This is a genomic window from Ralstonia sp. 110700041-2 (assembly GCF_056280165.1).
This window is the reverse complement of the sequence record NZ_JBSFAI010000010.1, coordinates 166,015-214,470: the sequence shown is the minus strand read 5'-3', so window position 1 is coordinate 214,470 and position 48,456 is coordinate 166,015. Positions and strand designations below refer to the sequence as shown.

The following is a 48,456-nucleotide window of genomic DNA, read 5'->3' as shown; positions in this document are numbered from 1 at the left end:
TGGCTATCTGTGAATCTCGACTTCTTCATCTGCAGAACTCCCTCTTAACGAGAAAATTCTACTTCTCCCAGCGGTGGATTTCAGGGGGTATTACCCCTGTATCGGCGAGGACGTTATTCAATTTTGCCGATCGAACCTATTTTCAGCTTGCTTTGAAGCGCCCTGGTTTAGCTGTTGGTGATTATCAGACGGGGCGGCTCACTGGCCTACCTGCCATCTCTGTCGCCACGGCAATGCGCGATGGGGGCGGCAAACCTTTCGCCGTCGTGTTCGCCTCATTAAGGCTGACATCCCTTGAGCGTGAGAGCCCGAACTCGGTCGATAGCGAGGCCCGCATTACGATCCTCGATCGAAACGGAGTGATTCTGCTGGCCTCAGACCCCCTGATCGGGCGGGTTGGACAGTCTCTCCAGCGCTCCGGGTTGCGCGAAGCGTTCATGGCACGGGCCCGCGATGTTCGCATCTCAACAGACGCGACAGAGCCGTTTCGGCTGATTGGGTCCATGTCAGCCGGACCCCGCGACGATCCGTCGGCAATCACGGTGCTCTACACGTCGCGTGGGTCGGCTGTGTTCTCCGGCTTATATCGCGATCTAAGGCTGAGGGCGCTTGCCGCGCTCGCCTTGATAGCGATAGCCGTCAGTGCCGGGTGGACAGGCACAAATGCGCTGATCGGCAAGAACATTCGCCGTATCGCCAACGCCGCAGCGCGCATGCGAGGGCGCGATTTTCACACGCGAGTCGCCCATGAGGTTTCGGGTAGCGAGTTCCAGCTGATAGCCGTGCAACTCGATGAGATGGCGAAGGAGTTGGAGCAGCGGGAGCGCGAGTGGATGTCCTCGATCCAGAGGCAGTCTCATCAAGTGGATCTCTTGCGGCGGATCGCGCAAACCGAACCGCTTGAAGGCATTCTTCGCTCCATATGCGAATTCGCCGAAGAGCAGGTGCCCGGTGCGCAGGCATCGCTGCTGCTCGTCGACGAAGATCGTTGCGTCACAAGCTGCATCGCCCCCAAGCTTCCCAAGTCCTATTGCGACAGCCTCATTGGTATTCGGGCAGTCAGCGGCGCGGGCTCTTGCGGCACGGCCATTGCGGAGCGCAGAGTCATTGTTTCGGAGGACATCGAAAGCGACCCTCTGTGGGTGGATTTTCGGACGCTTGCAACGTCACATGGCCTGCGCGCGTGTTGGTCGTATCCGGTCATTTCTACCGGAGATCGAGTCTTTGGTTCGTTTGCGCTCTATTTCAATGAGCAAAGAGCGCCACGGCCGGACGAACTTCCTGTCAGTCGAATGGCGGCGGAAGTCGCTGCAGTCGCGATCGACCGATACCAGACTGGTGAGGCGCTTGCCCAGTCCGAGGCTGAATACCGCTCACTTTTCGAGACGAATCCGTATCCGATGTGGGTGTCGGAAAGCGCGAGCGGAAAGTTTTTGGCAGTCAACGATAGTGCGATCAAACACTACGGATTCTCCCGTGAGACTTTCCTGGCGATGCGGGTGAACGATCTGGACGCACCAGAGCAGCACTCCCAGAAGAGCGAACCATCGACGGAAAGCGGCGGTGAGCGGCCGACCGTGACGAGCGGCGTCAAGCTGCATCGTGATGCTCGCGGGGATACACTTGAAGTGGAACTTGCATACTTTCCGCTTCGCTTTCAGGGACGGAACGCGACACTTGCGCTCATTTCCGATGTCACCTACCGGAGCGCGCTGACGCACACCATTCGTGAGCAGAAGGAGTTCTTTTCACTGCTCATGGGTTCGACGGTGGAAGCGATCTGCGGATTGGACCAGAACGGGTGTTGTACCTTCGCGAATGCTGCCTGCGAACGGCTGCTTGGCTACTCCGCTCAGGAGCTCGCGGGTAAGCCAATGCACGCGCTGATACACCACACGCACGAAGACGGCTCCCCGTATGAACTGGCCGCATGCCAGATTCAGAACAGCATTGCGTCAGGGGCGCACGTTCATGTGGACAATGAGGTGTTCTGGAGAAGCGACGGCACGTCACTGCCGGTCGAGTATTGGGCCTATCCCATTGTGCGGGACGGTCAGGTGGCCGGCTCGATCGTTACCTTCATCGAGACGAGCGAGCGCCGCAGGCAGCAGGACGAGTTGCGCCGCCGCGCGACGTTCGATGACTTGACCGGGCTTCTGAATCGCCCAAGTTTCGTCACGGCTCTCGAAACCCGACTGCAGCAGGCAGACGCCAGCGAGCGCCATCCCGTCGTCGCCATCCTGGATCTTGATGGATTCAAGGAGATCAACGACTCACTCGGGCATGCCACGGGCGATCAACTTCTTCGGGGCGTGGCTGAACGGCTTACTGATCAGTTGGGTCCCCACGCTGACGTTGGCCGTCTGGGTGGAGACGAGTTCGCTTTCGTCGTGGACGAGAGCTATGGTCCGCCAATCGCTACGCGCATCGAGGCGGTGATGGAGTCGATTCGTCGACCGTTCAGCATCGCTGGGCTCGACCTCGCAATCAACGGAAGCGTAGGGGCCGCGCGATATCCGGGAGCGGGTCTTGACGTGGATACCCTCCTTCGCAGTGCTGATGCCGCAATGTATGTAGCAAAGAGGGAGGGACACGGGTTCACCTTCACCGATAGGGTCGATGCCGGAACTCCACGCCCCTTCCTGCTGAGTGAACTGCGCAGGGCGCTGCAGGAGGACGAGTTCATCTTGCATTTCCAACCCACAATTCCCCTCCAGGGGCTACCTCACTTCGGTTTCGAGGCGCTCATTCGGTGGAACCATCCACGGCTCGGGATCGTGGGTCCGGGCGAGTTCATGCCGATGGTTGAAGTCAGCGATCTGATTCACCCGCTCACAGAGTGGGTCATCGCCTCTGCCGTATCGCGTTTCAAAACCATCATCGAATCATGGCCCAACGCGTTCGTTGCAGTGAACGTCTCGATGCGCAATTTGATCAACCAGAAATTCACTTCGAGCGTTCAGTATCTGGTCGAGCAGAATCGATTTCCGGTGAACTGTCTCAAGATCGAAGTCACGGAAAGTGCAGTCATGGCAGACCCCGACCGTACGCTGAGAGCCCTGAATGAACTTCATGGCCTTGGTGTTCGGATCGCGGTCGACGATTTTGGTACGGGGTATTCCTCTCTCGCCTACCTGCAGAAGCTGCCGGTGGATGACCTGAAGATTGATCGCTCCTTCGTGAGTGGTCTCTCTGGGAGCCAGCCATCAAAGGCGATCGTGCACTCGATCATTTCGCTGGCGCACAGTCTGGGCCTGTCGGTGACGGCGGAAGGTATTGAGTCGGAAGCAGACATGCGGATTCTTCGCGCCGCCGGCTGCGATTTTGGGCAGGGATACTACATCGGCCATCCGATGCCATTCGATGCAGTGCATGACTGGTTGAAGTCGCGCAGCTTTGTATAGCAGTAGCCAGGCAATCACTGGAGCAGGACCATCTCAGTTGCTGGTCGCCCGGCAGCACTGCTCACGCTCACGAAAAAGATTTGGCCCACATACGCGCATGACGGTTATCGTCGGGTGGGTAGATCTTGCTGAGGAATGGCTGTAAATGCATTGGCAAACCCATTTGCTGTTGCTGGTGTCTGAGGAATCGGGTTGCCGACGCTGCCGCGCCGCAGTGGGTTCGAGCGGCAGATCAGCCCGGTCCTACGCTCGCGCGAACCGAGCGTGCGGCAGTCGCTCATTCTGAAGACCCTGCCAGCAATGACAACGCGCAGGTCTTTGCCGCGCGTCGCGAATCGAAAAACAACTTTCAATGATCACGCGCTGTGTCGGTCGGCCTCGGAGCGCGTGACTAAAATATGGCGTTAGACGGTTTGATTGACAGCTGCAGGCGCGCGCTGCGCGTGGCGCATCGGGTCGTTACGCCTATTAGGGTTCTGCCCGCGCCCTTGAGCAGGCGGTTCTGTGGCGATATGACGGTGGCGGGTAACGCGTTCAGCAGTCCGTCTGCGCTGACCACAAGAGCGGAGCATCTCGTCGCTATAGGGGACGCGAGTCACGTTGCGGCGACTGCAGATCGCTTGTCGGTGCGGCGCCAAGCGACTGAAGCTTTCGGTAGATGCGATTGCGCGAAACACCCAGTGCGCGTGCGGCGGCTGACACGTTGCCGCCGTTCGATTTGAGCACCTGCCGGATGAGCGAGGACTCCAGTAGATCCAACGTCGCCTGGTCTGCCGATACCGGCAGCATGTCGTGTGCCGGTGGCTCCTGTGCCGGTTGCTCCCGATGACGTACATCTTCCAGGAAATCGTCTGGCAGATCATCCAACTGGATCTCATCGCCCTCGGCCATGACCATTGCCGAACGCACGAGATTGACCAGTTGGCGTATGTTCCCCGGCCAGTCGTATGTCTTCAACAGGCGCAGGACTTCGGGGGCAACCCGGAAGCGCTGACCACCGTGCTCACCAACCAGGAGGCGATTGAGCACCGCCTCGAAGTCACGCCGCTGCCGCAAGGGCGGGAGCTTGACCAATAGTCCGTTCAATCGGTAGTACAGATCGTCGCGGAACGTACCCCGGGCGATCATGTCGCGCAGATTGCGATGGGTTGCGCAAACCAATGCGACATTGACTGGAATCGCCTTGGCGCTGCCCAGGGGGGTGACGATGCGCTCTTGCAGCACACGCAGCAATCGCGCCTGCAGCGTCAGCGGCATATCGCCGATCTCGTCGAGGAACAGCGTTCCGCCATTTGCCTGCAGGATCTTGCCAAGGCTGCCGCGCCGGCGGGCTCCGGTGAACGCGCCCTCCTCGTACCCGAAGAGCTCTGATTCGATCAAGGTCTCCGGAATCGACGCACAGTTGACGGCAACAAACGGGCCTGCGCAGCGGGGTGAATCCTCGTGGATAGCCTGGGCCAGGAGCTCTTTGCCGGTACCGGTCTCGCCGATGATGAGGGTCGGGATATCGCGGCCGTTGAATTTTTTGAGCTTGCTGATCACTCTTGCGATTTCCGGGTCTCCGGTGTCCAACTGGCCCAGACCTGAGGTGGCCCGAGCCCGGACCGGGCTCGCAGTGCCGGCACGCGACTCGGCCTCCTGTCCCACCTTGTCTGCAGACAGCGGTCGTAGCAGCGATCCGCAATCGGTGCGTTGACGGATCGAGACCTTGGCATACAGGCTGACACCATTGGCAGCATGCACTCGCAGCGGATCTGGCGTTGCCGAACGATAGTGATCAAACAGCGCGGGCACGCTGAGCCCAAGGAGCGATTCCAGCGTGTGCCCGGCCAACGCCGACGGGGTCAGCCCGAGTTGGAACAGGGCGCTTCGATTGACCGCGCGATATCGCCCATCCAGCCCAAAAGACAGCATCCCCTCCATGAGCGTGCCGATCAATTCGGGTCGGCTGTGCAAGTGCAGCGTGATGCAGTCGGGATTGGCCGCAGCGAACAGCTGATTTTCAATTTGTAGCGCTGACATCCGGACCAGCGCCATGGTGTGTGCCGGAAAATTTCCCGGATCTCCGCTGACGTTGAGCACACCCGTGACCTTTCCGGATGCGTCAAAAAGAGGGACCGCAGAGCAGTTGAGGACATGGTTGACGCCAAGATAATGCTCATTGGCGCTGACCTGGACGGGCGCCCCTTCTACAAGTGCCGTACCGATGCCATTGGTACCGCGCAGGCGCTCGGACCACGTCACCCCCAGCGACAAGGCCACGCGGTCGGCCTTCTCCAGGAAGTCCTTGTCGCCCTGCGCGTGGAGGATCACGCCTTGGGCATCAGTGAGCAGCACGATGTTGTGGTGATGACTGATCTGCTCGTAAAGGGTTTCCATGACGGGCAAAGCGTACGCATACAGCGTACGGTTCTGCTCGATTGCGAGCGACAGCGCCGCCTTGCTCAGCGCGCTGAAGTCGGGGTTGTCCGTGACTTGAAGGCCGTAGGTGGTGGAGCGTCGATGAGACTGTTCGATGACGGCGGCATGCTGCCGTTGCCACGATGTACCGCTAAGGGGGGTATCGAGCAGGTTCCAGGCGCTTGAGACCTGGCTCACGCGCGCATCATTGGTCGGAGCAGGGTCGCTGGGGGCGCCAGGCATCTATGTCTCCTATTGTGCGTCTGATCGCGCGCACTGATGATCGGGTTGCTCCCGCTTGGATGGGCGGGTCGCACCCTTCTTGTAGGGCGTTTGCTTCGTATATTACAGGGCGGCAAACGGGCGTGCCAAACCCTGCGCACGAAATCCCGCACCCGTATATCGCTGTTTCGTTGCAGAACAACTGGATCGAAACGAATCAGCCTGTTCCGTTACGGATCAGCGCTGAACATCCCATTGCAGTGGCGCTGCTACGCAGTACGAGATGTCGTTGCTCGCGGCCAACAGGCATCAGCACAGGCGCTGCGGGACGTGAGCGTTCGCGCCATGGACGGTGATGCGGTCGGATCCAGGTGATGGCATGGTGTTTGCGATTAGTGGCGCGGCTGTCGTGAGGCGTCACAAAAGCCGCATGAACGTCACAATTCAAAAATCGAAATAGGAGACAACCATGGCATGGCAAAAACCCGAAGCGACCGATCTGCGTTTTGGCTTTGAAATCACGATGTATATCGCCAACCGCTGATTGCGGGTCGACTACACGAGCGTTGGGCGTCATGTTCGCAACTGCGCGATACGACCTTTGTGTCAGATCGGACGCAGGCTGCGAACGGGCGCCGCTTTTCTTCTAGACCTTCCCAATTACCGCTGAAGTACAAGCGCAGCCGCTCGGCGGACTGTGTGGGGATGTCTTTTTCCAAAAATCCATGAGGAGACAAACATGACAAGCAAGCTTGCAGCCAGACTCGCGTTGCTTTGCGCGGCAGTATCCTGCAGCGTTGCCGCACAGGCCCAGGACAACATGCAGAAACTGGAGGGGTTCAAGAGCACAGGGGCATCGTTGAACATCGAGACGGTGCCGCAGGGCGGGGCACGCGCAGCGGCGCTCAAGGCCAATCTCAAGCAGGTCAAGCTGCCGCCTGGCTTCAAGATCGATCTGTATGCGATCGTGCCGGACGCGCGTCACATGGCAGTTGGCCCCAATACGGGCGTGGTTTTCGTCGGTACGCGCAAGACTCGCGTGTGGGCCGTCTCCGACCGCACCAAGAGCCGTGTCGCCGATGAGGTGAAGGTGTTCGCACCGTCTGTCAGTTTCAAGATTCCGAATGGCTTGTGCTTTTCGCCGGACGGTGTGCTTTATGTCGCCGAACAGAATCGCGTACTGGCATTCCCGGCAGCCGATTTTTTCTATGAGAGTCCTGATGTTGCCACGGCACCTGTCGTGCCCCAGGGGGAACTGATCCCGGTTGAAGAAGAGAGCTTCAACCACACCGCCCGGACCTGTCGGATCGGCCCGGACGACAAGCTCTACATCACACTGGGTAACCCGTTCAATGTGCCCCCCAAGGAAAAGGTTGCCCTGTATGACAAGGTCGGGATGATGGGCATTATCCGGATGGACCGCGACGGCAAGCACCGCGAGGTATTCGCCCGTGGCGTGCGCAATTCGGTGGGGATGGACTTCAACCCCAAGGACAAGACCTTGTGGTTCACCGACAACCAGGTCGACGGAATGGGTGACGATATTCCGCCGGGCGAGCTCAACCGCGCCACGAAGGCTGGTGAGAACTTCGGTTTCCCCTGGTACGGCGGTGGGCATATCCGCACCGTCGAATACAAGAGCGAAACGCCGCCGTCCGGTGTGGTTTTCCCGCAGGTTGAAATGGCGGCACACGCTGCGGACCTGGGCATGACGTTCTATAAGGGCAAGATGTTCCCGGCCAAGTATCAAGGCGGCGTGTTCAGCGCTCAACACGGCTCGTGGAACCGCACAACGCCGGTCGGCGCGCGCATCATGTACACGCCGGTCAAGGCCGACGGAACCGCTGGCAAGACCGAAGTCTTCGCTGAAGGGTGGTTGACGTCGAATAACGAGTACCTTGGGCGACCGGTAGACGTGGCGACGCTGCCCGACGGCTCACTGCTGATCTCCGACGACTACGCCGGTGCAATCTACAGGGTGTCGTATGCGGCGGAGTAAGGGGCTGCTCGGTCTTGGCGCAGCGCTGATGCTGGCAGCAGCCCCGGCGATTGCGGCGGGCAGCGGTGCGCCTGCCAAGGCCACACAATGCTTCGCCTGTCACGGCGCGGATGGTTTGTCGAAGGCACCCGACGCACCTAATCTCGCTGGCCAGAACGAGCAGTATCTTGTCAAGGCACTGCAGGACTTTCGCTCCGGCGCGCGGGCGCACGAAGTGATGTCAATGATGGCCAAGGGATTGTCCGACCAGGACATTCAGGCGGTCTCTGCATACTTCAGTGCAATCGCGATCAGCGTGAAAGCACCGTAGTCTTGCCGGCGGGCGCCAAGCTTCGGCGCGGCGTCCGCTGGCCAGGTTTCTCAATCGGGCATTGCGCGCGGCGCTTTGCCCGGTTTCGTCATGACGCTCATGAGAATCATCGTGCTTGGCGCCTCGGCCGGAGGCGGTTTCCCGCAGTGGAATTGCAACTGCCGCAATTGCGCGGGTTATCGCGCGGGTACGGTCCGTGCGCTGGCGCGCACGCAATCGTCCATTGCCGTCTCGACCAACGGTTTGGACTGGCTTCTGATCAATGCGTCGCCTGACATTCTGACCCAGATTCGTGCCACGCCAGCGCTGCAGCCCGGGCGGGCGACGCGCGACACAGGCATCGCCGCAGTGCTGCTCATGGATGCGCAGGTCGACCATGTCACCGGCCTGATGATGCTGCGAGAAGGCGGGCGGCTGCGTGTGCATTGCACAGCTTCGGTCTGGGAGGACCTGACCGAACGTTTGCCCCTGACGCGGGTGCTGGCGCACTATTGCGGTACGGATTGGCAGCCGATCACGCTCGACACCGAGGCAGGACTGCAACGACCTTTTGAGGTGGCGGGTATCCATCATCTGCGCATCACGCCGTTTCCACTCAGCAGTAAGGCGCCCCCTTACTCGCCGCGCCGGCTCGAGCCCGATCCGGGCGACAACATCGGCATTTTGCTGGAGGACACGCATACCGGGCGCAAGACTTTCTACGCTCCTGGCCTTGGTGTCATCGAGCCGCACATTGCAACTGCCATGGCTGGTGCGGACTGCGTGCTGGTGGACGGAACCTTCTGGACCGAGGATGAAATGGTGCGCTCGGGCTTGTCGAGCAAGCTGGCCCACGAAATGGGCCACCTGCCGCTCTCCGGCGACGCCGGCATGCTTGCATTTCTGAACACGCTGGATGCGCGCCGCAAGATCGTCATCCACATCAATAACAGCAACCCGATTCTCGACGATGATTCCGCCGAACGCGCAGAGCTGACTCGATACGGCGTCGAGGTCGCATACGACGGGATGGAGATCGAACTTTGAGCCGAACCAACGCAAGCCCCGACGCTGCATGGCCGCCTGAGGAGTTCGAGGTGCAGTTGCGCGCAAAGGGCGCTGGCTACCACATCCATCATCCGTTCAACGTGCGCATGAACAATGGTGAACTGACGCCCGACCAGGTTCGGGGCTGGATCGCCAACCGTTTTTATTACCAGATCAACATCCCTCGCAAGGATGGCGCCATCATCGCCAATTGCCCGGATCGCGAAACCCGCCGGCTTTGGGTGCAGAGAATTCTCGATCATGATGGGAATGCTGATAGCCCTGGCGGTATCGAGGCCTGGGTGCGGCTGGGTGAGGCTGCAGGCATACCTGAGCAAGACCTCTGGTCGCTCAAGCATGTAGTGCCGGGTGTACGCTTTGCCGTCGACGCTTACGTGAATTTTGCACGGAGCGTGCCGTGGCAAGAGGCGGTGTGCTCATCGCTGACCGAAATGTTTGCGCCAAAGATTCACCGCGACCGGCTAGCCAACTGGCCGCAACATTATCCGTGGATCGAAGCCGGTGGTCTGCACTACTTCCGCAGCCGGATCACGCTCGCACAGCGCGATGTCGAACATGGCCTGAAGGTGACACTGGCACACTTCACGACACGTGCGCAGCAAGAGCGCGCCCTCGACATCCTGCAATTCAAACTTGATGTCCTCTGGTCGATGCTTGACGCGATTGAGCGCGCGTATCCCACTCGCTGAGCACGCCACAATGACGATCCCCAAGAAACCCCGCGTTGCCAAAATGTTTCGCCTGCAATGGGAGCCAGCCCAGCAAGCCCACGTACTGCTTTATCCGGAAGGCATGGTCAAGCTCAACCAGAGCGCAGCGGAAATCCTCAAACGCTGTGATGGCTCGCGCGACCTGTCCACGCTCGTGAATGAGCTCGAGCAGGCGTTCGGCTCGACGGGACTCCAGCAGGACGTGGAAGATTTCCTGCAAGCAGCCGCAGACCAAGGGTGGATCCAATGACCGACGTGCAAACCTTGCCTGTTGACGGCGCGGCTGTGTCGCCCCCGCTTTGGCTGCTTGCGGAGTTGACGCATCGTTGCCCGCTTCACTGCGTGTTTTGCTACAACCCGGTTGACTTCGCACGCCGGCGCGACGAGCTCAGCACCGCACAATGGATCGACGTACTGCGCCAGGCGCGCCAGTTGGGCGCGGCTCAGTTGGGCTTTTCGGGGGGGGAGCCACTGCTGCGTGACGACCTTGAGGAACTCGTCGCCGAAGGGCGGCAACTGGGCTTCTACACCAACCTGATCACCTCGGGTATCGGATTGACCGAGGCCCGGCTGGCCCGTCTCAAGGCAGCTGGACTCGACCACATTCAGCTTTCTTTCCAGGACTCCACGCGCGAGATGAACGACTTTCTGTCGAACACGCGCACGTTCGATCTGAAATCACGCATTGCTTTGTTGATCAAGCAATACGACTATCCGATGGTGCTGAACGTAGTACTGCACCGCCATAACCTCGATCATGTCGAGCGCATCATCGAGATGGCGGTAGCAATGGGCGTCGAGTATCTCGAACTTGCCAATACTCAGTACTACGGGTGGGGGCTGATCAACCGGGCGCAGCTGATGCCCACGCGGGAGCAATTGCAGCGTGCCGAGGCGGTGGTGAATGCATACCGTGGGAAGCTCGGCAACCGGCTGCGCATCCTGTTCGTGGTGCCGGACTACTTCGAGTCCCGCCCCAAGGCTTGCATGAGCGGCTGGGGGGCGGTGTTCCTGGCTGTTACGCCAGATGGTACCGCCTTGCCATGCCATGCGGCGCAGACCATTCCTGGCTTGCGCTTTCCTAATGTCGCAGATATGCCGCTTGCTGAAATCTGGAATCAAAGCGAGGCGTTCAACCACTTCCGTGGTGATGCCTGGATGCAGGAGCCCTGTCGCTCCTGCCCGGAAAAGCATAAGGATTTCGGTGGCTGTCGCTGCCAGGCACTTGCGCTCACAGGCGATGCGGCACAGGCTGATCCTGTGTGCGATAAGTCGCCCCATCACAGCCGGGTGCAAGAGATCGTGCTGCATGCCCGGCACACGCAGCAAAGCGCCGTGACGGGCGAGCACCCCTTGATATTTCGCAGCGATGCCAACTCGCTGCGCCTGTCGAGTGCTCCCAAGTGATCACCCGGGACCGGGCACATTTAGGCGTTTTTCATCGAGCGCGCTCAACCCCATAGGACGAAGCGGAGTTGTCTTTCCAGCCTTCCCGCTGCAGCATCACGTGCACACGGCGATAGCCGTAATGGACGCGCGTTCCCGCAATCTCTTTGATGCACGCAAGCAGTGCCGACGAGTCGCGAGCAACCGACCGATACGCGTATAGCGAGCATGACATGTGGAACAACGCGCAAGCCTTGGTCAGGCTCACGCAATAGCGGTCAACATCACCCACTGGCGGCACCCGCCAACTGGAAGCAAAACACCGCACCCTTTCCGGGCTGCGGCACCAGCCGGATTTCGCTGCCATGCAGCTGCAGGATTCGCTGCACGATCATCAGCCCGAGCCCACCGCTGCGTGAGCCATCGCTGCGGGCACCGCTCATGAACACTGGACGCACGAAGAGTCCCTTCTGAAGTTCACCTGGGATACCCGGCCCGGTGTCGCTAACCTGGACCGCGACCCCAGTATTCGTTGGACGCAACTGCACCTCGATCGCGCCGCCTACTGGCGTATGGTGGATGGCGTTGTCGAGCAGGTTTGTTAACACGCGCTCGATCATGCCCAAGTCGGCCGACACGATGGGCAGACCGGGCGCAATGTCTGGCTTGAGTTGTTGCTGACGCGCCCCTGCTGCCAACTCGAACTTCTGAAACACGTCTTGTACCAGGTCGGCCAACGCGAAATTTTCCTTTTCTGGCTTAACCACGCCGTACTCAAGCCGTGCTAGCTCAAATAGCTCCTGTGCGAGCCGGCCAACCTTGCGGCTCTGACCGAGCGCAATGTCGAGGTAGCGGCGGCGCTCTTCGTCGTCGAGGATACCGGCCTTCAGTCGGAGCGTTTCCAGGTAGCCGTGTAGTGAAGTCAGGGGCGTGCGCAGGTCATGCGAGATATTGGCGACGAGTTCGCGGCGCTGCTGGTCCTGCAGCGTCAGCTCTCGCCACTGCTCAGCAATGCGCCGCGTCATCTGCACGAAGGCCTGGCTCAGTGTCGCTATTTCTCCGCCACCGCGCGCAATGCGCTCCAGCGTCGCCGTTTGGCTTTCGAGCGATCCGATTCCTTCGGATTCGAAGCGTCGGACTACAGCCGTCAGCTCGCGCAGAGGCCGCGTGATGAGCCAGAACGCCACCGTGCCCGCTACAAGCCCGAGAAGAGCCACCAGCCCCATGGACCACAGCGTTGTCCGCAAAACGTTGTCAGCCGCCACGTGCGCGGCAACGGCGTCGTGGTCCTCGCCCTGCAGCACCACGTAGACGTAACCTGCGTCTCGGCCATCAACGCGCATCGGCGCGGCGCTAAAAACTTTGGGCGTTTGCAAGTTGCGTGGATCGTCACCGAGGACCGGCATCGTCGCACCAGCGAGCAGTCTGCGCACCGGTGCGAGGTCGACGCGGTCGCGCTTGAGGTGGCCGGGGGGCGCCGCTTGCGCCGCAATGTGGCCGTCAGGCGAGAGCAGGTAGACCTCTACGCTAGGATTCACCGCCATCAGTTTGTCGAACAGATCTTTCACCGCGACAGGGTTTAGTCCTTCCGGTCGCATCAGTTCGGCATTCTCCGCGATGTGTGCGGCCAACCCGCTCGACAAGCGTTGGATCACCTCCTGCTCGTGACGTCCGTTCGAGCGCAATTGCAGCCAAGCCGAAGTGCCGCAGCACACCAGCAACAGCACAGCGAATACCAGCGAGAGCCGTCGAGATAGCACTGCCTCCCCTCGTCCACTCATGCTGCGTCCTCCTTGCCGTCTGCCCCGATAGAGAGCTTGTAGCCGCGCCCCCAGACGGTGAGTATGCGCCGCGGCTGCGCCGGGTCGACCTCGACCTTGGCTCGCAGCCGGTTGATGTGAGTGTTAACCGTATGCTCGTAGCCGTCGTGCTGGTAGCCCCAGACTTGATTGAGCAGGTCGAGCCTCGAAAACACTTTGCCCGGATGACGTGCGAAGAAATGAAGTAGGTCGAACTCGCGCGGCGTGAGTTCGATCGGTTTGCCGTCGACGCGCACCTCGCGCGCTAGTGGTTCGATCTCAAGATTGCCTAGTGTGAGGCTACCCGACTCCATGCGCGCGTTACGCGCCAGCGCGTCGGTACGTCGAATCAGTGCCTTCACGCGCGCCACCAGCTCCAACACCGAGAAGGGCTTGGCAAGGTAGTCGTCTGCGCCGAGCTCCAGCCCCAAGATGCGGTGCACCTCGGTCGACCGGGCACTGATGATGATGATTGGCGTGTAGCGGGCCTGGACCCGCGCGCGGCGGCAAATCTCCAGGCCGTCGATGCCAGGCAGCATCAGGTCGAGCACCAGCGCATCCCAGTTGCCCCGTTCCATTTCCCGCTGGCCCGCATGGCCGTCAGCCGCGTGCACCACCGCATAACCCTCGTCCCGGAGGTGCATGCGCAGCAATTCCGCGATGTGTGCGTCATCTTCAACGAGCAGGACGCGTTTGGCAGAGTCCATGGGGCGTGGGGAAAGGGATGTCTAAAGCGTTCTTTAGGACTGATTGTCCCGCGATCTGACCGGCGCAGTTATCACAATTAATTGAACTTTGCGTGATGAATCGGTCAGGGGAAGCGCCCAAGAATACGTTCCATGAAACGCGACGCCCACCTCTCTATGCCCACCAGCATCGACACCAGTCCGGTGCATCCGTTGTGGATGCGCTGTACGCACTGGTTCAATGCCTTGGCAGTGATGGTGTTGGTGCTGAGTGGTTGGCGCATCTACAACGCTGCACCGTTCTTTCCATTCACTATCCCAGCCTCCGCTACTTTGGGCGGATGGCTGGGAGGGGCGCTTCAGTGGCACTTCGCAGCGATGTGGTTGCTGGTGGTCAACGGCTTGGTCTACCTAGTCATGAATGTCGCCAGCGGCCGACTGGCCCGCAAATTTTTCCCAGTCACGCCGGCGGGTGTGCGGTGTGACATGGTCGCAGCGCTCAAGGGAAGGCTCTCGCATGCCGACCCGCGCCACTACAACAACGTGCAGCGGCTCGCCTATCTGTTGGTGATATTGGACATCGTGCTGTTGGTGCTTTCGGGCTTGGTACTGTGGAAGTCGGTGCAGTTCGCGACCCTGCGAGAGCTACTTGGTGGCTACGAGGTAGCTCGCCGCATCCACTTCTGCGCGATGGCCGGCGCTGTGGCGTTCGTGGTGGTGCACCTTGTGATGGTAGCTCTGGTGCCACGCACCCTGCTGACGATGTTAGGCGGCCGCGTGGCTGGCACCCCCTCCCCGATCCAGGACCGGTCGTCGCACGACGCCTGATTCGTCCCATGAAGATATTCAAAGCTCCCAGATTCGACGGCATTGATGGTGACGCTGTGCTCATCGAGGCACGCCGGCAGATTGCCCGTCACGTCAACCTGCCCGCGCGTCGTGCTTTCCTGCAGCGCTCGCTCACGCTGGGCGGCCTGTCGCTGCTGACCGGCTGCAGCATCTCTGACAACGAGCAGGTCGAGGCGGCTCTCTCGCGTATCTCACGCTTCAACGACAAGGTTCAGGGCCTGATCTTTGACCCGAACCAACTGGCCCCCACGTACCCTGACTCGATGATCACGCGCCCCTTTCCGTTCAATGCCTACTACGGCGAGGATGAGGTGCGCCAGGTTGATGAGCAGGCATGGCGGCTTGAGGTTACCGGTCTTGTCTCCGACCGACGTCAATGGAATCTAGCCGACCTGCGTGCGATGCAACAGTACGACCAAGTGACACGCCATATCTGCGTGGAGGGCTGGAGTGCGATCGGTAAGTGGGGAGGCGTGCGCTTTGGTGACTTTCTACGCCGAGTTGGCGCCGACTTGAGCGCCAAATACGTCGGTTTCAAGTGCGCTGACGACTACTACACCAGCATCGACATGGCGACCGCGCTACATCCTCAGACACTCATGGCCATAACCTATGACGGCGCGCCGTTACCTCCGAAGTATGGCTTCCCGATGAAGCTGCGAATGCCCACCAAGCTGGGCTACAAGAATCCGAAGCATATTCGGGCCATTTTTGTGACCAATACCTATCCCGGTGGCTACTGGGAAGACCAGGGCTACAACTGGTTCGGCGGGAGTTGAGCCCCACGTCCGCTCCCCGGACTGTGGCTTGGCTGCCAATGAAAGCGAGAGGCCGTGTTCACAAGGACCGCGCCATACATAGGCAATGCAAGCATCATCACTTACTTAGGAGAATCACATGAACAAGTTCGCTACCACTCTGCTCGCTGTCAGCCTGACCTTCGGCGGTGCCTCGGCCGTTTTCGCTGCGGACGCCATGGGCAAGGATGCGATGTCGAAGGATGCGATGTCGAAGGACGCGATGTCGAAGGACGCGATGTCGAAGGACGCGATGTCGAAGGACGCGATGTCGAAGGATGCGATGTCGAAGGATGCGATGTCGAAGGATGCGATGTCGAGGGATGCGATGTCGAAAGATGCGACGAAGAAAGACTCGATGAAGAAGGACGCGATGAAGAAGGACGCGATGAAGAAGGACGCGATGTCGCAGTAAGCCTCCTTTGACGCCCCTCCAACTCGAGATAAGGAAAGTCGCACCATGACTCTCTTCATCATTTCGTTCCTTGGAGGGGCGCTGACCGTGCTTGCTCCATGCATCCTGCCGGTCATCCCCTTTGTGTTCGCAAGGGTCGACCAGCCATTCGTCAAAAGTGGGCTTCCTATGCTGGTGGGGATGGCCTCCACTTTTGCAGCGGTCGGAACACTTGGCGCTGCGGCAGGCAGTTGGGCAGTAGAAGCCAACGAGTATGGCCGAATCGCTGCAACCGCGTTGCTAGGGCTCATGGGAGCTGCGATGGTCTTTCCTCGCCTAGCTGAACGTCTCACACGCCCCCTGGTCTCTGTTGGCTTGGATCTGTCCAATGCCGCCAATGCACATACTGCAATGGCCGGGAACTGTGTGCTCCCCTCCTTTATTCGGGGGGTCGCGACGGGGCTTCTATGGGCGCCATGTGCCGGTCCGATACTTGGATTAATTCTTACTGGCGCTGTTCTTCAAGGGCCAAACGTCAAAACCTCTCTGTTGCTGTTAGCGTACGGCGCTGGCGCCGTGAGTTCTCTTGCACTGGTTCTCCTGGCCGGCCACAGGATTTTTGCCGCCATGAAACGCTCCCTCGGCATTGGCGAGTGGTTTCGAAAAGGTCTAGGGATAACAGTGCTTTCTGGCGCGGTCGTAGTCATGACCGGCGTAGACACAGGGTGGCTTGCTCAAGTTTCATCGGGCAGCGTCGAAGCGTCGGTTGAAAAAATGCTGCTCCAACATTTCGCTCCAAGGCAGACCGGGAAAATGCCTATCGTTGACGGGCAACAGCAGGCAAAAAGGAATGCACCCGGAGGTCGTCTCATCCTTGTACAGGCGCAGCAGAATCGACAACCCCTGAATTTGCCAGTTGAGGGGCTTTTTCCACCGTTGACTGGCGCCGTTGAATGGTTGAACTCACCTCCGCTCACGGTTGAGGCGTTGCGCGGCAAGGTGGTGCTGGTGAATTTCTGGACCTTCGGTTGTATCAATTGCCGCAACGTCCTGCCCTATGTGCGCGAATGGGACCGGAAATACAAGGACCAGGGACTTGTTGTCGTGAGTGTTCATGCACCCGAGTTTGCGTACGAGAAGAACATCGAGAACGTGAAGCGTGCCGCAAGCGAACTTGGCGCGAGCTTCCCCATAGCGATCGATAACCGATTTGAGATATGGAAAGCCTTCAACAATAACTACTGGCCGGCCAATTATTTTATTGATTCCCAGGGGCGCATTCGCTTCCATCATTTCGGTGAAGGCGAGTACGAAAAGTCAGAGCGTGTGATTCAGCAACTCCTCAAGGAGGCGCGAGTCGGAAATCGGCCGGTACCCATGACCGAGACCACGCTTGAAACGCTGAACGCTGCTTTGGCCCTCCAACGCGCGGGAGATTTCGTTGCGGCTGGGGTTGGCGCTGGATGACGAGCAGTAGTGGACAGTCCGGCTCGGTTTAGCAACATGCCTGTATGTACCTGTGGATACCTTTTGCACGAAGGAGCTAATTCGCCCGCTCTTCTGCACCCCATCTCAAAGGCTGAAAAGATGCACCTAACCCCAACATCAAAAGTGACGGACGAAGGCGCCAGTTCACCGCTGCGCGAGTGGACGTGGACTGGTGCGTACAGACAACGAGATTTGATCACCTTGTGTTTGGCAGAGTCTGCGGAGTTGTTCGTAGTTTGTTATTAAATCAATGGGTTATTGGAGATTCCACAGTGGGTGGTTCCTAACCGTTTTGAATCCGTCTCGCCATATAACAAAAACCCGGCAGTCCGCAAAGGACGCCGGGTTTTTGTTGCCTGCAGCGCGCAGACCTGCTGCCGCTCTAGTCACTCTCGCAAGGTTTCTTGAAGACATGCTTCACCCCGCATTTGGTCGCATGCGCCGCGTTTTTCACGCCATGCCCGACTGCTCGTGCGGCGTTGGCTGTGGCGTGCCCGGCTTCCTTTGCCGCATGGCCGGTCTTACGGGCGGCTTCCTTCGTGTCCTGCTTGATGTTCTCCTTGGTCTCGGACAAGTCGGCATGGGCCAGGGGGCTGAGCAGCGCCACCAGCAACGCGGGGATCAACAGCAGACGACCATTCACGGCGGGAATCCTCACAAAACAGGTTCATGCAACGGACGCGTCGAGCACCACGGCGGCGCGACCGGTCAACAGGATGCGTGCGCCACTGCGCACGGTAAAGCGGTACAGCACGTTGATGCCATCGCCGCCGATGCGTTCGGCTTCGACGTCGAGCGGCGTCTCGATTGTGTCGAGGCGCGGTACGTGGGCCTCAATGCTGCGCACACTGGCGAGAAAGCCGGCGCGCGGGCGTGCTTGCGCAGCATCGCACAGAGCGCCGTGGACGGCCATCGCCTGAGCGGCGTATTCGATGCCGCAGACAGCCGCCAATTGACCGTGGGAGCGCAACGGGTTGGCAGTGTCACGATGACTCGTGGCGTTGCAACGGATGTGCGCGTCGTCCCAGGCGACGACGGTGTCGAGCAGGCACATCGTGCCGCTGTGTGGGATACGCGCTGCGATCCAGTTGCGGTCGAGCGGCGGGGTTGGCTGCGCGTTTGACGTCATGGCGTGCCGAAGGTGATGTCGACCTGTACGCGGGTCTCGTGCAGGTACTCGAGCACCACGCGGCCTGCGCGCCGTGCGGCCAACGCTTCCAGCAGCGGCAGCGCGCGGGCTGCGGCGTTGCCGTGCCACAGCGTTTCGAGCCCGGGTTGTGCCAACGCCGTTAGCGGCGCGTCGGTCAGCGCAACGTCAATGCGCGCGAGCGTGCGCGGGCCGGCTTCGGGCGCGAGCACCAGCGCCACTGCAAACGGATCGGGCACGGGGCGCACCGCGTTCAGCGGTTCCGGGTAGTCGCCGTCATACGCGATCACCAGCGCGGGCGAGGCGTCAATCGCGACCTGGCAGAGGCCGTCCAGCAGGCCGGCGGCAAAGCTGCCGTCGTACGCGCACAGCACGTTGGACGGTGCCATCGCGTGCGTGGCGATGCTCCAGTAGCCGGCTGGCGCGTTGTGCACGGAGTTGTGAAAACGCGTAGGTGAGAGCTTGCGGTCGTCCCCCGCCAGGGTTTCACAGATGGCGTTGCAGTTATGGCCGTCGCCGCCGGACGAACTGAAGACCGTGGCCAGCGTAGCGGCATCGCGTCCGCTGGCTGCGACAGCCTCGTGGCCGACTGCCAGGGCGAGCTTGACCACCGGCCCCGTGCGGCGGCGTTCGACCGACGGCAGGCCGGCTGGCGGCGGCAACTCTGTCGGTGCGTGTGCGTAGCGCGCACGGCCGGCAAGCACGTCGGCCGTATGCGGCCAATCCGGCAGACCGGGCCCGAGGATGCCGGCGCTCTCGATGAAGGCGCTGAGTCGGGTCATGACGACAGGCCCAGGTGATCTGCGCGGCCGAAGACCAGGCTGCAATTCGTGCCGCCAAATCCGAAGGCGTTGCTGAGTGCCGTGCGAACGCGGGCGTGGCCGCTCTCCGTCAGATAGTTGGCGATGAGCGCCGGGTCCGGCTGCGTGGTGTTGATGCCGGCAGGCAGAAATTGATGGCGCAGCGCCAGTGCTGTGATCACGGCTTCCAAAGCTCCGGCCGCGCCCAGCGTGTGGCCGGTCGCGCCCTTGGTCGAACTGCACGCCGTGCCGTGGAACAGCGCCTGGATGGCGCGGGACTCCGCTGCGTCATTGCTGGGTGTGCCGGTGCCGTGCAGGTTGATGTAGTCGATGTCCGCCGTGCTCAGGCCGCTGGTAGCGAGCGCTTGCGCCATGGCAGCGCGTGCCCCCAGCCCTTCGGGGTGCGGCGACGACATGTGATGCGCATCGCTCGATTCGCCAATGCCGAGCAGCAGGATGGCATCGTCGTCCAGCGCGTCGTTTGCCTCGGGGGCACGCTCCAGCAGCGCAAAGCCGGCGGCCTCGCCGATGGAGATGCCGTCACGCGCCACGTCGTACGGCCGGCACGGTTGCCGCGACAGCAGTTCCAGCGAGTTGAACCCGTACAGCGCCGTCAGGCACAGCGAATCGACACCACCAACCACCGCCGCATCGATCAGGCCCGCAGCCAGCATGCGCCGCGCCGAGGCAAACACCTTGGCCCCCGACGAGCACGCCGACGAGATCGCCATGGCCGGCCCGCTCAACCCGAAGTACGCGCGCACAAATGCGGCTGGAGAATAGATATTGTGCGTCTGCGCGTAGTGAAAGCTGGCCGGCAGCGCGCCCGTTTGCGGATCGCGCTGCTGGTAGGCGCGTTCGGTTTCGAGAATGCCCGATGTGCTGGTGCCGATGAATACGCCGACGCGTCCCGCGCCGTGGCGTGCCTTGGCGGCTTCAACGCTTTCGGCAAAACCGTCCTGTGTGAGGCCGATCTGGGCGAGCCTGTTGTTGCGGCAATCGAAATCGGCCAGGTCTGCGCGCACGGGCGCGGCATCGGCGCCAGGCACTTCGCCGATCCACGTGTCGAGATCGGCGCGCGGGAAGGTGCACGGCGCGAGGCCGCCCCGTTGCCCGCGCAACGCGTCGAGCGTGGCGTCAAGGCCACGTCCGAGGCAGCTCGTGGCGGTGAAATGCGTGAGCAGGACGGGCTTCACTGGGGGCGATGTCGTGGCAATTGTGGGGTGGGGTGGATTCGGCAGGCTGCTGCGCCGATCGTCAACAAATTTTATCAAATGGTCATTTGCGAGCGCGTGGCCTGCGCGGGCTCCGGCGCAAGGGCAGCGCGCAACGTCGTGCACTGCAATTGCGCGCGCGCGGCGGTCTCGAGCACCTTCGGCAATACGGTCAGCAGGACGGGGTCGCCGTGTGCATCGCGCGCCGCATGGCCGTCGTGGAGCAGCAGGATGTCTTGCGGCGCCAGACCGTGCAGCAGGCGTTGGGTGACGGCTTCGGGTTTGCGCGAGCGGGTATCGAAGCCGCGGCGCGTCCAGCTCGCCAGTTGCAGGCCAAGCTGGCACAGCACGGGCTCCAGAAACGGGTTGCGCAGTCCGGCCGGCGCGCGGAAGAACAGCGGGCGCGTGCCGGTGATTTGCGTGAGCGTGTCCTGTGCGGCAGCAATCTCGCGCCGCAACGCGCCTGGCCCCTGCAGCGAGAACGTATGCCGGTGGCGCTGACTGTGGTTTTCCACCGCGTGCCCGCGCGCGACGATGGCCTCGACGCAGCGCGGGTGCCGCTGCGCCAATTCGCCGATGCAGAAGAAGGTGGCCTTGGCACCGTACTGGTCCAGTATGTCCAGCACGCGCGGCGTGACATCGGGGTCAGGGCCGTCGTCGATGGTCATTGCGATTCGCTGGCCGGCCGTGGCGGGCAGATGCGTCCAGTTGGGACCGAGCCATGTGCTGCGCGGCCATAGTCCGCCGGCCATGAGCACCAGATGCGAGGCGATGACGCCGCCGCCCGCCCACGGCCATGTCGACGGATCTGCTGCAACGGCAACCGCTGCGCCAGCGTGCAGGGCCAGCGCGCCGCTGATCAGCGGGCTCGGCTTCCAGCGTCGGGCGGTGCCAAGTGGCGGGGTGATCGGTGCGTTCATGCTGTGGCGTGCTGATCGTGATTGGCGCGTGGCGCGAGGATGGCGGCAAACAACAGCGCAAGCATGGCGCCCGGGCCGACGGTCAGCCCGAAGGTTTCGAGCATCGGCACGCGAGAGAGCGCGAGCAGGCCGAAGCCGGCCACCGTCGCCAGGTTGGCCACCAGCAGTGACACCAGAGTCTGCGGCGCAATGGCCTGTGTGCGTTGATTGAAGAACAGCGCGTAGTTCGATCCCACCGCCACGATCAGGAGCATGCCGACGAGATGCAGGATGGTCAGCGGCACGTTTGCCAGCGCAAAGCCGGCCGTTACCACCAGCACCGCCGCCACCAGGGGCGCCAACGCGCGCAGCGTCCGCTGCGGTGAGCGCAGCGCAACGAGCAGCAGCAACGCGATCGCCGCAAAACCCGCAATCGACAGGCGAAGGTCTTCGCGCACGTAGTTCACGTACATCCGATCGGCTTCGACCTTCATGTCGACGAAGAGCGCCCCGGGTACGTTCGCATGCTCAACGGCTGCGCGAATCGGCGCGGCATCGAGGCTGGGCGGATTGGGTGCGTTATTCGTGGTAGCCGGCGCGGCGGATGGTGCACCTGGTGGTGCGCGCAATGGCAACATGGCGCTCCACTGGCCGGCGTGTTCTGTTAGCAGTGCGTCCACCGCCAATGCCATCGACGTGCCCTTCAGATCTGCGCGCCGCAAAAAGGGCTGCGCGCGTGCCGCGTCCACATCGGCGATGAACGGGGCGAAGAGATCGGGTTTCACGCGGATCGGCTGATCTTCAACGGCGCTACGCATGCCCGCGGCCAGTGCGTCAGCGGCGGGCAGGCTTGCGAGGCGGGCGCGCTGTGTGGCATCGCTCGGCAGGTAGCGCGCGGGGTTCTCGAAGCCGGCGAGCACGCCGTCGTTCACCAGCGGTTGCAGCTGCGCGGCGATCTTTTCAGCGCCTTCAAGCGCGGCCTGTTCCGTTGCGGCCGGGATCACCACCAGATAGCGCACGTCGGGCGCGCCCACATCTGCGCGCAGGCTGGCGTCGAGCGCCTGGCTATTCGCGGGGACGGGGCTCAACGCGGCCAGTTCGCGGCTCCACAAGCTATCGCGATGCAGCGCAAGCGCCGCACATGCGCCGATGAGCACGGCGGCCAACAGCCAGCGCAGGCGCGGTGCGGCAGACGTCGCCCGCGTCAGCCACGCTCCCACGCGCGAAAGATCACGCGTCGCCACTTCTGCACCACGCAGATGCGGTAGCACGTAGCGCGTGACGAGCGCGGCCGTTACCAACCCCACAATCGAATACAGCCCCAGTTGCACCAGGCCGGGAAAGCCCGAGAACAGCATCGACGCAAAGCCGCACACCGAGGTCAGCACACCCAGGCGGATGGTCGGCCAGTACGTGGCAATCCATGCGCGCAGGCTGTCGTGGGGAGTGGCGCCGTGCAGGCGGGCGGATTGCACGAACAGGTAGATCGAATAGTCGACCGCCTCGCCGATGAGCGTGGTGCCGAAGCCGAGCGTAAGCCCGTGCACCGCGCCAAACGTGAGGCTGACCGCTGCCACGCCTGCCGCCACGCCGGACAGCACCGGCAGCAACCCGAGCACCATCGTGCGCGGCGAGCGGTATACCGTTAGCAGCAACGCCACCACCAGCACGAGGCTGACGGCGGAAAGCCGCTCGACGTCGTGCTTGATGGTGTCGCGCGATTCGACGGAGAACACGCCCGGGCCGGTCATCAGGATGCGCGTTGACGCTGCGTTTGGCACTGCGCGCGCAACCGCATCGAACGCGCCGCGCACGGCATCAATGGCATGCGCCTGTGCGTCGGTGTCGGAGCCGGCGGCCGTTGTCTGCACGACCAGCACGGCACGCTGGCCATCGCGTGACGCCCACACGCCGTGCTTCGACGACGGCAGCGCGGTGTTGTCGAGCTGGCTGACGAGTGCCGCCACCTCGCCAGTCGGGTCACGCGGCAGCATGTTCTTGGCGACGAGCCCTGCCGATGAACTCAACAGATCGAGGCTTTCGCCCAGCGCCGCATGTAGCCCTTCGGCGGAAAAGCGCTGCGGCGTGACTGCGGGGCTCAGCACGTAGCGGTGGTCGAAGATGAACTGCCGGTCGCGCGCTTCGCTCACGGGCTCACCATTGTTGACGGCGCTGAATTGCGCATCGGCACGCAGCCTCGCTGCGAGCTGCTTTGACAGCGTTGCACGGGTGGCCGCGTCACCACCCTCGATGCCGACAAGGATGAGGCGCGACACGAGCCCCTCGCGCAACTGGTCGACCAGCACGCGTTGCTCGGCACTCGGCGAGCGCGGCAGAAACGCCGACAGGTCCGCCGTAAAGCTGGTACGTCCGATCACGACCGCGCACAGCAGCAGGCCAGTCAACCAGACCAGCACCGCAGGGCGACGCAGGGCGTGCAAGCGTTTCATGTGCGCGCCATCCTTAGTTGCCGGGCACGCGTTGCAGGCGCATCAGCGAATGATCGCCGTCGGCCTGGCGGATGGCGACGCTGCGCAGCACATCGCGCGTGCCCTCCAGCGTGATGGTGCGCACCACTTGCTGCATGCGCGTGTCGATGGGCGAAAGGGTGAGCGTCCAGTCATCGCCGTGGCCGGCGATGGCGACCTTGTAGATCGCTTCGAGCGCGTAGCGGTTGCCGGCCAGTGTGGCGCGGATGCTTTCAATGAACGCGCCCAGCTCCGGGTATTGCGACAGCGGCATCGTGAACTTGCGCTGGTTACGCTCCACGGTCAGCTTGTCGCCGTCAATCACGAGATGTTCGGGCTTGGGGGCCAGCGTGTGCTTTTCCAGATGATCGGGCGCCACGAACACCAGCTCGCCGGATGATTCGATGGGCTGTGCTGCAATCGACAGCGTCTTCGTTTCCGTGAACGTGGCGCGCCCCGATTTGTTGCGTGCGAGCGTGGACATCAGGCGGTCGAGCGTCCAGGCGGAATCCGCAGCGTGAGCGGTCGCGGCCAACATGCTGGCCGCGAGCAAGGCCAGGAAGGCGCGGAAGAATGGGCGCGTTGCAGTCATGGCGTTTGCGTGGTCTGGTGGTCGGCGGGGGCGTGATCCGGCGCTCCGGCCGCGTCGGCATCCTGCCAGAAGTCGAAGTAATTGAACCAGTTGTACGGTGCGGTGCGGCAGTAATGTTCAACGCGTTCCACATAGCGGCCGAGCGCGGCTTGCACGGCGGCGGCGCGATCTTCGCGGCGCACATCGGTGAAGTCCGCCAACAGATCGAAATGCACAGCGTAGCGATTGCCGCCCAGGTGCAGCCCCGTCATGAACAGTACGGGGCGTTTGAGCATGGCCGCCATGTGCAGCGGCCCCAACGGAAACGCCGCCGGGCTGCCGAGAAAATCCATGTGCCGGACTGATGGCCCCGCGTCGCGCAACAGCGTGCGATCGGCCAGCATGCCGACGAGCCGGTTGTCATCCAGCGCTTCGCGCACTTGCAGCATGGCGTCCACGCGGCCGAGCGGAATGACCTCCGGCGCCGCCGCCGGGTTGATGGCGGCCACCGCGGCGTTGATGTTGCGTGCATTCTCTTCGTACATGGCGACAGCCACGCGTAGATCCGGCACCGTCCGGCCGAGCGCGCGTACCACCTCGAAACTGCCCAGGTGCGCGCCCAGCAGGAACGCGCCGCGCCCCTGCGCCAGCACGTTGTGCACGTGCTGTTGGCCCTGCAACTGGATGTCGAACAGACCGAAGCGCCCGCTGATCAGGTAGATGCGGTCATGAATGGTCGTGGCGAACGTGAGCATGTGGCGGAACACGTCGCAGAGCGTTGCAGTGCGGCCGAGCGCGCGGCGCAGATAGTCACGTGAAGCGCCCCGCGCCGCTGGCGAGGCCGCCACGAAATACAACGCAATCAGCCGCAGCAGGACCCGGCCGAACGGCCGCCCGAGCCGCAGCGAGAGCCACGTCATCAGGCGCAGCAGCGCGAGGTTGCTGCGCTCCGGACGCTCGGCCCAGTCGGAGCGCTTCATGCGGCAACGCCCTCCGGTGCCGGGGCAGACAGCACGCCGCTGGCCACTTCACGTTCGCCCGCGCGGATTGTGAAGCGCACGGTGTTGCTTGCCGTCGTCTCGAACGCGAGATCGAGCACTTCCCCGGGTGCCGCAGGACTGAGAAACTTGGCCGAGCTGATCTTGCAGGCATCAAGCGAGCGGCCCAGCGCCGCACCGATCGTGTGAAGCGCATGGTCGAGCAGCACCACGCCCGGCACGATCGGATGGCCAGGAAAGTGCCCCGGCAGCGCGGGGTGATCAGCGGGAATGGTGAAGCGCATGGCGTGCTTGTGTGCGTTGCGGTGCGAATGCTGTGCGATCAGCGCGGCCAGCACATCGCGCGCCAGTTTGCCGGTTTCGTTGCGCGGCAGCGCGTCCATCAGCAGCAGTGGACGCGGCATAAATGCTGCGTCGATGCGGTCGTGCAGGGCACGCAGCACGTCCGCCGCGCTGAGGCCCGGCGCCACAACCAGCGCCACCAGGCGCGTGACTGCCGCGCTGCCGTACGTATGCCGGGCGGCGGGCGCATCGTCCGGCATGTAGAACACGCCGTCCACCACACCGGCAATCGCGTTGAGTTGATGGTTCAGATACGCCAGCGACGACCGCTTGCCTGCAATGTTGATCAGATCGGCCTTGCGCCCGTGCAGGAGAAAGTGCGTGTCGTCGATCAGTTCGATCGCGTCACCCATCGGTACCGGGGTTTCGACGTGTCCGCCATAGACCCACACCGTCGGGCCTTCGTCTTCCGGCGTGCCGGAGCGCGATTCCATGCGAACGCCGGGGTACAGGTGCCACGCGGTTTCTTGCGCGGTACGGCGCGTCGCGACCTGGCCGGTTTCGGTGCTGCCGTAGATTTCCAGAAGCGGCGCGGATAGGCGAGTCTCGGTCTTCCGCGCCAGCGCCTCCGACAGCGGCGCTGTGGCCGACAGGACGAGCGATGCACTCGGCAACGCGGGCTCCGATGCGAGGAGCGCCCGCAGATGCACCGGCGAGGTCACCAGCACGCGCGGCTGCGGTACTGCGTCCAACGCCTCGCGAATGTCCGCCGGATAGAACGGCTGCCGGTTGCTGAACGCCAGACCGCCCTGTAGCGCCAACAGCACCGTCACCTCAAGGCCGTACATGTGCTGTGCCGGCACCGTGCCGACCAGCGTGAAGGCGCGCCCATCGGCCAGGCCAAGGTGCGCGACGGCCGTGCGCATGCAGCGCGCCAGTGCGCCCCACGTCTTGCGATGCGGCACCGGCGTACCGGTCGAGCCGGACGTGAACAACACCGCCATGACTTGCGACGTGTCGATCTGCGGCACGTCGATGGGCGCTGCGCCGGGCGTCAACGCATCGGGATAACGGAAGGCAGGCAGGTCGACCGGGCAGGCGGTCGCATCGTGCAGGCAGAACACATCGGGCGCGAACGCCGAAAGCTGACACACCATCTGCGCCGTCTGCATGGGCGGCAGCAGGCTGACCTTGCCGGCCACCAGCGCTGCGCACAGGCCGACGGCAAAGCGGTAACGGTCTGCGCAGGCGTTGAACACGTGGCCGCCCGGCGGCAGCATCGCGGCCAGCGCCATCACATCGGCCAGGAACGTGCGCGCTGAGACGGGCGTGCCGTCACGCCAGGCAAGCGTGTGGTCCAGCGTTGGATGGGAGACCAGCGGGTAAGTCGGCATGAAGCAAATCTTGCAGGCGGGTAGGTTCAGCGGGACCGTTCTGTGGCAGCGGGCGTGACGTGCCCGGATTGTTCCGATTGTCGATACGCGCGCACCGCGTCGAACAGGCTGGAGTGTGGCTCACCGCGCAGCACGATGCGGCGGCATAGGTATTCCGCCACGAACACTACGCCCACCAGCGGCAGCGACAGGTAGTTCGCAAACGTCGACCACGTGACGGTGGATGCCGTGGCAAACAGTAGCGTGGACACGGCAGCGGTTGCCAGGAAGAACAGCGTCCATACCAGCGTGACTTGCCGCGAATAACGCGCAATGCGCGGTGTGAGCGTGCCGTGCACCATGTGGGCAAAGTGCGTGCACAGCGGCTCGCGCCCCGCCACCAGCGTGCGGCCGAACACGTAGGCCATCATCAGGTTGAAGCTTGCATGCTCGAGGTACAGGCCCCAGTCAAAATGCGCGGCCAGCGGCGCGCGCGCCATCCACAGCACTGAGCAGACGAGCAACCACAGCGGCAACAACCATGCACGATGCGTGGTACGTATGGCCGCCACCAGCGCGATTGCCAACGGCGGTAACAGCGCCATTGCCAGGCCCACGCCATGCGCGCCCGGCGTGGCCGCTGCGTAATGCGCACCGACCTGATACGCCACGATCGCACCCACGCCCGCTGCGCCTCGCGCAAAGCTGGTCAGTCGGTGCATGGCAGGGCAAGGTGGGGGGAGCGGCGCTGCATGGTTGTCGTAGGGGAGTGCACGGCAGTTTCATCATAGGGCGGGGCACATTCTAGGGCCCCGAGCCTGTCTCGCCCGATCCGGCGGCGGCGTGTTTGTAACCGGATGTACGCGCTCGGCCGGCCGTGCGACGGCGCCCCTTGCCGCTTTGTGGCGCCACACAAGCCGTTGAATCGTTTGCGTCACTTCGTGAAAGCGCCGCGATATGCGGTGTTTGTCACGGTTTCGCGCTATACGGGGTGTACCCCTTCGTCTAGAATCCGCCTAGCTTAAACGACCCCCTTCACAGGCTGGGCTGGACAAGGCAGGGGCTTCGGGCAAGAAGATCGTCGGCGGCTCTGGCCGCAGTCCCCGCAGCGCGCCGCCTGTGGCGCAAGACCGATGAACGACCTGGAAAAAGAGCTCGCCGCACTCATGATCGGCGAACTGAATCTCGAAGACATTCAACTCGATGCCCTGACCGCCGACACACCGCTGTATGGCGAAGGATTCGGGCTCGATTCCATCGATATCCTCGAAGTTGCGTTGCTGATCTCCAAGAAATACGGCTTCGAGCTGCGCTCGGGCGATCCCGATAACCAGAAGATCTTCGCCTCGCTGGGCTCGCTCGCGGCCTACGTGGCAGAGCACCGCACGCGATAGGCTCGCGCCAGCGCCCGACGCATTCCGCTTTCAACGTTTGGCCGGACCGACGCCATGCCGATGACCGGCGCTTCCACTTCGCACCTCGTTCTGATTCCAAGCTACAACCCTGGCCACAAGGTTGACGACACCGTGCGCAGTGCGCGCGCACAGTGGAACCCGGTCTGGGTGGTGGTGGACGGCAGTACCGACGGCAGCACCGAACGCCTGCAGGCCATGGCCGCGCAAGACCCGGGGCTGCGGGTGATCGTGCTGCCGCGCAATCGCGGCAAGGGCGTGGCTGTACTGGCTGGTCTGGAGGCCGCTGCGGCAGCAGGCTTTACCTACGTGCTGACCATGGACGCCGATGGGCAGCATCCCGCCAACCTGATCCCCGAATTCATGGCTGCCTCGCAGGCGGCGCCCGACGCGATGATCCTCGGCCAGCCGGTGTTCGACGCAACGGCGCCGCAGATGCGTGTGCAGGGCCGGCGCCTGTCCAATGGCTGCGCGGACATCGAGACCCTGTGGGCTGGAATTGGCGATACGCTGTTCGGCTTTCGCGTTTATCCAATTGCACCGCTGGCCGAGATCATGCGCCAGCAGAGCTGGATGCGCGGTTTCGATTTCGACCCGGAAGCGGCAGTGCGCCTGTGCTGGGCCGGCGTGCGTCCGATCCGGCTGGCGGCGCCGGTGCGCTACTTCCGCCCGAACGAGGGCGGCGTGTCGCATTTCCGGTATCTGCGTGACAACATCCTGCTGATCGCAATGCATCTGCGCCTGGCGGCTGAGGGCTTGCTGCGCTTGCCCTCGATGATCGCGCGGCGCCTGCAGCGCGGCTGGTAGTCCGCGGCAGGCGGGTTCACACCGCTTCCGTGGCGGCCCTGGCCTGGTGCAGCAGGGTTTCTGCGGCGTGCCAGGCCTGTGACGCGGCAGACGGATCGCCAATCGCGCGGGCGTCGGCCGTGACGCCCGCGAGCCGCATTACGTATACCCCGGCAAGCCGGCGCGCCGTGTTGGCGGGCACCACATCCTTGAGCAGCGTTTCCATCATTGCGAGCAGATCGTCGCGGTAGCGCACCGCCACGTCGGTCACCTCGGGGCAGGTGTTGCCAAACTCCGCCAGCGCGTGCTCGAACAGGCAGCCCGCGAACTCTGGCGTGCGGAACCACGTGCCGTACCGGTCGAAGATGCCCTTGAGGCGGGTGGTGGCGTCAGGCATGGGGCCGAGCTTCTCGGCAATGCTGCCCACGACGAAGCTCTAGCGTTGCTCCAGCACTTCCTTGATCAGATCTTCCTTGCCGGCAAAGTGCCGGTACAACGTCATAGGCGCGACGCCGGACTCGTCGATGAGCTTGCGCAGCGTCATGTTGTCCTCTGTAGGTGGGTTATCGGTTTGTATGCGGCACTGCCGCCCGCCTAGCGCTTGCGTTGCAGCCAACTGAAGACAGCCATGCCCGCCAGCATGGCGGCGACAAAACCGACAGCCTTTGGCACGCCCGCGCCCAGCGCCACCAATGCCGGCCCCGGGCAGAAACCTGCCAGCCCCCAACCGATGCCGAACACGGCGCTGCCGAGCACGAGCCGCGCGGTCACGCCTGTTGCCGACGGCAATTGGATCGGCGTGCCAAGCCACGAGCGGCCGCGCCGACGCGCCACAAAGAAGGCGATCACGCCAACGGCAATCGCTCCGGCCATCACGAACGCCAATGAAGGGTCCCATTGGCCGAACAGATCGAGAAAGCCGAGCACCTTGGCCGGATTGGCCATGCCCGACACGATGAGCCCCGCGCCAAACAGCAAGCCCGCTACGAGTGCGATCACGATGGCCATGTCAGCCTCCAAACACGTGCCGTACCACGAACACGGTGACGATGCCGGCGGTCACGAAGGAGAGTGTGGCCACCAGCGAGCGCACCGAGCCGCGCGACAACCCGCACACGCCGTGGCCGCTTGTGCAGCCGCCTGCGTAGCGTGTTCCGATGCCGACCAGGAACCCAGCCGCCAGCACCTCACCCCAACCCGCGGCGATCTCCGGAACCACGGGGTGGCCAAGCAGTGCGGCAACCACTGGCGCCCCCATCAGGCCGATCAGGAACGCGATGCGCCAGTCCATATCGCCGCGCGGGCGCAGCAGCAGCCCGCCGACGATGCCGCTGATGCCGGCAATACGGCCGGTGCCCAGCACCAGCACGGCCGCCGCCAGCCCGATGATCAGGCCGCCGACGAGCGCCGCGCCTGGAGTGAAATGTGTGAAGTCGATCGACATGGGAAGCAGGGGGAGCAATCTAGGTTCGAATAATATATAAATTTATAGATTGTTTGTCATGTGCCGAGGCAAGGAAGCGCCAGGCGCGGTGCCGGGCGCGATAGAGGCGAGGCCTCAAAACCGGACGACATAGCACGTGCTCAGCGCGTGGAGAGGCAAGACACTGCGGCAGTGCCCGGCACCCTGGCTGCGATGCCTTGAGTAGGCTTGATGCTGCGGTTTCGCAGACGGCGTTGCCCGATGGGGACACTCGCCGTTCAAACAGGGTGCGAACCGATTGTCTGGGTAGCGCTTCCTCGCTAGGCTGAGACTTTGCAGCGGAGGGTTGCGCGATGAGCTGGCAGAACTGGGTCGTCTCTAGGATGGTGCGCAACCAGATCAAGAAGCCGACCGAGCGGGAGCCCTTCGACCCGATCGCCACACGCCTGCATGCCGAGAAGCGCAAGATGCCTTCGCCGGTGGAGCTGCCGCCGGATTGGCGTATCGTCCCGGCCGATGGTGTCAACGGCGATGGCCTCACCGGCGAATGGATTGAACCCGCCGATCCGGACCTGCATGACGACGCGCCGGTCGTGCTTTATCTGCATGGCGGCGGCTATTTCTTCTGCAGCCCGCGCACACATCGCCCGATCACCATTGGCCTCGCCACGCATGCCCGGGCGCGGGTGTGCGTGCCGGACTACCGGTTGGCACCCGAGCATCCGTTTCCTGCGCCGGTGGAAGATGCGCTCTTCACGTATCGCACGCTGGTGACGCAGGGCGTGTCGCCCTCGCGCATTGTGGTGGCCGGCGATTCCGCGGGCGGCGGGCTGGCGTTGGCGCTGCTGGTGGCCTTGCGTGATGCGGCAGACCCGCTGCCGGCGGGCGCGGTGCTGTATTCGCCGTGGACGGATCTTGCCGCCACCGGCCAGAGCCTGATCGACAACGATGAATCCGACGTGATGTTTCGCGGCGCGTGGATGGCGCATGGTGCGGCGTTGTACCTGGGCGATTCGGGCGCACCGGCCGACCATCCGCTCGCCTCGCCGCTGTATGCCGATTTCACGGGCCTGCCCACACTGCACTGCTATGTCAGCACCAGCGAAGTGCTGCGCGACGATACCCTCCGAATGGCCGAGCGGGCGCGGGCGGCCGGGGTATCCGTATCGGTAGAAATGGGGCGGCGGCTTCCTCACGTGTGGCCGATCTTCTATCCTTTCCTTCCAGAGGCGCGCGTAGCGCTCAAACGATCGGGCGAGCAGATCAGGCGACTGGTTGCCGCCCAGCACAAGAACCGAGAACCGGTGGAACTGACACCGGCCTGACCCAGCCGGCGGCGCCCCTGCGTAGCCCGGTCGGGATGCGCAAACGGGGAGCCCAGCATGCGTCGGGTGGTGGTATTGGGTGTGGTGCTGGCCGTGGTGGCCGGCGCCTGGCATTGGAGTCGGCTGCATCGGCTGAGGCTGGCCGATGTGCGCTTCGCGCCGATCGAAAACGTCGCGGCCGCGACGGGCTCGGCAGGCGCCCCCGTACTCAATGCCAACAAGTCGCACTGGCTCAAGGCCTGCGATCAGGCGCTCGGGCCGATGCGCGTGGAGGTGCGTGCCACCGAAACGCCGCTGTCCTTCTCCAACGACCGTTCGGTCGATCAACTCACTGCCGAGGCGCCGCCGTATGACCGATCAGCCCGCGTACTGGGCAAAACGTACGCGACGCTGGTCGCACGGTTCGACGTCAACAGCCGCTACATGGCCATCGCCACGCAGCCGCCAACGACCTGCCTGCGGCCTTCCATCTCGGTGGAGTTGGTGCTGAATAATTTTCGGGTGACGGTGGCGCGGGAATTTGCGCCGGGCACGTGCGCGCACACCGCCATCCGCGAGCACGAGTTGCGGCATGTGGCCGTCAACCGAGCGGTGCTGCCGCACGCCGCCGAGGTGATCCGCAAGGAGATCGAGAGCGAATACGGCGGCCGGCTCTATTTTGGAGATCCGGACCGCATTGCGGCTGATTTGCAAGCAGCGCTCACGCGCCATTGGCTGCCGCGTGCGCAATCGCTGATCGAACTGGGCTTGCAGGCGCACGAGCAGATCGATACGCCGCGTGAGCGGGAGCGTATGAGCCGCGTGTGCAACGGCGAGGTGCAGGCCGTGTTGCAGCAACTCACGCGCAGCTAGCGCCTGGACGCGTGCGAGTTCAGGCGGCCGGACGGTGCGCGGCGCGTGCCTGCAGTTGGGCGACAGCCTCGTCGACGATAGCTTCGGGCGGCAGCGCGATGTCGACGATGACGGCGTCGGTCGGCTCTTCCAGCGCGTCGAACTGGCTGCGTAGGAGGCTCGGATTGAAGAAGTGGTCTTTCCGGGCGGCCAGTCGGCCTTGCAGCAGATCGAAGTCGCCCTTCAGGTAGACGAATTCGGCGTTGCCGGCGGCGCCGCGCAGCACGTCGCGGTAGCGCTGCTTGAGAGCGGAGCAGGCCACCACCAGCGACTGCCCACTGCTCGTCTTCTCGTCCATGTAGGCGCGGATGGATTCGAGCCAGGGTTTGCGGTCATCGTCGTTCAGGGGGATACCTGCGTGCATCTTGGCGCGGTTGGCCTCGGAGTGAAACTCGTCGCCATCACGGAAAGCGCAGCCCAGCCGCTCGGCAATCTTCTGGCCCACCGTGGATTTGCCGCAACCCGAAACACCCATTACCACTACGATCATCGTCATTCCCTACGTGCAAGAAAGCGCAAAACATCAGGCCGGCATGTTAGCGCGTTGATGAGGATGCCCGCCGATTTTTGCTGCTGCAGTGCAGCAATTGTTCCGCATCATTGTTCGTCTGAGAACGGATTGCCAAATGCGTCAAGCTGCGTCAAATTGCGATCAATGCAGTGGCTACAAATCATTCAGAACAAGGCCCCAAAAAGGCCAACGTTGATTGGAGGAGACATCCATGGCTGGTGAGGTTTTCGACGCGCGACCGCGCAACGGTGCGTCATATGTGGTGGGCGATACAGCGGTGCCGCTGGCGCACGTGACAGTCTCGGCGTTACTGGCGGAAACGGTGCGCCGCTGCCCTGACGACGAGGCGGTTGTGTTCCGCGAGCAGAACGTGCGCTGGACGTGGCGTACCTTTGCTGAACAGGTCGATGCGCTGGCCGCGGGCCTGCACGCACTGGGGTTCGAACGCGGCGACCGCATCGGCATCTGGTCGCCCAACCGCGTCGAATGGGTGCTCACGCAGTTCGCAACTGCGCGCCTGGGGCTCATCCTCGTCAACATCAACCCGGCATATCGGCTGTCGGAACTGGAATACGCGCTCAACAAGGTCGGCTGCAAGGCCATCGTGGCGGCCGAGGCCTTCAAGACATCGCGCTATCTGGAGATGCTGCAGACACTCGCGCCCGAACTGGCGACCGCGCAGCCGGGCGCGCTGAACGCGGCCAAGCTGCCGGCCCTGCGCTGGGTCATCCGGATGGGCGAGGCCGGCACGCCTGGCATGCTCAACTTTGCCGACGTTGTTGCGCGTGGAAAAAGCGTACCCGTTGATGCGCTGGATGCCATCACGGCCACGCTGTCGCCCGACGACGCCATCAACATCCAGTTCACCAGCGGCACGACCGGCGCGCCCAAGGGCGCCACGCTGACGCATGTGAACGTCGTCAACAACGCGCGCTTCGTTGCCATGGCGATGAACCTGCAAGAGGGTGATCGACTGTGCATTCCCGTGCCGCTGTATCACTGCTTCGGCATGGTCATGTCGGTGCTGACCTGCACGGCGACCGGCGCATGCATGGTGTTTCCGGGCGAAGCGTTCGACCCGCTGGCCACGCTGCGCACGGTGGCGGAGGAGCGCTGCACGCAACTGCACGGCGTGCCGACGATGTTCATTGCGCAGCTCGATCATCCGGACTTCAAGAGCTTTGACGTATCGACACTGCGCGGCGGCATCATGGCCGGCTCGCCGTGTCCCATCGAGGTGATGAAGCGCGTCGTGTCGGAATTGAATCTGCGCGAAGTCACCATCGCGTACGGCATGACAGAGACGAGCCCCGTGTCTTTCCAAAGCGCGGTGACGGACCCGCTCGACAAGCGCGTTACCACCGTCGGCCGCATCCAGCCGCATCTGCAGGTCAAGCTGGTGGATGGCGCGGGAGAGGTGGTGCCCGTGGGTGAGAAGGGCGAGCTGTGCACCAAGGGCTATTCAGTCATGCTCGGCTACTGGGACGACGAAGCCAAGACCGCCGAGTCCATCCACGACGGCTGGATGCGCACGGGCGATCTGGCAACGTTCGATGCCGAGGGCTACTGCAACATCGTCGGCCGCGTGAAGGACATGCTCATCCGCGGTGGCGAGAACGTCTACCCGCGCGAGATCGAAGAGTTCCTCTTCCGGCATCCGAAGGTGCAGGCCGTCAACGTGTTTGGCGTGCCCGACCCAAAGTATGGCGAAGAGGTTTGCGCGTGGATCGTGCTCAAGCCCGGCCAGCAGGCCACGGAAGAGGAGATCCGCACGTTCTGCCAGGGCCAGATCGCGCACTACAAGATTCCGCGCTACATCCGCTTCGTCACCGAGATGCCGATGACGGTGACGGGAAAGGTGCAGAAGTTCGTCATGCGCGACCGCATGATCGAAGAACTCAAGCTGACGGTGGCCGCCACGGCCTGAACTGAGCTTGCGGTATCGCGGTTGAAATGCGAACGGGTTGCGCGCGGTTTGTTATTGCCATGACGATGCTTGCCGCGCGCGGTTTTGTTCGCCTGCCTGGGCAACGCCCGAGGTGGAAACTGAGACGCGTCTCCCGCGTGCGTCTTGCTGATAGGAGGCACTCGCAGCCAACCGTCCACATAGGATCGCGCGCTTGCGGTGCGCACATCAATGGGACGCGCCACCTGACCCGACGTGCGCCACGGGATGCTCTCCTGCCGGTGACCCACCGCTCACGCAATGTGAGCGCCGATGCGCCGATGTTTCGCGCCTGAAACACCCGGCCAATCGTTCGTCTTAAACACCCTGGCCGTGCGCATGCGCGTGTGCCGACAGCGTCTTCGCGCGAAGGCCATGCAGGCCGTGGCCGTCATGCGCGACATGGCGGTGTATCAGCGCTGCAACCGAAAGGGCGGAAACGGGCCTCCACAAATTCACGTCCCGACACGATTGCGCGGCAGTGCGTGCACCTCTGCACGTGGGTGTCGGTGAATCTTTTGCGTTTTCAATCACTTAGAACAGCCGTGTAAAGCGTGCCCGGAAGTTGGCACCGATTATGCAAACGAGCCGCCCCGGGGTGGGTCATGTTTTTCCCACAGGCAGAGCGCACCAGCCCTACTGGCTGCGTTTCAGCCGTCCCTCTCACCTTTATGGAGTGCGTTATGAAGAAGACCTTACTGGCCACCGCGATCGCCATGGGATTGGGGGTCTCTGGCGTTGCATTGGCTGATATCGGCAATACGGCGTCCGGCGCGGGTGACAAGACCCAAACCACCACATCAACCATCAACAGAACCAGTACTGACACAGACACCACGACAACGACCACAGCAACGGACAATTCGAACCAACACAACAACTCAAGCCAAGGCAGCAACCGCGACAACAGCGGTACAGCCAGCGCCACAGGCTACGGCACTGCAGCCAGCAATAACGGCGGTGTGTCGACTGCGACCTTCACCAACTCCTTCAACACGAGCAAGGCGATTGCCATCTCCAAACTGGAGGGCACGGTCACCAACCTCAGCATTTCGGGGATCGGGAACGTCGCCACCAATAACGGAGGCTCGGCCAACGGCGGCGCCGGCGGGCGTGGCGGGTACGGCTATGGCGGCGCAGGTGCGGGCGGCAACGGTGGCGCTGGCGGCGCAGGCGGCGGCGGCGGCGCGGGTGGCAGCTCGGGCAGCGTGACGCACGGCAGTGCAACCAACGGTGGCGCGACGGCCGGCAATGGCGGTAATGGCGGTGGCGCTGCAGGCAACGCAGGTAGTGGCGGTAGCGGCGGCAGTTCCGGCACGCTGTCGGCGAGCCTGGGCGCGGGCCTGGGTGGCTTGGCAGGCAGCGCCAGTGCAGCGGGCGGCGGCGCTGGAGGCAGCGGCGGCGGTGCCGGTGGCTCCAATGGCGGTGACGCCAATCACCATCATGGCTCAGGCTCAGCAACGGGTGGCGCAGCAGCCGCGGCCGGCGGAAACGGCGCGGCCGGCGGCACCGGCACCAGTGGCAGCTCTACCGCGTCTGGTGGCGCAGGCACTGGAACGAGCACGGCCACCGGCACCAGCACAGGTGGTGCAGGCGCGGCAGGTGGGGCCGCTACCAACGTGGCCGGTACTGGCGGTGCAGGCGGTACTTCCACGAACGGCAGCGCGACCAACGGCGCAGCATCGTCCACGGCAGGCAATGGTGCCGTTGGCGCCGTGGGTGCGGCTGGTGGTGCAGGCGGTGTCGGCAATGGTGGCGTCGGCAATGGTGCGGTGGGTGGCACCGGCGGTGCAGGCGGCACGGTCATGGTGGACGCAGGCACGTTCAACATGTCCAACGCCATGACCAGCGTCGGTCAATCCGCAGCTGGTGTGATGGTGGCGAGCCAGAACAGCGGCTTCGCTTCCCTCATCCAGCAAAGCATCAACGTGCAGGCCAACCTGAACGTGGGCAAGTAGCCCGGTATCGGGCATGAGCGGGGAAGTGCCGCTGCGCGAGCGATGATGCTCAGCGCATGACGGTGGATGGGGCCGGACTGCATCCGTGGTCCGGCCCGCAGTTGGAGCGTATAGGAGACGTTTGATGCGATCCGACAGAAGAACCACAGCAGGGTGGGCAGCATGGTGGTTGGCGTGCGGCCTGGTGGCGTGGCCGGCGGCAGCAGCAATGGCAGCGAACGATGCGCCAATTGCAGACGGTGCGCAGGTGGCCAGCACGGAAGCGGTGCGTCCCCCGGCCGCCGCGGCCATGTCGGTGCCTGGGCTCGGTCATGCGGTGGGCGCAGATCGGCTCGACAGCTATCGCGGCGGCACGCAGGATCTCTACCAGACCGTCAATGAAGCGCGCCTGTCGGGCACGGTGAGCGACAACGCCGCCATTAACGTGGCGACGGGGTCGAACATCGTGCGCGACGGCTCGTTTGCCAATGCCAGCGGGATCCCCACGGTCATCCAGAACAGCGGAGCGAACGTGCTGATCCAGAACGCCACCATTGTCAACGTGCAGTTCCGGCCTTGAGCTTGAGAAGGGCGGAATGATGCGCAAGACGTTCGGAGCAGTGCTGGTGGCACTGATTTGCGGGCCCGCGTTGGCGGGCACGATCGACATGCTCGGCACGGGCGGCGGCACGTATGCCACGCCGGTGACGAGCATGAAGGCCGCGCGCTATCTGCGTACCGTGCATCAGCGTTTCGACTTCAGTTGCGGGTCCGCTGCGGTGGCGACACTGCTCACATATCAGTACGGCTATCCGGTGAGCGAGCAGACCGTGTTCCAGGCCATGTACGAGCATGGCAACCAGGAGAAGATCCGGCGAGAAGGTTTTTCGCTGCTCGACATCAAACGCTATCTGGCATCTCTGGGCTTTGAGGCCGATGGTTTCGAGCAGCCGCTGGATGCATTGAAGGACGCCCACCTGCCGGCCATCGTGTTGTTGACCGAGAACGGCTATCACCACTTTGTGGTGGTCAAGGGCGTACAGGAAGGGCGTGTGCTGGTGGGCGATCCGGCCATGGGCACGCGTGCGATTCCGCGTGCGAGTTTCGAGAGCATGTGGGACAACCATTTGCTGTTCGTTGTCCATAACCGCGAGGCGGGGGCGACGTTCAACGCCTCATCGGATTGGCGCGTGGCACCGCGTGCACCGCTGGAGGAAGGCATGGACCGCAGCGGCCTGGGAAACATCGTCGTTCCCAAGCATGGTCCGTCCGACTTCTGAGCATCGTTGGCGCGTGACATTCCGGTAGTCGGGCAGGAGGGCATCATGAAGCGGTTTGGCAAGGTGGCGTGGGCCGCTGGATGGTTCGCGCTGGCTGCGGCCGGGCATGCGTGTGCGGCCGGCATGGGCGGCATGGACAACAATCCGGTCCATGCCTGGCAGGCCGTGTCCGAAGACAAGCTCGACGACATGCGCGGCGGGTTTGATGTGCCCTCGCTCGCGGGGTTGCGCATTTCGTTCGGCATCGACCGTGCGGTCTTCATCAACGGCGACCTGGTGGCGAGTGCATCGGTCAATATTCCCGATGTGGCACGCATGACGACCACGCAGGCGCAGCAACTGGCCTCGGTGGTCAATACGGTCAACATCGTGCAGAACGGTCCAAACAATGTCGCTCCGCCCGATTTGGCGACGGGGGGGGCAGCGGCAGCCACGGTCATCCAGAACAGCCTGAACAACCAGACGCTGCAGGCGGTGACGACCATCAATGCGGCGGTCAACAGCTTGCCGCAGTTCCGTCAGATGAATCTCTCCAACGTGCTGCAAGGCGCGTTGGCCAACGTCGTCACCATGCTGCACTGAGCTAGAACTGGATCGGCAGGCGCAGCGTGACGGTCAGGTCCGGCGTGTCACGCGTCAGGCCCGCACCCACCGACAGGTTCAGCGCCATCTTGGGTGAGAGCCGGTACGAATAGCCGACCAGCAAGGTGCCGAGAATCGTGCGCACAGAACCCGGCACGCGCTGGCCGTTTTGCGTGGTCGGCCCGATGATGCTCTGGTCGTAGCCGATAGAGAACGACGCCTTCTCGTTCAGCGCCAGCCCCATGCCGAAGTTCAGGCCGATGATGTCGCCGGCCTTCACGTTGCCCAGGAACTGCTTCGAGCCGTCCACCAGGTTCAGACTGACGTCCTTGCGCTCGAAGTTGTGCAGGTAGCTGATGCTGCCGAAGAAAACCGCCGGGTCCGTCGGGAACAGCCACGTCAGCCCTGGCTGTACGGCGAAGAAGCCCGAGCCCGTCGGCTGTTGCAGAGGCAGGCCGGTGCCCGTGGTATTGCTCACACAGCGTGTCACGCAATCGGTGGTGACTTCAAACGGATCCTTGCCGGTGCGCGTCTTGAAGCGCAGCCAGCCGATGTAGAACGGCTTGTCGACCCCGCCTGCATTGATCTGGTAGCGCGCAGTCAGCTCCACGTCGCCGATGCCGTGTCCGTGCGAGCTGAAGGCGTTGTCCGTCGCCGTGCCGGTGAACAGCTCGCGGCTGACGGTGTCGCTCTTGCTGTAGACATAGGGCACCCGCGCCTCCAGCTCCCAGCGCCGCGCGAGGCCGTAGCGCATCGCCACCGTGCCGGTCAGCGTGGTGGTCTTCACCTGCCGTACGTCGATCAGCCCGATCAGCAGCGCGGGGATGATGGTGTAGCCCACCAGCGCCACGCGGTCCGACGACGAATACGCCATCTGAAATGACGGCTCGACAACAACCTTGCCCGGCGGTGTGAGTGCGCTGGGCTCGTCGAAAATCTGCGCGATGCGTGGCGGCCGGTCAGGAGGCTCCGGCGGTTTGCCGACAGGCGTGGTTCCGGGCTGGTCGTTCTGCGCGAGTTCCACGGCGTCGCCGGCCGCGCCGGGAGCACCGGCACCGCGCACGGTGTCGAGTCGGCCCTCACTCATGCCGAGCGCGCGCCGCATGTGCCGCAGATGCGCTTCCTGTTGCTGGATCGAGCGCTTGAGCTCCTGCAGGCGCGCCTGCGTATCGACAAGCTCGCGCTGCAGCGCTTCCAGGCTGGGTGGCTTGTCGTCCACCGGCTCGTTGGTCTGTGCAAGTGCCGACCTGCCACATAGCAGCAGGCATGCGCACGCAACCGCGCGAAGCGGCCCCCATGGTGCGTTCTTCATGGCAATGTCCCCGTCGAGAGCGCCCTGTCCACGAAAGGGGATGGGCCCTTCACGATTTCCCCCGGGCGGCGTACTGCGGATACCACTATAGGCGAGCGGGCGGGAAACGATAGGGCGCTGGCGTCCACAAAACGGACGAGGCCGAAATGCCCGTTTGGTGGATCGCTCAGGCAAGAAAAAAGGCGCCCGAAGGCGCCTTGCGTGTTTTGCCCAACGTCAGCGCTTACTGACGTGCATTACGCAAGTTGTCCGGCCACGGTGTGTTGTAGTTTGTGCGGAACGGATTGATGTCCAGCCCGCCGCGACGTGTGTAGCGCGCATACACGGCCAGCTTGACCGGGCGGCACTGGCGCAGGATGTCGGTAAAGATCCGCTCCACACACTGCTCGTGAAATTCATTGTGTTCGCGGAACGAGATCAGATACTTCAGCAGTGCTTCCTGGTTGATCGGCGCGCCCACGTAGCGGATCTGCACGCTGCCCCAGTCCGGCTGGCCCGTCACCAGGCAGTTGGACTTCAGCAGGTGCGACACCAGCGTTTCTTCCACCGGGCTTTCTTCCTCATCGGCATGTAGCAGCTCGGGCGTGGGCTGGTAGACATCTGTTTCGATGTCCAGGCGGTCGAGCACCAGGCCATCGAGTTCGCCCATCTTCTGCCGCGCGAACTCTTCCTGCGTGACGATGCGCACCTGCACCGGCGCGCCGCATGCTTCCGACAGATCGTGGTGGATCAACTGCTGCAGCGCCTCGTGCGACGCCACCTTCGTCTGGTTGAACGAATTCAGATACAGCTTGAACGACTTCGATTCAACGATGTTGGGCGAATCCGCCGGCACGATCACGGTGCCCAGCGCCACCTGCGGCTTGCCGCGCAGGTTCAGCCACGACAGCTCGTACAGGTTCCAGAGGTCCACGCCGAAGAAGGGCAGCGGCGTGCCGGCGGCGAGGCCGATCTCGTCGCGCTTGCCCTGGCGCGGAATCGGAAACAGCAGGTGCGGGTCGTACTCCGTCTTGTAGGCGGACGTCTTGCCCAGCGGCGAATGTTCGGGTTGGTTGCTCATCACAAAAACAGGCTGTAGACGGGGTTCTCGCTTTCGTCCCAATAGGTATAGCCCAGCGTGGCGAGGAACGCCTTGAACTCGCGCTTCTCGTTCTTCGGTACCTGGATGCCGACGAGGATGTTGCTCGAATCCGCGCCTTGGTTACGGTAGTGGAACAGGCTGATGTTCCAGTTCGGGCTCATGCTCGAGAGGAACTTCATCAGCGCGCCTGGCCGCTCAGGAAACTCGAAGCGGTAGAGATGCTCGTTCTCTGCCAGCGGCGAACGCCCACCCACCATGTAGCGGATGTGCTGCTTGGCCAGTTCGTCGTTCGACAGGTCCAGTGTCGGGAAGCCGTGCTTGCGGAAGTTCTCGGCAATCTTGTCGCCCTCTGCGCGCGACGCAATTTGCACGCCCACGAAGATATGCGCGGCGTCCTTGCTGGCAATGCGGTAGTTGAACTCCGTCACGTTGCGCGACCAGCCGACCAGTTCGCAGAAGCGCTTGAAGCTGCCGCGCTCTTCCGGAATCGTCACGGCAAACACGGCTTCGCGGGCCTCGCCCACTTCGGCGCGCTCGGCCACGAAGCGCAGGCGATCGAAGTTCATGTTCGCGCCGCTGGCCACGGCCACGAGCGATTCGTTCTTCAGCTTGTGCGTCTCGGCATACTGCTTGAGGCCGGCCAGCGCCAGCGCGCCCGACGGCTCCAGCAGGCTGCGCGTGTCCTGGAACACGTCCTTGAGCGCCGCGCAGATGGCATCCGTATCCACGGTGATGATCTCGTCGACGAGTTCGCGCGTGAGGCGGAAAGTCTCCTTGCCCACCAGCTTGACCGCCGTGCCGTCCGCAAACAGGCCCACCTCCTTCAGTTCGACGCGCTTGCCGGCGGCCACCGAGCGCGCCATCGCGTCGGAATCCACGCTCTGCACGCCGATGACCTTGACGTCCGGTCGCACGGCCTTCACGTAGGCCGCAATGCCCGAGATCAGCCCGCCGCCACCGATCGAGCAAAAGATCGCATGGATCGGCTGCGGATGTTGGCGCAGGATTTCCATGGCGATCGTGCCCTGGCCGGCAATCACTTCCGGATCGTCGAACGGGTGAACGAAGGTGTAGCCATGTTTTTCCTGCAGCTCGGCGGCGTGGTTGTAGGCGTCGGAATAGCTTTCACCGTGCAGCACAACGTCGACCCAATCGCCGCCGCGCGAGCGCACGCCGTCAATCTTCAACTGCGGCGTCGTCACTGGCATGCAGATCACCGCCTTGCATTCCATGCGCGCCGCGCTGAACGCCACGCCCTGCGCGTGGTTGCCCGCCGATGCCGTAATTACCCCGCGCTTGCGCTCGGCCGGCGTGAGCGAGGCCATCTTGTTGTAGGCGCCGCGCAGCTTGAACGAGAACACCGGCTGGTCATCCTCGCGCTTGAGGTAGACGCGGTTGCCGGTGCGCACTGACAGGTTGGGCGCGAACTTCAGCTCGGTTTCCACCGCGACGTCATAGACCTTCGCAGTCAGGATTTTCTTGAGGTAATCGATGGCCATGGTGCGGACCGGGTTGGACGTGAACAGAGCCCGTAAGCCTATCACGCGGCGCCTGGCCCGCCTTGCCGGACTGGCGTGCCGGTCGGTACACTGCCCCGGCCGTACCCGGGCGGGCACGGCGCATCATCGGCGAGAGGCCTCCATGAACACCCCGTCGTCTTCCTCCGGGCGTGCCGGGCGCGCGCGCCGGGGCCGCAAAGTCTGGTCCGGCACGCAGCACGTCATCGCCTACGGCATGCCGCCGCTGGGCTGGCGCGACCTCTATCACCACGCGCTGGAGGTCAACTGGCCGACCTTCTTTGCGCTGCTGGCCACGTTGTTCCTGGCGCTCAATGCCGTATTCGCGGGGCTGTATTCGCTCGGCGACGGCGCGATCGCGAACCAGTCGCCGCCGGGTTTCGTGGGGGCGTTCTTCTTCAGCGTCGAGACCCTGGCCACCGTCGGCTACGGCGACATGCACCCGCAAACGCTCTACGCCCACGTCATCGCCACGCTGGAGATCTTCATCGGCATGTCGGGCATTGCCATGGCGACGGGCCTGGTGTTTGCCCGCTTCTCTCGCCCGCGCGCCAAGATCATGTTTGCGCGCAACGTTGTTGTGCGGCCGCTCAACGGCAAATCCACGCTGATGCTGCGCGCCGCCAATGCGCGCCAGAACGTCATCGCCGAGGCCACCGCCCGGCTGCGCCTGATGCAGGACGAGGTCTCGCCCGAGGGCTACTCGATCTACAAGATCCACGACCTGAAACTTGAGCGCAGCGAGCACCCGATCTTCCTGCTGGGCTGGGTGATGATGCATGTCATCGATGAAGCCAGCCCGCTGCACGGCGCCACCGCGGAATCGCTTGCGGCGGGTGATGCCTTGCTGCTGCTGACCATCGAGGGCGCCGACGAGACCGCCGCGCAGACCGTGCAGGCACGCTATTCCTGGCGGCACGACGAGATCTGCTGGAACCATCGCTATGCCGACCTCATCCGCGACGAGGGCGGCGTCACATCGGTCGACTACGACAACTTCCACCTGATCCACCCGATCGAGACGCCCCCGCAGGCACAATGACCGGCTTGTCCGATCCCAACGCGCAACCCCCGTGGCCCTGAATCTCGTCTGGCTCGCCTTCTTCCTCGTCGCCTTCGTTACCGCATGCGTGCAGGTGGTGCAGGGCGACATGGAAGTCTTCTCCCGCATGCTGACCGGCATGTTCGATGCCGCGCGCACCGGCTTCGAAATCGCGATCGGCCTGACCGGCATGATGGCGCTGTGGCTGGGCATCATGCGCGTGGGCGAGCGCGCCGGCGTGGTCGATCTGTTCGCGCGCCTCGTGAACCCGCTGATGCGGCACCTGTTTCCTTCCGTGCCCGCCGGCCACCCCGCCAACGGCGCGATGATGATGAACGTGTCGGCCAACGTGCTCGGGCTGGATAACGCCGCCACGCCGCTCGGCCTGCAGGCCATGCGCGAGCTGCAGCAGATCAATCCGCAGCCGCAACGCGCCAGCGATGCGCAGTTGATGTTCGTGGTGCTCAACACAGCGGGGGTGACGCTGGTGCCCACCTCCGTCATCGCCATCCGCCAGGCCATGGCCGTCAAGCAGGGCCTGGTCGGTTTCAATGCGGCTGACATCTTCCTGCCGACCTTGCTGTCCACGTTCATCGGCTTCTGCGCGGGCATCGCGGCGGTGGCGTGGTATCAGCGGATCAACCTGTTCAAGCCTGCCCTGCTGGCGTATTTCGGGGGCTTTGTCGCGACGATGGGGTTGCTGTTTGCGTGGCTGCGCCAGTTTCCGCCGCAGCAGATGGCCGCGTGGATCGGCCTGATTGGCGCGGGCGCCATCCTGACCATTGTCGTGGCGTTCCTGGTCTGCGGGGCCATTCGCCGCATCAACGTGTACGAGACCTTCGTCGATGGCGCCAAGGACGGCTTCCAGGTTGCCATCGGCATCGTCCCGTACCTCGTCGCGGTGCTGGTGGGCATCGCCGTGTTTCGCGCGGCAGGGTGCATGGATTTCCTGATGCAAGGGCTTTCTGCCCTGTTTACGCACCTCGGCATCGACACGCGCTTTGTGCCGGCGCTGCCCGTGGGGCTGATGAAGACGCTGTCGGGCGCCGGCGCGCGCGGCCTGATGGTCGACGTGATGACCACCTACGGCGTCGATTCCTTCCAGGGCAAGCTGGCCGCCATCATCCAGGGCTCGACCGAGACCACGTTCTACGTGCTGGCCGTGTATTTCGGCAGCGTCGGCATCAAGGACACGCGTTACGCGCTGGCCTGCGGGCTGTGGGCCGACCTGGTCGGGCTGATCGGCGCCGTGCTTGTTGCCTACCTGTTCTTCGCCTGACCGGCTAGGGCGGCCCCCAAGCGACGCCGCGGCCGCTCGCACTCTACAATCGATCGCATGGAACAGTGGATCGACACGCTTTTTGCCACGCTCGCCCTGCCAAAGGTCGGGCTGCCCGCCATCTTCGTCGTCAGTTTCATTTCGGCGACGCTCTTGCCGCTGGGCTCAGAGCCCGCCGTGTTTGCTTACATCAAGCTCAATCCGGAGATGTTCTGGCCGGCCATCATTGTCGCCACGCTCGGCAACACGCTGGGCGGCGTGGTCGACTGGTGGATGGGCTACGCGGCCAAGCTGGCGCTGGTGCGCTACCACCTGGGGCGCCGCCGCCGTCAGCACAACGTCGAGCACGCCCAGCACGTGCCGCACCCCAAGCGCCACCGTGAACCTCCGCTCGACAAGAAGTACTTCCGCTGGATGCGCCGCATCGGGCCGGTGTCGCTGCTGGTGTCGTGGCTGCCGGGCATCGGCGATCCGCTGTGCACGCTGGCCGGCTGGCTGCGTCTGAAGTTCTGGCCGAGCGTCATGTACATGGCGATCGGCAAATTCCTGCGCTATCTGGCGATGACAGCAGCGCTCATGACCTTGCCCGACGGCTTCTGGCACGGCATCCTGGGCTGGATCAAGAGCGTGATGATGTGACGTTTGCGTGGCGTTCGGCGCACTCGATCAGGCCTGCGCTTTTCGCAAGCCATTGAAAACGCGATGGTTTTGCCGCCCATATCATCGGCAGGGATACCGTTGCTGCGACGCATCAACGGCGCGCGTTGCAGTACAATCGCCCTTTAAAGACCGCGCGGCTTGAGCCCTCTTTGCCGCGCCCTCCCTCCCGAGCGGCACGCCATGAATGCCCCACTTCTGATCGACGCCAAACTCACGGCGCAGGACGCTGCGCCCCGGCTGCGCGAGATTCCCTACAACTACACCTCGTTCTCGGATCGGGAAATCGTCATCCGTCTGCTGGGCGAGTCTGCGTGGCAGATTCTGGACGAACTGCGGGCCGAGCGTCGCACCGGCCGATCGGCACGCATGCTGTACGAAGTGCTGGGCGATGTGTGGGTAGTTCGCCGCAACCCATATCTGCAGGACGACCTGCTCGACAACCCGAAGCGCCGGCAGATGCTGATCGACGCACTCAATCACCGCCTGGCGGAGATCGAGAAGCGCCGCGTGGCCGACCACGATTCGCACCACGACCCCGTGGGTGACGAGCGCGCCAGCAAGGTCGAGCAACTGGTCGTGCATGCCCGTCGCGCCGTCAAGGCGTTCCAGGAAGAATTCGCTCAGGTGTACGACCTGCGCCGCCGCGCCCAGAAAGTGCTCGGCCGCGTCACCGCCAAGGACAACATCAAGTTCGACGGCCTGTCGCGCGTGTCGCACGTGACCGACGCCACCGACTGGCGGGTCGAATATCCGTTCGTGGTGCTCACGCCCGATACGGAAGAAGAGATCGCCGGTATCGTCAAGGGCTGCTTCGAGCTGGGTCTGACCATCATCCCGCGCGGAGGCGGCACCGGCTACACCGGCGGCGCCGTGCCGCTCACGCCATTCTCGGCCGTCATCAATACGGAAAAGCTCGAGCGCCTGGATGCGGTCGAGATGACCGACCTGCCGGGCGTTGACCACCCCGTGGCAACCATCTACTCGGGCGCCGGCGTGGTGACGCGTCGCGTGGCGGATGCGGCGGAGAAGGCCGGCCTCGTCTTCGCCGTGGACCCGACTTCGATCGACGCGTCGTGTATCGGCGGTAACGTTGCCATGAACGCGGGCGGCAAGAAGGCGGTGCTGTGGGGCACAGCGCTGGACAACCTCGCCTGGTGGCGCATGGTTGACCCGGACGGCAACTGGCTCGAAGTCACGCGCCTCAATCACAACCTGGGCAAGATCCACGATGCGCCGGTTGTCACCTTCGAGCTGAAGTGGTTCGACGGCAACGCGCCGGTCGGCGCCAAGTTGCTGCGCACCGAGACGCTGACCATCGAAGGCCGCAAGTTCCGCAAGGAAGGCCTCGGCAAGGACGTCACCGACAAGTTCCTGGCGGGCCTGCCCGGCGTGCAGAAGGAAGGCTGCGACGGCATCATCACCAGCGCGCGCTGGATTCTGCACCGCATGCCCAAGTCGATCCGCACCGTGTGCCTGGAGTTCTTCGGCCAGGCACGCGACGCGATCCCGAGCATCGTCGAGATCAAGGATTACCTCGACGCCGAGACCAAGAAACCCGGCGGCGCGATCCTCGCGGGCCTGGAACACCTGGACGAGCGCTACCTCCGGGCGGTCGGCTACGCCACCAAGAGCAAGCGCAACGCGTTCCCGAAGATGGTGCTGATCGGCGACATCGTCGGGGATGACGATGACGCCGTGGCGCGCGCCACGTCGGAGGTGATTCGCCTGGCCAACGGCAAGAGCGGCGAAGGTTTCGTGGCCGTAAGCCCCGAGGCACGCAAGAAGTTCTGGCTCGACCGCTCGCGCACGGCAGCGATTGCCAAGCACACCAACGCCTTCAAGATCAATGAAGACGTGGTGATTCCGCTCAATCGCATGGGCGAGTACACCGACGGCATCGAGCGCATCAACATCGAGCTCTCGATCAAGAGCAAGCTCAAGCTGACCGACGCGCTGCTCGATTTCTTTGCCGGCAGCAACCTGCCGCTGGGCCGCACCGACGACGCCAACGAGATCCCCAGCGCCGAACTGCTGGAAGACCGCGTGCAACAGGCGCAGCAACTGCTGCGTGCCACGCGTGCACGTTGGCAATACCTGCTGGATCATCTGGACACGCCCGTTACCACGGCGCGCGCGAGCCTCATCGGCGTTGGCCTGGGCTACCTCGCGCAGACCATCGATGACCGTCTGGTGAATCAGCCTGACGCCAACCTGTTCCACCTGCTGCAGG

Annotated in this window: 46 protein-coding genes (1 of these 46 only partly in view); 25 read left to right on the top strand and 21 right to left on the bottom strand. The window is 63.4% G+C overall.

The features are described 5' to 3' along the window. Positions 1-152: 152 nt before the first annotated feature. Entirely contained in the window at positions 153-3,404 is a 3,252-nt protein-coding gene (locus tag ACUXH0_RS16660; protein WP_259393707.1) for a sensor domain-containing phosphodiesterase, read from the top strand. 579 nt (positions 3,405-3,983) lie between these two features. On the opposite strand, the gene ACUXH0_RS16655 is transcribed toward ACUXH0_RS16660, so the two are convergent. Continuing rightward, entirely contained in the window at positions 3,984-6,047 is a 2,064-nt protein-coding gene (locus tag ACUXH0_RS16655; RefSeq protein WP_024973677.1) for a sigma-54-dependent Fis family transcriptional regulator, read from the bottom strand. 448 nt (positions 6,048-6,495) lie between these two features. Here ACUXH0_RS16655 and pqqA point away from each other — a divergent pair, with 448 nt between their 5' ends. The 7 genes from pqqA to pqqE all read left to right on the top strand — a co-directional run bounded on the left by pqqA (position 6,496) and on the right by pqqE (position 11,499). Continuing rightward, a complete protein-coding gene (pqqA, locus tag ACUXH0_RS16650) occupies positions 6,496-6,570 on the top strand; it encodes a pyrroloquinoline quinone precursor peptide PqqA (RefSeq protein ID WP_009277167.1) in 75 nt (24 codons plus the stop codon). Between the two features lie 195 nt (positions 6,571-6,765). Beyond that, positions 6,766-8,025: a PQQ-dependent sugar dehydrogenase gene (locus ACUXH0_RS16645; protein WP_004633354.1), complete on the top strand. Its 1,260-nt coding sequence runs from the start codon at positions 6,766-6,768 to the stop codon at positions 8,023-8,025. Further along, positions 8,012-8,335, top strand: coding sequence for a c-type cytochrome (locus tag ACUXH0_RS16640; RefSeq protein ID WP_009239168.1), 324 nt, complete (start codon positions 8,012-8,014; stop codon positions 8,333-8,335). Before ACUXH0_RS16645 ends, ACUXH0_RS16640 begins: the two co-directional genes overlap by 14 nt. A 99-nt stretch (positions 8,336-8,434) precedes the next feature. Continuing rightward, complete coding sequence (pqqB, locus tag ACUXH0_RS16635) at positions 8,435-9,361, top strand: pyrroloquinoline quinone biosynthesis protein PqqB (RefSeq protein WP_065851705.1); 927 nt, start codon at positions 8,435-8,437, stop codon at positions 9,359-9,361. After that, on the top strand, positions 9,358-10,071 hold the full coding sequence (gene pqqC, locus ACUXH0_RS16630) for a pyrroloquinoline-quinone synthase PqqC (protein ID WP_024973675.1): 714 nt from the start codon (positions 9,358-9,360) through the stop codon (positions 10,069-10,071). The genes pqqB and pqqC overlap by 4 nt, the downstream gene beginning before the upstream one ends. A gap of 10 nt (positions 10,072-10,081) precedes the next feature. Beyond that, entirely contained in the window at positions 10,082-10,342 is a 261-nt protein-coding gene (gene pqqD / locus ACUXH0_RS16625; RefSeq protein WP_004633350.1) for a pyrroloquinoline quinone biosynthesis peptide chaperone PqqD, read from the top strand. Next, positions 10,339-11,499: a pyrroloquinoline quinone biosynthesis protein PqqE gene (gene pqqE / locus ACUXH0_RS16620; RefSeq protein ID WP_004633348.1), complete on the top strand. Its 1,161-nt coding sequence runs from the start codon at positions 10,339-10,341 to the stop codon at positions 11,497-11,499. The genes pqqD and pqqE overlap by 4 nt, the downstream gene beginning before the upstream one ends. Positions 11,500-11,762: 263 nt before the next feature. Here pqqE and ACUXH0_RS16615 read toward each other — a convergent pair whose 3' ends face one another. Then, entirely contained in the window at positions 11,763-13,259 is a 1,497-nt protein-coding gene (locus tag ACUXH0_RS16615) for a sensor histidine kinase (protein ID WP_009239164.1), read from the bottom strand. Next, positions 13,256-13,984: a response regulator transcription factor gene (locus ACUXH0_RS16610; protein ID WP_004633344.1), complete on the bottom strand. Its 729-nt coding sequence runs from the start codon at positions 13,982-13,984 to the stop codon at positions 13,256-13,258. The genes ACUXH0_RS16615 and ACUXH0_RS16610 overlap by 4 nt, the downstream gene beginning before the upstream one ends. A gap of 132 nt (positions 13,985-14,116) precedes the next feature. Between ACUXH0_RS16610 and ACUXH0_RS16605 the strand changes: the two genes are divergently transcribed. The 4 genes from ACUXH0_RS16605 to ACUXH0_RS16590 all read left to right on the top strand — a co-directional run bounded on the left by ACUXH0_RS16605 (position 14,117) and on the right by ACUXH0_RS16590 (position 17,470). Beyond that, positions 14,117-14,791, top strand: coding sequence for a cytochrome b/b6 domain-containing protein (locus ACUXH0_RS16605; RefSeq protein ID WP_009239163.1), 675 nt, complete (start codon positions 14,117-14,119; stop codon positions 14,789-14,791). An 8-nt stretch (positions 14,792-14,799) separates the two neighbouring features. Continuing rightward, positions 14,800-15,591, top strand: a complete 792-nt coding sequence (locus tag ACUXH0_RS16600; protein WP_137910766.1) for a molybdopterin-dependent oxidoreductase — start codon at positions 14,800-14,802, stop codon at positions 15,589-15,591. A gap of 118 nt (positions 15,592-15,709) precedes the next feature. Continuing rightward, the gene (locus ACUXH0_RS16595; protein ID WP_182594226.1) at positions 15,710-16,024 is read left to right on the top strand and encodes a pentapeptide MXKDX repeat protein; all 315 of its coding nucleotides are present in this window, start codon (positions 15,710-15,712) and stop codon (positions 16,022-16,024) included. Between the two features lie 45 nt (positions 16,025-16,069). After that, complete coding sequence (locus ACUXH0_RS16590; protein ID WP_137910768.1) at positions 16,070-17,470, top strand: cytochrome c biogenesis protein DipZ; 1,401 nt, start codon at positions 16,070-16,072, stop codon at positions 17,468-17,470. Positions 17,471-17,873: 403 nt separating this feature from the next. Here ACUXH0_RS16590 and ACUXH0_RS16585 read toward each other — a convergent pair whose 3' ends face one another. The 10 genes from ACUXH0_RS16585 to ACUXH0_RS16540 all read right to left on the bottom strand — a co-directional run bounded on the left by ACUXH0_RS16585 (position 17,874) and on the right by ACUXH0_RS16540 (position 27,965). Further along, positions 17,874-18,134 carry a hypothetical protein gene (locus tag ACUXH0_RS16585; protein ID WP_004633335.1) on the bottom strand — a complete coding sequence of 87 codons (261 nt, stop codon included), beginning with the start codon at positions 18,132-18,134 and terminating at the stop codon, positions 17,874-17,876. A gap of 24 nt (positions 18,135-18,158) precedes the next feature. Then, positions 18,159-18,620 carry a hotdog family protein gene (locus ACUXH0_RS16580; RefSeq protein WP_004633334.1) on the bottom strand — a complete coding sequence of 154 codons (462 nt, stop codon included), beginning with the start codon at positions 18,618-18,620 and terminating at the stop codon, positions 18,159-18,161. Further along, complete coding sequence (locus tag ACUXH0_RS16575; RefSeq protein WP_004633333.1) at positions 18,617-19,420, bottom strand: beta-ketoacyl synthase chain length factor; 804 nt, start codon at positions 19,418-19,420, stop codon at positions 18,617-18,619. Before ACUXH0_RS16575 ends, ACUXH0_RS16580 begins: the two co-directional genes overlap by 4 nt. Beyond that, positions 19,417-20,634, bottom strand: coding sequence for a beta-ketoacyl-[acyl-carrier-protein] synthase family protein (locus ACUXH0_RS16570; protein ID WP_004633331.1), 1,218 nt, complete (start codon positions 20,632-20,634; stop codon positions 19,417-19,419). Before ACUXH0_RS16570 ends, ACUXH0_RS16575 begins: the two co-directional genes overlap by 4 nt. A 74-nt stretch (positions 20,635-20,708) precedes the next feature. Next, complete coding sequence (locus tag ACUXH0_RS16565) at positions 20,709-21,572, bottom strand: polysaccharide deacetylase family protein (protein ID WP_024973667.1); 864 nt, start codon at positions 21,570-21,572, stop codon at positions 20,709-20,711. Beyond that, positions 21,569-24,001, bottom strand: a complete 2,433-nt coding sequence (locus ACUXH0_RS16560; protein ID WP_182594225.1) for an MMPL family transporter — start codon at positions 23,999-24,001, stop codon at positions 21,569-21,571. The genes ACUXH0_RS16565 and ACUXH0_RS16560 overlap by 4 nt, the downstream gene beginning before the upstream one ends. A 13-nt stretch (positions 24,002-24,014) precedes the next feature. Continuing rightward, positions 24,015-24,611 carry an outer membrane lipoprotein carrier protein LolA gene (locus ACUXH0_RS16555; RefSeq protein ID WP_182594224.1) on the bottom strand — a complete coding sequence of 199 codons (597 nt, stop codon included), beginning with the start codon at positions 24,609-24,611 and terminating at the stop codon, positions 24,015-24,017. Further along, positions 24,608-25,570 (bottom strand): LpxL/LpxP family acyltransferase, encoded by a 963-nt coding sequence (locus ACUXH0_RS16550; protein ID WP_009239154.1) that lies wholly within the window; start codon positions 25,568-25,570, stop codon positions 24,608-24,610. Before ACUXH0_RS16550 ends, ACUXH0_RS16555 begins: the two co-directional genes overlap by 4 nt. Next, on the bottom strand, positions 25,567-27,264 hold the full coding sequence (locus ACUXH0_RS16545) for an ApeI family dehydratase (protein ID WP_182594223.1): 1,698 nt from the start codon (positions 27,262-27,264) through the stop codon (positions 25,567-25,569). Before ACUXH0_RS16545 ends, ACUXH0_RS16550 begins: the two co-directional genes overlap by 4 nt. Positions 27,265-27,290: 26 nt before the next feature. After that, a complete protein-coding gene (locus ACUXH0_RS16540) occupies positions 27,291-27,965 on the bottom strand; it encodes a COG4648 family protein (RefSeq protein ID WP_182594222.1) in 675 nt (224 codons plus the stop codon). 411 nt (positions 27,966-28,376) lie between these two features. On the opposite strand from ACUXH0_RS16540, the gene ACUXH0_RS16535 reads away from it, so the two are divergent. Further along, positions 28,377-28,637 (top strand): phosphopantetheine-binding protein, encoded by a 261-nt coding sequence (locus ACUXH0_RS16535; protein WP_004633317.1) that lies wholly within the window; start codon positions 28,377-28,379, stop codon positions 28,635-28,637. Between the two features lie 54 nt (positions 28,638-28,691). After that, positions 28,692-29,462 carry a glycosyltransferase family 2 protein gene (locus ACUXH0_RS16530; protein WP_009239151.1) on the top strand — a complete coding sequence of 257 codons (771 nt, stop codon included), beginning with the start codon at positions 28,692-28,694 and terminating at the stop codon, positions 29,460-29,462. 16 nt (positions 29,463-29,478) lie between these two features. Here ACUXH0_RS16530 and ACUXH0_RS16525 read toward each other — a convergent pair whose 3' ends face one another. Genes ACUXH0_RS16525 through ACUXH0_RS16510 form a run of 4 tightly spaced genes read right to left on the bottom strand, consistent with a single transcriptional unit; the run spans position 29,479 to position 30,885 of the window. Then, positions 29,479-29,838 (bottom strand): TetR family transcriptional regulator C-terminal domain-containing protein, encoded by a 360-nt coding sequence (locus ACUXH0_RS16525; protein ID WP_235202060.1) that lies wholly within the window; start codon positions 29,836-29,838, stop codon positions 29,479-29,481. Between the two features lie 39 nt (positions 29,839-29,877). Further along, the gene (locus ACUXH0_RS16520; protein ID WP_004633310.1) at positions 29,878-29,985 is read right to left on the bottom strand and encodes a TetR/AcrR family transcriptional regulator; all 108 of its coding nucleotides are present in this window, start codon (positions 29,983-29,985) and stop codon (positions 29,878-29,880) included. A 50-nt stretch (positions 29,986-30,035) separates the two neighbouring features. After that, positions 30,036-30,449, bottom strand: a complete 414-nt coding sequence (locus ACUXH0_RS16515) for a DUF6691 family protein (RefSeq protein WP_004633308.1) — start codon at positions 30,447-30,449, stop codon at positions 30,036-30,038. A 1-nt stretch (position 30,450) separates the two neighbouring features. Beyond that, positions 30,451-30,885 (bottom strand): YeeE/YedE family protein, encoded by a 435-nt coding sequence (locus tag ACUXH0_RS16510; RefSeq protein WP_004633307.1) that lies wholly within the window; start codon positions 30,883-30,885, stop codon positions 30,451-30,453. Between the two features lie 332 nt (positions 30,886-31,217). On the opposite strand from ACUXH0_RS16510, the gene ACUXH0_RS16505 reads away from it, so the two are divergent. Next, positions 31,218-32,189 (top strand): alpha/beta hydrolase, encoded by a 972-nt coding sequence (locus ACUXH0_RS16505; RefSeq protein ID WP_009239148.1) that lies wholly within the window; start codon positions 31,218-31,220, stop codon positions 32,187-32,189. A 57-nt stretch (positions 32,190-32,246) separates the two neighbouring features. Beyond that, entirely contained in the window at positions 32,247-33,041 is a 795-nt protein-coding gene (locus ACUXH0_RS16500) for a hypothetical protein (RefSeq protein WP_137910774.1), read from the top strand. A gap of 19 nt (positions 33,042-33,060) precedes the next feature. On the opposite strand, the gene ACUXH0_RS16495 is transcribed toward ACUXH0_RS16500, so the two are convergent. Beyond that, positions 33,061-33,570, bottom strand: a complete 510-nt coding sequence (locus ACUXH0_RS16495; protein WP_004633299.1) for a gluconokinase — start codon at positions 33,568-33,570, stop codon at positions 33,061-33,063. 232 nt (positions 33,571-33,802) lie between these two features. Between ACUXH0_RS16495 and ACUXH0_RS16490 the strand changes: the two genes are divergently transcribed. From ACUXH0_RS16490 to ACUXH0_RS16470, 5 genes are all read left to right on the top strand, one after another. Beyond that, positions 33,803-35,518, top strand: a complete 1,716-nt coding sequence (locus ACUXH0_RS16490; RefSeq protein WP_024973659.1) for an AMP-binding protein — start codon at positions 33,803-33,805, stop codon at positions 35,516-35,518. A gap of 701 nt (positions 35,519-36,219) precedes the next feature. Beyond that, positions 36,220-37,494: a hypothetical protein gene (locus tag ACUXH0_RS16485; RefSeq protein WP_004633295.1), complete on the top strand. Its 1,275-nt coding sequence runs from the start codon at positions 36,220-36,222 to the stop codon at positions 37,492-37,494. A 124-nt stretch (positions 37,495-37,618) separates the two neighbouring features. Next, positions 37,619-38,053, top strand: a complete 435-nt coding sequence (locus ACUXH0_RS16480; RefSeq protein ID WP_004633293.1) for a hypothetical protein — start codon at positions 37,619-37,621, stop codon at positions 38,051-38,053. A 16-nt stretch (positions 38,054-38,069) separates the two neighbouring features. After that, on the top strand, positions 38,070-38,753 hold the full coding sequence (locus ACUXH0_RS16475; RefSeq protein WP_137910775.1) for a C39 family peptidase: 684 nt from the start codon (positions 38,070-38,072) through the stop codon (positions 38,751-38,753). 45 nt (positions 38,754-38,798) lie between these two features. Next, a complete protein-coding gene (locus ACUXH0_RS16470) occupies positions 38,799-39,335 on the top strand; it encodes a hypothetical protein (protein ID WP_182594221.1) in 537 nt (178 codons plus the stop codon). A gap of 1 nt (position 39,336) precedes the next feature. Here ACUXH0_RS16470 and ACUXH0_RS16465 read toward each other — a convergent pair whose 3' ends face one another. From ACUXH0_RS16465 to ilvA, 3 genes are all read right to left on the bottom strand, one after another. After that, on the bottom strand, positions 39,337-40,647 hold the full coding sequence (locus ACUXH0_RS16465; protein WP_009239144.1) for a transporter: 1,311 nt from the start codon (positions 40,645-40,647) through the stop codon (positions 39,337-39,339). 223 nt (positions 40,648-40,870) lie between these two features. After that, positions 40,871-41,707 carry an NADPH-dependent 7-cyano-7-deazaguanine reductase QueF gene (gene queF / locus ACUXH0_RS16460; RefSeq protein ID WP_137910776.1) on the bottom strand — a complete coding sequence of 279 codons (837 nt, stop codon included), beginning with the start codon at positions 41,705-41,707 and terminating at the stop codon, positions 40,871-40,873. After that, positions 41,707-43,227, bottom strand: coding sequence for a threonine ammonia-lyase, biosynthetic (ilvA, locus tag ACUXH0_RS16455; protein WP_182594220.1), 1,521 nt, complete (start codon positions 43,225-43,227; stop codon positions 41,707-41,709). The genes queF and ilvA overlap by 1 nt, the downstream gene beginning before the upstream one ends. Before the next feature lie 142 nt (positions 43,228-43,369). On the opposite strand from ilvA, the gene ACUXH0_RS16450 reads away from it, so the two are divergent. From ACUXH0_RS16450 to ACUXH0_RS16435, 4 genes are all read left to right on the top strand, one after another. Further along, positions 43,370-44,287 (top strand): ion channel, encoded by a 918-nt coding sequence (locus ACUXH0_RS16450; RefSeq protein ID WP_182594219.1) that lies wholly within the window; start codon positions 43,370-43,372, stop codon positions 44,285-44,287. Between the two features lie 31 nt (positions 44,288-44,318). Next, complete coding sequence (locus ACUXH0_RS16445; RefSeq protein WP_137910777.1) at positions 44,319-45,566, top strand: nucleoside recognition domain-containing protein; 1,248 nt, start codon at positions 44,319-44,321, stop codon at positions 45,564-45,566. Positions 45,567-45,623: 57 nt separating this feature from the next. After that, a complete protein-coding gene (locus tag ACUXH0_RS16440) occupies positions 45,624-46,205 on the top strand; it encodes a YqaA family protein (protein WP_182594218.1) in 582 nt (193 codons plus the stop codon). A gap of 201 nt (positions 46,206-46,406) precedes the next feature. Beyond that, on the top strand, positions 46,407-48,456 hold the 5' portion of the coding sequence (locus ACUXH0_RS16435; protein ID WP_004633273.1) for a DUF3683 domain-containing protein. The gene runs 1,988 nt beyond the window's last position; 2,050 of the gene's 4,038 nt are visible here — the first part of the coding sequence; the start codon lies at positions 46,407-46,409; its stop codon lies beyond the right edge, outside the window.

Bases quoted from the DNA above. Each gene is read 5' to 3' on its own strand.
- ACUXH0_RS16485 (WP_004633295.1), top strand. From the start codon at position 36,220: ATGAAGAAGACCTTACTGGCCACCGCGATCGCCATGGGATTGGGGGTC.
- ACUXH0_RS16540 (WP_182594222.1), bottom strand. From the start codon at position 27,965: ATGCACCGACTGACCAGCTTTGCGCGAGGCGCAGCGGGCGTGGGTGCG.
- ACUXH0_RS16615 (WP_009239164.1), bottom strand. From the start codon at position 13,259: ATGAGTGGACGAGGGGAGGCAGTGCTATCTCGACGGCTCTCGCTGGTA.
- pqqD (WP_004633350.1), top strand. From the start codon at position 10,082: ATGACGATCCCCAAGAAACCCCGCGTTGCCAAAATGTTTCGCCTGCAA.
- pqqB (WP_065851705.1), top strand. From the start codon at position 8,435: ATGAGAATCATCGTGCTTGGCGCCTCGGCCGGAGGCGGTTTCCCGCAG.
- ACUXH0_RS16645 (WP_004633354.1), top strand. From the start codon at position 6,766: ATGACAAGCAAGCTTGCAGCCAGACTCGCGTTGCTTTGCGCGGCAGTA.
- ACUXH0_RS16595 (WP_182594226.1), top strand. From the start codon at position 15,710: ATGAACAAGTTCGCTACCACTCTGCTCGCTGTCAGCCTGACCTTCGGC.
- ACUXH0_RS16565 (WP_024973667.1), bottom strand. From the start codon at position 21,572: ATGAACGCACCGATCACCCCGCCACTTGGCACCGCCCGACGCTGGAAG.
- ACUXH0_RS16610 (WP_004633344.1), bottom strand. From the start codon at position 13,984: ATGGACTCTGCCAAACGCGTCCTGCTCGTTGAAGATGACGCACACATC.
- ACUXH0_RS16510 (WP_004633307.1), bottom strand. From the start codon at position 30,885: ATGTCGATCGACTTCACACATTTCACTCCAGGCGCGGCGCTCGTCGGC.
- ACUXH0_RS16490 (WP_024973659.1), top strand. From the start codon at position 33,803: ATGGCTGGTGAGGTTTTCGACGCGCGACCGCGCAACGGTGCGTCATAT.
- ilvA (WP_182594220.1), bottom strand. From the start codon at position 43,227: ATGGCCATCGATTACCTCAAGAAAATCCTGACTGCGAAGGTCTATGAC.
- ACUXH0_RS16470 (WP_182594221.1), top strand. From the start codon at position 38,799: ATGAAGCGGTTTGGCAAGGTGGCGTGGGCCGCTGGATGGTTCGCGCTG.
- ACUXH0_RS16545 (WP_182594223.1), bottom strand. From the start codon at position 27,264: ATGCCGACTTACCCGCTGGTCTCCCATCCAACGCTGGACCACACGCTT.
- ACUXH0_RS16605 (WP_009239163.1), top strand. From the start codon at position 14,117: ATGAAACGCGACGCCCACCTCTCTATGCCCACCAGCATCGACACCAGT.
- ACUXH0_RS16475 (WP_137910775.1), top strand. From the start codon at position 38,070: ATGATGCGCAAGACGTTCGGAGCAGTGCTGGTGGCACTGATTTGCGGG.
- queF (WP_137910776.1), bottom strand. From the start codon at position 41,707: ATGAGCAACCAACCCGAACATTCGCCGCTGGGCAAGACGTCCGCCTAC.
- ACUXH0_RS16505 (WP_009239148.1), top strand. From the start codon at position 31,218: ATGAGCTGGCAGAACTGGGTCGTCTCTAGGATGGTGCGCAACCAGATC.
- ACUXH0_RS16580 (WP_004633334.1), bottom strand. From the start codon at position 18,620: ATGACGTCAAACGCGCAGCCAACCCCGCCGCTCGACCGCAACTGGATC.
- ACUXH0_RS16575 (WP_004633333.1), bottom strand. From the start codon at position 19,420: ATGACCCGACTCAGCGCCTTCATCGAGAGCGCCGGCATCCTCGGGCCC.
- ACUXH0_RS16550 (WP_009239154.1), bottom strand. From the start codon at position 25,570: ATGAAGCGCTCCGACTGGGCCGAGCGTCCGGAGCGCAGCAACCTCGCG.
- ACUXH0_RS16465 (WP_009239144.1), bottom strand. From the start codon at position 40,647: ATGAAGAACGCACCATGGGGGCCGCTTCGCGCGGTTGCGTGCGCATGC.
- ACUXH0_RS16555 (WP_182594224.1), bottom strand. From the start codon at position 24,611: ATGACTGCAACGCGCCCATTCTTCCGCGCCTTCCTGGCCTTGCTCGCG.
- ACUXH0_RS16450 (WP_182594219.1), top strand. From the start codon at position 43,370: ATGAACACCCCGTCGTCTTCCTCCGGGCGTGCCGGGCGCGCGCGCCGG.
- ACUXH0_RS16480 (WP_004633293.1), top strand. From the start codon at position 37,619: ATGCGATCCGACAGAAGAACCACAGCAGGGTGGGCAGCATGGTGGTTG.
- ACUXH0_RS16525 (WP_235202060.1), bottom strand. From the start codon at position 29,838: ATGCCTGACGCCACCACCCGCCTCAAGGGCATCTTCGACCGGTACGGC.
- ACUXH0_RS16500 (WP_137910774.1), top strand. From the start codon at position 32,247: ATGCGTCGGGTGGTGGTATTGGGTGTGGTGCTGGCCGTGGTGGCCGGC.
- ACUXH0_RS16640 (WP_009239168.1), top strand. From the start codon at position 8,012: ATGCGGCGGAGTAAGGGGCTGCTCGGTCTTGGCGCAGCGCTGATGCTG.
- ACUXH0_RS16600 (WP_137910766.1), top strand. From the start codon at position 14,800: ATGAAGATATTCAAAGCTCCCAGATTCGACGGCATTGATGGTGACGCT.
- ACUXH0_RS16655 (WP_024973677.1), bottom strand. From the start codon at position 6,047: ATGCCTGGCGCCCCCAGCGACCCTGCTCCGACCAATGATGCGCGCGTG.
- ACUXH0_RS16515 (WP_004633308.1), bottom strand. From the start codon at position 30,449: ATGGCCATCGTGATCGCACTCGTAGCGGGCTTGCTGTTTGGCGCGGGG.
- ACUXH0_RS16440 (WP_182594218.1), top strand. From the start codon at position 45,624: ATGGAACAGTGGATCGACACGCTTTTTGCCACGCTCGCCCTGCCAAAG.
- ACUXH0_RS16530 (WP_009239151.1), top strand. From the start codon at position 28,692: ATGCCGATGACCGGCGCTTCCACTTCGCACCTCGTTCTGATTCCAAGC.
- ACUXH0_RS16520 (WP_004633310.1), bottom strand. From the start codon at position 29,985: ATGACGCTGCGCAAGCTCATCGACGAGTCCGGCGTCGCGCCTATGACG.
- pqqE (WP_004633348.1), top strand. From the start codon at position 10,339: ATGACCGACGTGCAAACCTTGCCTGTTGACGGCGCGGCTGTGTCGCCC.
- ACUXH0_RS16535 (WP_004633317.1), top strand. From the start codon at position 28,377: ATGAACGACCTGGAAAAAGAGCTCGCCGCACTCATGATCGGCGAACTG.
- ACUXH0_RS16495 (WP_004633299.1), bottom strand. From the start codon at position 33,570: ATGATCGTAGTGGTAATGGGTGTTTCGGGTTGCGGCAAATCCACGGTG.
- ACUXH0_RS16560 (WP_182594225.1), bottom strand. From the start codon at position 24,001: ATGAAACGCTTGCACGCCCTGCGTCGCCCTGCGGTGCTGGTCTGGTTG.
- ACUXH0_RS16590 (WP_137910768.1), top strand. From the start codon at position 16,070: ATGACTCTCTTCATCATTTCGTTCCTTGGAGGGGCGCTGACCGTGCTT.